This is a genomic window from Acidiluteibacter ferrifornacis (assembly GCF_009909615.1).
GTDB lineage: Bacteria > Bacteroidota > Bacteroidia > Flavobacteriales_E > Vicingaceae > Acidiluteibacter > Acidiluteibacter ferrifornacis.
In genome coordinates, this window is sequence record NZ_WWNE01000005.1 from 115,677 (window position 1) to 173,347 (window position 57,671).

53 protein-coding genes (2 of these 53 cut by a window edge) are annotated in these 57,671 nt (G+C 35.8%); 6 read left to right on the plus strand and 47 right to left on the minus strand.

All coding sequences use genetic code 11. The annotated features are described in order from the left end of the window. The 3 genes in view from GQN54_RS04820 to GQN54_RS04830 are tightly spaced (each overlapping or abutting the next) and all read right to left on the minus strand, a layout consistent with a single transcriptional unit that may run on beyond the window. Positions 1-317, minus strand: the 5' portion of a protein-coding gene (locus GQN54_RS04820; RefSeq protein WP_160632383.1) for a GNAT family N-acetyltransferase. It extends 175 nt beyond the left edge of the window; the window shows 317 of its 492 coding nt (coding positions 1-317); the start codon lies at positions 315-317; its stop codon lies off the left edge, out of view. Then, entirely contained in the window at positions 317-2,413 is a 2,097-nt protein-coding gene (locus GQN54_RS04825; protein ID WP_160632384.1) for a helix-hairpin-helix domain-containing protein, read from the minus strand. Before GQN54_RS04825 ends, GQN54_RS04820 begins: the two co-directional genes overlap by 1 nt. Further along, entirely contained in the window at positions 2,413-3,225 is an 813-nt protein-coding gene (locus GQN54_RS04830) for a PorV/PorQ family protein (protein ID WP_160632385.1), read from the minus strand. Before GQN54_RS04830 ends, GQN54_RS04825 begins: the two co-directional genes overlap by 1 nt. 126 nt (positions 3,226-3,351) lie before the next feature. Here GQN54_RS04830 and GQN54_RS04835 point away from each other — a divergent pair, with 126 nt between their 5' ends. After that, complete coding sequence (locus tag GQN54_RS04835; protein WP_160632386.1) at positions 3,352-3,897, plus strand: 1-acyl-sn-glycerol-3-phosphate acyltransferase; 546 nt, start codon at positions 3,352-3,354, stop codon at positions 3,895-3,897. Here the strand turns inward: GQN54_RS04835 and purE are convergent. From purE to katG, 19 genes are all read right to left on the minus strand, one after another. Continuing rightward, positions 3,894-4,382 (minus strand): 5-(carboxyamino)imidazole ribonucleotide mutase, encoded by a 489-nt coding sequence (gene purE, locus GQN54_RS04840; RefSeq protein ID WP_160632387.1) that lies wholly within the window; start codon positions 4,380-4,382, stop codon positions 3,894-3,896. The two genes, GQN54_RS04835 and purE, sit on opposite strands and share 4 nt — an antisense overlap. Further along, positions 4,382-5,524 (minus strand): 5-(carboxyamino)imidazole ribonucleotide synthase, encoded by a 1,143-nt coding sequence (locus GQN54_RS04845; RefSeq protein WP_160632388.1) that lies wholly within the window; start codon positions 5,522-5,524, stop codon positions 4,382-4,384. The genes purE and GQN54_RS04845 overlap by 1 nt, the downstream gene beginning before the upstream one ends. 95 nt (positions 5,525-5,619) lie before the next feature. Beyond that, complete coding sequence (locus tag GQN54_RS04850) at positions 5,620-6,366, minus strand: methyltransferase family protein (protein ID WP_160632389.1); 747 nt, start codon at positions 6,364-6,366, stop codon at positions 5,620-5,622. Between the two features lie 270 nt (positions 6,367-6,636). Further along, complete coding sequence (locus tag GQN54_RS04855; RefSeq protein ID WP_160632390.1) at positions 6,637-7,230, minus strand: hypothetical protein; 594 nt, start codon at positions 7,228-7,230, stop codon at positions 6,637-6,639. Positions 7,231-7,436: 206 nt separating this feature from the next. Then, positions 7,437-7,691 (minus strand): hypothetical protein, encoded by a 255-nt coding sequence (locus GQN54_RS04860; protein WP_160632391.1) that lies wholly within the window; start codon positions 7,689-7,691, stop codon positions 7,437-7,439. Beyond that, a complete protein-coding gene (locus tag GQN54_RS04865; protein WP_160632392.1) occupies positions 7,691-8,593 on the minus strand; it encodes a rhomboid family protein in 903 nt (300 codons plus the stop codon). Before GQN54_RS04865 ends, GQN54_RS04860 begins: the two co-directional genes overlap by 1 nt. A 4-nt stretch (positions 8,594-8,597) precedes the next feature. Further along, positions 8,598-9,410, minus strand: coding sequence for a rhomboid family intramembrane serine protease (locus tag GQN54_RS04870; RefSeq protein WP_160632393.1), 813 nt, complete (start codon positions 9,408-9,410; stop codon positions 8,598-8,600). Continuing rightward, positions 9,407-11,269, minus strand: a complete 1,863-nt coding sequence (gene mutL, locus GQN54_RS04875; RefSeq protein WP_160632394.1) for a DNA mismatch repair endonuclease MutL — start codon at positions 11,267-11,269, stop codon at positions 9,407-9,409. The genes GQN54_RS04870 and mutL overlap by 4 nt, the downstream gene beginning before the upstream one ends. Positions 11,270-11,371: 102 nt before the next feature. Then, the gene (locus GQN54_RS04880; RefSeq protein ID WP_160632395.1) at positions 11,372-11,668 is read right to left on the minus strand and encodes a hypothetical protein; all 297 of its coding nucleotides are present in this window, start codon (positions 11,666-11,668) and stop codon (positions 11,372-11,374) included. 125 nt (positions 11,669-11,793) lie between these two features. Further along, positions 11,794-12,792 carry an SAM-dependent methyltransferase gene (locus tag GQN54_RS04885; RefSeq protein WP_160632396.1) on the minus strand — a complete coding sequence of 333 codons (999 nt, stop codon included), beginning with the start codon at positions 12,790-12,792 and terminating at the stop codon, positions 11,794-11,796. A gap of 123 nt (positions 12,793-12,915) precedes the next feature. Continuing rightward, the gene (locus GQN54_RS04890; RefSeq protein ID WP_160632397.1) at positions 12,916-13,284 is read right to left on the minus strand and encodes a DUF3703 domain-containing protein; all 369 of its coding nucleotides are present in this window, start codon (positions 13,282-13,284) and stop codon (positions 12,916-12,918) included. Between the two features lie 134 nt (positions 13,285-13,418). Next, a complete protein-coding gene (locus tag GQN54_RS04895) occupies positions 13,419-16,589 on the minus strand; it encodes an efflux RND transporter permease subunit (protein WP_160632398.1) in 3,171 nt (1,056 codons plus the stop codon). A gap of 27 nt (positions 16,590-16,616) precedes the next feature. Continuing rightward, positions 16,617-17,684: an efflux RND transporter periplasmic adaptor subunit gene (locus tag GQN54_RS04900; RefSeq protein ID WP_160632399.1), complete on the minus strand. Its 1,068-nt coding sequence runs from the start codon at positions 17,682-17,684 to the stop codon at positions 16,617-16,619. A gap of 1 nt (position 17,685) precedes the next feature. Next, a complete protein-coding gene (locus GQN54_RS04905) occupies positions 17,686-19,023 on the minus strand; it encodes a TolC family protein (protein ID WP_160632400.1) in 1,338 nt (445 codons plus the stop codon). 7 nt (positions 19,024-19,030) lie between these two features. Beyond that, positions 19,031-19,630, minus strand: a complete 600-nt coding sequence (locus tag GQN54_RS04910) for a TetR/AcrR family transcriptional regulator (RefSeq protein ID WP_160632401.1) — start codon at positions 19,628-19,630, stop codon at positions 19,031-19,033. Positions 19,631-19,702: 72 nt separating this feature from the next. Then, positions 19,703-20,269, minus strand: a complete 567-nt coding sequence (locus GQN54_RS04915; protein WP_160632402.1) for a TetR/AcrR family transcriptional regulator — start codon at positions 20,267-20,269, stop codon at positions 19,703-19,705. A 108-nt stretch (positions 20,270-20,377) separates the two neighbouring features. Next, positions 20,378-20,818 (minus strand): GNAT family N-acetyltransferase, encoded by a 441-nt coding sequence (locus GQN54_RS04920; RefSeq protein WP_160632403.1) that lies wholly within the window; start codon positions 20,816-20,818, stop codon positions 20,378-20,380. A gap of 1 nt (position 20,819) precedes the next feature. Then, the gene (locus GQN54_RS04925; protein WP_207554825.1) at positions 20,820-21,329 is read right to left on the minus strand and encodes a MepB family protein; all 510 of its coding nucleotides are present in this window, start codon (positions 21,327-21,329) and stop codon (positions 20,820-20,822) included. Positions 21,330-21,597: 268 nt separating this feature from the next. After that, positions 21,598-23,871, minus strand: coding sequence for a catalase/peroxidase HPI (gene katG, locus GQN54_RS04930; protein ID WP_160632404.1), 2,274 nt, complete (start codon positions 23,869-23,871; stop codon positions 21,598-21,600). A gap of 110 nt (positions 23,872-23,981) precedes the next feature. On the opposite strand from katG, the gene GQN54_RS04935 reads away from it, so the two are divergent. Further along, the gene (locus GQN54_RS04935; RefSeq protein ID WP_160632405.1) at positions 23,982-24,920 is read left to right on the plus strand and encodes a hydrogen peroxide-inducible genes activator; all 939 of its coding nucleotides are present in this window, start codon (positions 23,982-23,984) and stop codon (positions 24,918-24,920) included. Between the two features lie 18 nt (positions 24,921-24,938). Here the strand turns inward: GQN54_RS04935 and GQN54_RS04940 are convergent, their stop codons facing one another. Genes GQN54_RS04940 through GQN54_RS04955 form a run of 4 tightly spaced genes read right to left on the minus strand, consistent with a single transcriptional unit; the run spans position 24,939 to position 27,674 of the window. Further along, positions 24,939-25,607, minus strand: a complete 669-nt coding sequence (locus GQN54_RS04940) for a response regulator transcription factor (RefSeq protein WP_160632406.1) — start codon at positions 25,605-25,607, stop codon at positions 24,939-24,941. Continuing rightward, positions 25,594-26,364 carry a sensor histidine kinase gene (locus tag GQN54_RS04945; RefSeq protein WP_160632407.1) on the minus strand — a complete coding sequence of 257 codons (771 nt, stop codon included), beginning with the start codon at positions 26,362-26,364 and terminating at the stop codon, positions 25,594-25,596. The genes GQN54_RS04940 and GQN54_RS04945 overlap by 14 nt, the downstream gene beginning before the upstream one ends. Beyond that, positions 26,334-26,978, minus strand: coding sequence for a hypothetical protein (locus tag GQN54_RS04950; RefSeq protein ID WP_160632408.1), 645 nt, complete (start codon positions 26,976-26,978; stop codon positions 26,334-26,336). Before GQN54_RS04950 ends, GQN54_RS04945 begins: the two co-directional genes overlap by 31 nt. 18 nt (positions 26,979-26,996) lie before the next feature. Beyond that, on the minus strand, positions 26,997-27,674 hold the full coding sequence (locus GQN54_RS04955; RefSeq protein ID WP_160632409.1) for a hypothetical protein: 678 nt from the start codon (positions 27,672-27,674) through the stop codon (positions 26,997-26,999). 308 nt (positions 27,675-27,982) lie between these two features. Here GQN54_RS04955 and GQN54_RS04960 point away from each other — a divergent pair, with 308 nt between their 5' ends. Both GQN54_RS04960 and GQN54_RS04965 read left to right on the plus strand, forming a co-directional pair. Then, on the plus strand, positions 27,983-28,351 hold the full coding sequence (locus GQN54_RS04960; protein WP_160632410.1) for a hypothetical protein: 369 nt from the start codon (positions 27,983-27,985) through the stop codon (positions 28,349-28,351). A 288-nt stretch (positions 28,352-28,639) separates the two neighbouring features. Further along, a complete protein-coding gene (locus GQN54_RS04965; protein ID WP_160632411.1) occupies positions 28,640-30,679 on the plus strand; it encodes a tetratricopeptide repeat-containing sensor histidine kinase in 2,040 nt (679 codons plus the stop codon). A 367-nt stretch (positions 30,680-31,046) separates the two neighbouring features. On the opposite strand, the gene GQN54_RS04970 is transcribed toward GQN54_RS04965, so the two are convergent. The 8 genes from GQN54_RS04970 to GQN54_RS05005 all read right to left on the minus strand — a co-directional run bounded on the left by GQN54_RS04970 (position 31,047) and on the right by GQN54_RS05005 (position 38,967). Next, on the minus strand, positions 31,047-32,009 hold the full coding sequence (locus GQN54_RS04970; RefSeq protein WP_160632412.1) for a restriction endonuclease: 963 nt from the start codon (positions 32,007-32,009) through the stop codon (positions 31,047-31,049). A gap of 243 nt (positions 32,010-32,252) precedes the next feature. Further along, positions 32,253-33,014 carry a hypothetical protein gene (locus GQN54_RS04975; protein ID WP_160632413.1) on the minus strand — a complete coding sequence of 254 codons (762 nt, stop codon included), beginning with the start codon at positions 33,012-33,014 and terminating at the stop codon, positions 32,253-32,255. A gap of 58 nt (positions 33,015-33,072) precedes the next feature. Continuing rightward, on the minus strand, positions 33,073-33,375 hold the full coding sequence (locus tag GQN54_RS04980) for a hypothetical protein (protein WP_160632414.1): 303 nt from the start codon (positions 33,373-33,375) through the stop codon (positions 33,073-33,075). 189 nt (positions 33,376-33,564) lie between these two features. Next, the gene (locus GQN54_RS04985) at positions 33,565-34,065 is read right to left on the minus strand and encodes a DUF4190 domain-containing protein (RefSeq protein WP_160632415.1); all 501 of its coding nucleotides are present in this window, start codon (positions 34,063-34,065) and stop codon (positions 33,565-33,567) included. 495 nt (positions 34,066-34,560) lie between these two features. Beyond that, the gene (locus tag GQN54_RS04990) at positions 34,561-35,106 is read right to left on the minus strand and encodes a hypothetical protein (protein WP_160632416.1); all 546 of its coding nucleotides are present in this window, start codon (positions 35,104-35,106) and stop codon (positions 34,561-34,563) included. Positions 35,107-35,232: 126 nt separating this feature from the next. Next, the gene (locus GQN54_RS04995) at positions 35,233-37,059 is read right to left on the minus strand and encodes a DUF262 domain-containing protein (protein WP_160632417.1); all 1,827 of its coding nucleotides are present in this window, start codon (positions 37,057-37,059) and stop codon (positions 35,233-35,235) included. A gap of 303 nt (positions 37,060-37,362) precedes the next feature. Then, a complete protein-coding gene (locus GQN54_RS05000) occupies positions 37,363-37,716 on the minus strand; it encodes a DUF2200 domain-containing protein (protein ID WP_160632418.1) in 354 nt (117 codons plus the stop codon). A 60-nt stretch (positions 37,717-37,776) separates the two neighbouring features. Next, a complete protein-coding gene (locus GQN54_RS05005; RefSeq protein WP_160632419.1) occupies positions 37,777-38,967 on the minus strand; it encodes a trypsin-like serine protease in 1,191 nt (396 codons plus the stop codon). A gap of 398 nt (positions 38,968-39,365) precedes the next feature. On the opposite strand from GQN54_RS05005, the gene GQN54_RS05010 reads away from it, so the two are divergent. Continuing rightward, the gene (locus GQN54_RS05010; RefSeq protein ID WP_160632420.1) at positions 39,366-40,379 is read left to right on the plus strand and encodes an LLM class flavin-dependent oxidoreductase; all 1,014 of its coding nucleotides are present in this window, start codon (positions 39,366-39,368) and stop codon (positions 40,377-40,379) included. 65 nt (positions 40,380-40,444) lie between these two features. Here GQN54_RS05010 and smpB read toward each other — a convergent pair whose 3' ends face one another. From smpB to GQN54_RS05050, 8 genes are all read right to left on the minus strand, one after another. Next, positions 40,445-40,909, minus strand: coding sequence for an SsrA-binding protein SmpB (smpB, locus tag GQN54_RS05015; protein WP_160632421.1), 465 nt, complete (start codon positions 40,907-40,909; stop codon positions 40,445-40,447). 21 nt (positions 40,910-40,930) lie between these two features. Next, positions 40,931-42,121, minus strand: coding sequence for an aspartate aminotransferase family protein (locus tag GQN54_RS05020; RefSeq protein WP_160632422.1), 1,191 nt, complete (start codon positions 42,119-42,121; stop codon positions 40,931-40,933). Positions 42,122-42,446: 325 nt separating this feature from the next. After that, on the minus strand, positions 42,447-42,953 hold the full coding sequence (locus GQN54_RS05025; RefSeq protein ID WP_160632423.1) for a hypothetical protein: 507 nt from the start codon (positions 42,951-42,953) through the stop codon (positions 42,447-42,449). Between the two features lie 19 nt (positions 42,954-42,972). Further along, positions 42,973-43,392 (minus strand): hypothetical protein, encoded by a 420-nt coding sequence (locus GQN54_RS05030; protein WP_160632424.1) that lies wholly within the window; start codon positions 43,390-43,392, stop codon positions 42,973-42,975. A 33-nt stretch (positions 43,393-43,425) separates the two neighbouring features. Continuing rightward, positions 43,426-43,977 carry an RNA polymerase sigma factor gene (locus GQN54_RS05035; protein WP_317163941.1) on the minus strand — a complete coding sequence of 184 codons (552 nt, stop codon included), beginning with the start codon at positions 43,975-43,977 and terminating at the stop codon, positions 43,426-43,428. Between the two features lie 89 nt (positions 43,978-44,066). Continuing rightward, positions 44,067-45,020 (minus strand): transketolase family protein, encoded by a 954-nt coding sequence (locus GQN54_RS05040; RefSeq protein WP_160632425.1) that lies wholly within the window; start codon positions 45,018-45,020, stop codon positions 44,067-44,069. A 7-nt stretch (positions 45,021-45,027) separates the two neighbouring features. Further along, positions 45,028-46,422 (minus strand): vWA domain-containing protein, encoded by a 1,395-nt coding sequence (locus tag GQN54_RS05045; protein WP_160632426.1) that lies wholly within the window; start codon positions 46,420-46,422, stop codon positions 45,028-45,030. Positions 46,423-46,467: 45 nt separating this feature from the next. After that, positions 46,468-47,310: a transketolase gene (locus GQN54_RS05050; protein WP_160632427.1), complete on the minus strand. Its 843-nt coding sequence runs from the start codon at positions 47,308-47,310 to the stop codon at positions 46,468-46,470. Positions 47,311-47,478: 168 nt separating this feature from the next. Between GQN54_RS05050 and ychF the strand changes: the two genes are divergently transcribed. Continuing rightward, the gene (ychF, locus tag GQN54_RS05055; RefSeq protein ID WP_207554838.1) at positions 47,479-48,570 is read left to right on the plus strand and encodes a redox-regulated ATPase YchF; all 1,092 of its coding nucleotides are present in this window, start codon (positions 47,479-47,481) and stop codon (positions 48,568-48,570) included. An 88-nt stretch (positions 48,571-48,658) separates the two neighbouring features. On the opposite strand, the gene GQN54_RS05060 is transcribed toward ychF, so the two are convergent. The 5 genes from GQN54_RS05060 to GQN54_RS05080 form a co-directional block, all read right to left on the minus strand. Further along, positions 48,659-49,915 (minus strand): glycosyltransferase 87 family protein, encoded by a 1,257-nt coding sequence (locus GQN54_RS05060; protein WP_160632429.1) that lies wholly within the window; start codon positions 49,913-49,915, stop codon positions 48,659-48,661. A gap of 45 nt (positions 49,916-49,960) precedes the next feature. Then, positions 49,961-50,329 carry a DUF1304 domain-containing protein gene (locus tag GQN54_RS05065; RefSeq protein ID WP_160632430.1) on the minus strand — a complete coding sequence of 123 codons (369 nt, stop codon included), beginning with the start codon at positions 50,327-50,329 and terminating at the stop codon, positions 49,961-49,963. 163 nt (positions 50,330-50,492) lie between these two features. Continuing rightward, complete coding sequence (locus GQN54_RS05070; RefSeq protein ID WP_160632431.1) at positions 50,493-51,980, minus strand: PorP/SprF family type IX secretion system membrane protein; 1,488 nt, start codon at positions 51,978-51,980, stop codon at positions 50,493-50,495. 18 nt (positions 51,981-51,998) lie between these two features. Further along, the gene (locus GQN54_RS05075; protein ID WP_160632432.1) at positions 51,999-56,819 is read right to left on the minus strand and encodes an HYR domain-containing protein; all 4,821 of its coding nucleotides are present in this window, start codon (positions 56,817-56,819) and stop codon (positions 51,999-52,001) included. 127 nt (positions 56,820-56,946) lie between these two features. Then, positions 56,947-57,671: the 3' end of a tetratricopeptide repeat protein gene (locus GQN54_RS05080; protein ID WP_160632433.1), read on the minus strand. 1,030 nt of this gene lie beyond the right edge of the window; only the last 725 of its 1,755 coding nucleotides appear in the window; its start codon lies beyond the right edge, outside the window — the gene reads right to left on this strand; it ends in the stop codon at positions 56,947-56,949.

Here is a 57,671-nt window from a genome sequence, read left to right on the forward strand (position 1 = left end):
AAACACAGTTTCATTAATTGTTTGCCAATTCCTTTGTTTCGAGCTGATGGGAGCAAAAACATACGCTGCAACTCACAAACATTATCTTCCGCTCCTGGCAGCACGTTGATTCCGGCTCCACCTAGTATTTTTTTATTCTCAATAGCCACAAAATAACAGCTTCTAGCTGACTGAAAAGTAGTGGAGAGGTGATTGGTGCTTTCGTCAGTAAAAACAGTGCCTGCGGTTGCTGAATTGTATTCAATTAGCGAATCTTTTATAATGCGACTCAATGCCTCATTATCTTTCGAAACAATGGTTCTATAAGAGATAGTCATTAGAATTTTAAACGCAATTGTACTTTTACTTCACTTTTTACTCGACCTTCAATTAAATCTTTACCTGAGGAGATTTCTTCTCTATCGTTATAATAGGTTTGGGCATATCTTACCCACAAATCTACTCCTCTGGAAATATGGTATTTAGTGGATAAATAAAATCGTGTTCCTCGTCCACTATAAGCAGGAATAGAAAAGGCATAGAGTACATCATTTTCGTACGCATAAATCCGACTATTGTATGAATCTGTATCAAACAATGCATACCTTAATGAAAAGGAAAATGGGTTACTCAAGCTGCTGTACGAAATATCTTGATAAATCACATAGCCATACTCAGCAGGTAGCTCACCTTGAAGGTATCTTACCATTTCTATTCGATTGTCAAGGTCAATTTTTTTGTTGATTTTATAGCTAATATTATACCTGTAGTTGGTTTGTTTTTCATTCACTACTTGATCAATGGGTTGACCTTCCACCCTTAGGTTGGCTCCTCTCTCTCTTTCACGAATTCTAGCATACATGCTTAATTGCTTGTTTGGAGAGTAGGTCACTTGAGCTAAGTAATTGTAGCCGTCGGTAGGTGCATCTGATTGAAAACGTAGCCATGGAAATACAAATCGATCAAAATAACCGGATAGGGTGATGGACTTGAAAGGTTTAGCGGTAACTCCTAGAAAAATTCCTTGTTCATTCACATTTGTGCCTCCATCTCCGATTGCATTGCTTTCAAAGGGTTTAAAATCTCTGTCATACTTGCGCTGTTGCACCGCCAATGAGAGTTTAGGATCTAAATAAACCAATAAGCCATTTGTAGTAGCTATTCCACCATCTATGGAATGGCTGATCTCTCCAAAAAAGTTAAAGTTTTTATAGATATAATTATAATCGAAACCTACATTTGTGTTTTCATTATCGATTTGACTAAATTGATTATAAATTTGAGTACGAGGTTGATATTCACCATCTAATTTATTAGTTACCGCCGTCAATCCAAAGTTGAAATTTCGTTTTTTGTAGGTTAGGTGTCCCCCTAAATAAGTTCTTCTAATCCGATTTTTATTTTCTAATTCACCAGGAGTTCTATGAAATCCTGATTCTCCCAAAGAACTAAAAACAAAAGTTTCTTGGTTTTCTAGTGTATCCGTTACATTGGCATCTACTTCATTAGATGAGTAAAATGCGGTCAACTCAAAGTTGGCTTTTTGCAGAGTAATTCCTCCTCCTCTCATGAATCGATCTTCTTGAACTGAGGTGTAAGGGCGGAGTCCTCTAGCGCTTCTTTTTATGGTTTGCAAATCGGCAGTTTTACCAAATGCTAATCCTGACCAAAATGTAAGGCCTTGCCCAAACTGCGCTTGAAAGTCTCCAAGTGCGAGCTCTTTCACTATTCCAAAATTTTGGAGGTATAAATGTGCTGAATAAAAATCGAATCCATTTTTCTGGGTTCCGGTAAAGAATTCTTCACCTGCATCTTTCTCAGCTGTAAATCCTGCACTTACATTGTTACTATAAGTAAACTTATACCTTGCATAATAACGGTCTTGATTTCCTAAATAGCGAGCATTTTCATTCTCTTCTAGCTCTTCTGGTGTGGCATCTGTAAAACCTTGTTGTTGCTCCAAGGTTCTGGTATAGCGCATAAAAAATTGATTGTCCCCATCTAAAATTATGTCTTTAATACTGGCATTGGGGGCGTCCGCGTTTCTATTCACACGGACAAAGGGAGCGATTAGTCGGATAGACTCTAAATCCATCCCATTGACTGTTTGTAATTCCTCTAAAGTAATGAGCTTTCCGTATTTTTCAATATGCTCTAGAAGGTTATTGATTTGTATATCGTTTATTAACCCCAAGGATTGTAGCTCTTCATAGGATGTTTTATTCAGGTTGATAGGTTTCCTGTAGTAAAATTCCAATTGCTCAAACAATGTAGTATAATCAGCATCGCCACTTTCATTGTTATCCAATAAAAACTCTATTCGAGATTCAATGATTCTATTTTTTTCCTTTTCAATGTCCAAGTTTTGAGAGAACGTATCTGACACATTAAAAAACAATAATAGGAAAGAAAGATAGAGTAGTAGTTTCTTCATTATTCAAACGTATAGGACAATGAAATTTTTGGGGAGAACCCTAAATTAGAATCAAAGCAAGAAGCGAAGTCCATTTGAAAGTCCTTGAAAAATATTCCAAACCCAAAAGTGCTCTCAGCAGGTTTATTCGCAATTCCGGCCCTTAAATAAAGAATTTCTATCACTTGATATTCTAATCCTAATTGAAGGCTAGGATCAAAATCTAGGTCCTTTGCAACCTGTATGCTGGTGTTTAGTTTTTTTGAAAATTCATAATTTAATCCAATCTGAATCTCCGTAGGAAGTCGTTCATCTTTATAGTCATTTAATTGCGCTCTTGTTGGATTGCTAATGGTCGCCGCCAAACTTAATTCATCGGTTATTTTGGTGTACACTCCAACTTTCGCCGTCAAAACACCAGTGCTCCCATAACCTTCTCCGATTTTTAGATTAAAATAATTCAATTGCACTCCCGCACCGAAATTGTCACTTAACTTTAATCCATAACTTAATCCCACTTTGTTTTCTTGATATAAGGAATATCCAAATTGAGAGAGACTTAATCCAAAGCCAGAATTTTTAAGAGCGTAGGTTGCAACAATTGACTTATGGGCTAATTCTTTTACCAAAAATGAATTGGAATAATAGGCTCCAACGGCTGTTTTATTGTAAAAGGCGAGTGCTCCCATATTGTTCTCTACCGACCATAAATCAGATTGATTGACAGAAGTGCCACCCATTGCTGCTGCTCTTCCACCAACCATTTCATTAAATTGAGCACTTATTTGGAGAAAGCATAGAGATAATAAACTAGCAAGTAGTGTTTTAACCATTCCTGAAAAGTTAATAAATTCTAAAATTCTAAAGTACAAATCTTTTTAGACAAGCTTGGTGACGCTGACATTAAAAAACAATTAATTATCCACGATAATTAATCTCTCTACTATTATATTTGCTCCATGCGATTACTCTCAAAGTTTATTTTTTGGATTACAGGTTGGAAAACTGCAGTGAAAGACTCACCTGAAGTGAAACGATGTGTGCTAATTGCTGCACCACATACTAGTAATTGGGATTTTTTATATGCGCGCTGTGCGCTTTATATTCTCAGAATAAAGGTTAAGTTCCTCATTAAGAATGATTATTTCTTTTTCCCTTTGGGTGGGATATTAAAAGCCATGGGAGCAATTCCTGTGGATCGATCTAAAGCAAAAGGGAATAAAGTACAAGCACTGATTGATTTGTTTGATCAGCATAAAGAACTTGTTACCATGATTCCAGCAGAAGGAACAAGGAGCTTGGTCAAAGAATTCCGCAAAGGATTTTACCACGTGGCCAATGGAGCTAAAGTACCGATTGCTCTCGGCTATTTAGATTACAAGAAAAAAATTGCAGGAATAGGTCCATTGTTTTATCCAACGGGTGATATTGAAAAAGACTTACAAAAAATATATGCATTCTACAGGACAATTAATGCCCGTTACCCTGAAAATGCAATGCCTTAGGCTTTGATGTCTTTATTCATTTGATCCACTTTTGACTTCAGACTTTCTTTGTAGCTCTGTAGGTTTCTTAGTATTTGCTCATCAGCAGTGGCAATAATTTGAGCGGCTAAAATTCCAGCATTTTTAGCACCGTCTAGGGCAACGGAGGCAACTGGAACACCTCCTGGCATTTGCAAAATGGACAAAACAGAATCCCATCCATCTATAGAATTACTGGATTTTACAGGAACGCCAATCACAGGAAGCGGAGTTAAAGACGCAACCATGCCTGGTAGATGAGCAGCACCGCCAGCACCTGCTATAATAACCTTAATTCCTTTACTTAAAGCATTTTTAGCATACTCAAACATTAGTTCTGGAGTCCTATGAGCAGAAACAATAGAAATTTCATAACTAACACCTAATTCTTTCAATACTTCCGCTGCTTGATTCATAACCTTTAAATCAGAGCTACTACCCATTATTATTCCTACTTCTGCTTTCATTATGCTTTAATTTTGATGGTTTCTTTTACTTTTTTAGCAATTGTCTTGGCTTCTTGCAATGATTCTGCGACGATAGTAACGTGTCCCATTTTTCGGAAACTTTTGGTGGTCGCTTTTCCATATAAATGGATGTTAACCCCTTTCATAGCCATTGCCTCATTTACTCCTTCGTAGATGGCCGGACCCTCAAATCCTTTTTCTCCTAATAAGTTAACCATAACCGAAGGCTTTGTCGCTGCAGTATCCCCTAATGGCAAATTGAGTATGGAACGAATATGTTGGTCAAATTGAGAAGTGTAATTTCCTTCGATACTTTGATGACCGCTATTATGAGGCCGGGGGGCAATTTCATTGACTAACAATTCACCTGATGTACTCAAGAAGAATTCAACAGCCAATAGCCCAACCATGTCTAACTCAATAATGATTTTTCTAGCTAACTCTTGCGCTTGTTTCTCAATTGATTCTGAAATATTGGCCGGAGAAAACAAGTATTCTACCATATTGGCCTCAGGGTTAAATTCCAATTCTACAACAGGGAAGTTTTTAACTTCTCCGCTTTCATTTCTAGCTACAATAACAGACAATTCTTTATCCATAGGAACCGCAAGCTCACACATGGAAGGGCCTTCCATGGCATCGCTAATGTCTGCTTTTGAATTAATTTTTTGGACTCCATATCCATCATAACCTGATGTTCTCAATTTTTGAAAAAATGGAAATTGAGTGGCCTTTTGCGCCATTTCTACCTTATCTTTTACAATAAAATAAGGAGAAGTAGGAACCCCAATTTTAGTAAAGAATTCTTTCTGAAGTCCTTTATCTTGGATAATTTTAAGTGCTTTAGGCTGTGGGAATACTTTTATTCCTTTAGCTTCTAGGTCAGCGAGAGCATCTGAATTAACGTCTTCAAATTCAATAGTTATTACATCTTTACTTAAACCGAAATTATAAACGGTATCGTAATCTTTAAAATTTCCAACTATAAATTCGTTGGCTAGTTGATGACAAGGGGCTTCCCTTGTAGGGTCTAATACGGCTATAAAAAGATTGTAGTCATAGGCCTTTTGCAACATCATTCTGCCCAATTGGCCACCGCCTAAAAGACCAATTTTAAAATCAGCACTGTGTATACTTTTCATGGCGCAAAGATAAACCGATTGATTGGAAGCCGCCAAATAAATAAAGTGAAATTATTGATGTTATATAATGTTTACTCATTGCAGTATTAGGTTTACTACTTTCGATCCACTTTGAGCAGTGTAGTCGTCTTTTGTATGGTTTTTATGACTACATACCATACGATACCCAAAATTAATCCCCAGAACCAATAACATTCAATAAAGCACAGTTGGTTCTCTACGAGATAATCAGAGATGGAATTAAAGACATAGAACATTAAGAATAAGTATAGAATGCCTGTTTTTTCTTGTCTAATAATTTTGATGGCGCTGAATGTATTTTGTGGTTTTTTCCATTTGGAAAAAGAAGGGACAAATGCAGGTACATTTTCAGCGAATTTAAGGTATTTGTCACCATACTTTTCAATCAAATACGCTTCTTCTGCAAATATAATACGTTCATAATATAACCAATAGAGTAGGGTAAAGGCTATTATAAACCAAAAGTTTAGGGTGAGCATTGCGATTCCTAACCACATAAAATAATTTCCAACATAAAGCGGGTGGCGGCATATAGAGTATAGACCAGTTGCATTGATATCATCTGCAATTTGACCTTGGGCAGTATTTCTACCAGAAGTATTGTCTGATGAATAACCAACCGCAATCATTCTAATAATTAAACCAAGAGCACTAACCGCAAAGCAACCAATATTGAAAAGGTGAATCCAACTAGGAGCCTCAGTGGTCATTTGAGTTTGCACGAATACAGCCAAACCCGCTACGATGATAATTACCGGAAGGTAACTACGGTATCTGAATAAAAAATTTCCTTGTGCTCTTAATTCGTCTTTTAATGCCATCGTGTACAATAAATTTGTGTTATGTAAATGAAGTATTTAACATTCCAATTGGAATATTAGTTTTCTTTTTTCTCTTGTTTTATGGTGAAGAGTAAATTTACTTTCACAAAAAGTCCGTAAATATATGTAAATAGGAATTGAAAACGCTTATGGTTTCCATAGTTTCCCTCAGCAAATGGAACATCTATTTGAAATAGATGGGATTGTATTTTATAAATTTTTAAGATATCTCTTTTGATGGAAGGTTTGAGATTTTTACTTTTTTCTAGTTCATGGGAGAATGTTTGGGCCAATGAATTTAAACCATGTAAAATAGCCACCTATACTACCAATTATTCCACTAATTATAAATGTTGACCTTATTGATTGTGGGATGACTTTGTAGAAAAGGTAATACAAAATACTTCCGCCAAGAATTGCAAAAGAAACGGATAAAGTTCCATCCCATAATCCAAATAATTGCGAAATCTTTAGTTCATCACCTCCAAAGGGATTTGGTGTACCGTGTATAAGGTAATTTGAAATGGAAGTAACAATATTGAATACGGGTCTCAGCCAAAAAAGTGATAGAAATACAGCTAGCCAATTTATAGATTTCCATTCATTTCTATTTTTGTACAATACAAATAGGCCTATACAACCAGTTATCGTAGTTTGAATTGGGCCACCTAGTAGAATGAACAACTCATTACTTTTTGAATAGGGAAAATCAGATTCATAATTCATCGATCCGAAATGTAAGGTGGTGCTATATCCTAGATACTTTGCGACTGCTATATGCCCTAGTTCATGGCTTAAAGTTCCGATAATAGTAAACACTACAAATGTTAATACCATTGAAACAAAATGATTATTTTTTGGCATATCCTTATTATTAGAGCAAGAAATATATAATAATCAATATAAGAATTGTATTAAATCAATAATAATAATAATAATAAGCTGAATACAAAAAATAATAATATTTAATTCAAAGTACCTTTAACCAACCTAAATTCATAAATTGGTTTTGAATTTTCTGATGGAATCAAAATAGCTTTAATTGCTTATAAAATTGTTTTTCTTAAGAGTTACCTATCTTCTCCAAAAAAGTGATTGATTTTCTTTTCTACTTTTCGCAGACGTCCTTTCTTATCTCGCTCTTTGAAATATTCAATGGCTTTATTAAAAATGGGCACCTTTTTCGCTAGAAGAAAGAATGAGGCAAATAGAAATATATAGCCTAATGGAATCATAGGTAAAAGTGCAAACGCACAACCTAAAATGAATAAAATTACCCCGTATACTATTCTGGAATATGGAAATCGAAAAAGATTGAATTTCATTATTTACTCTGGCTAAATAAGAAGTTTTTTTCTTCTTTGGTTAAACTATCATAACCTGACTTTGAAATTTTATCCAATATTGCATCCACTTTTTCTTGCTCTTGCTTTTTGTTCGCATTGTATTGGTAGTCAGATTTGGGAACACCAGAGCGATGAGTGACTTTTATCTTGGATTTTTTTTCAAAAGAAAAAATCTTCTTAAAAAAACGTTGAATCGGCCAAATCCATCCACTGATGTCTTTTCCCTTTTTCAATTGTAACGCAAAAAAGTAGCCATAAATAGCTCCACCAATGTGAGAAATATGTCCGCCACTGTTACTTTGACTGATACTCAGCACATCTACAACAAATAAGAATATGACAATCCATTTTAACTTAATGTTGCCTATGAAAAACATTCTAACCTCCATGTTAGGTACATAAGTCGCTACTGCTGCGAGAATTGCCATTATAGACGCTGAGGCGCCTATTGCTTTTGACACTGGAATTACATTGCCAAATACAGGAAATAAATTGTAGGCAAAAATGTACAATATTGCACCTGCTAATCCTCCATTGATGTATACACTCCACACTTTTTTCTGTCCAAGAAATTGACTGAACAGTTGTCCACCGAAATACAAAGCAAGCAAATTAAAAATGAGGTGTAAAAATCCCGTATGTGTAAACATATAGGTAAAAAGTGTCCAAGGACGTACTATTAGTTTTTCAATGTATGTGGGAACAGCCATAAAGTCCATAACCCATTCATTGGCAGCACCTCCTTGAATTGCAAATAACCACAACGCGACAAGAATAACTTTTATGAATATAAATACTGCACCGTTGATATAAATCAGTTTAGTTGCAGCATCTGCATCATTGTATCCTTTTAGGACTTGTTGAAATGAAAATTTATTCATGTGATTAATAGAATTGATTGGTGTTCTTTTTCCAATAACGAATCAAAAAATAACCAAATAACATACCGCCTAAATGAGCAAAGTGAGCTACATTGTCTCCAGGGTTATTTTGAATTCCTGAATACAATTCTATTGCTCCATATATGATTACAAAGTATTTAGCTTTGATAGGAATGGGTGGTATTAATAACATCAATTGAGTATTTGGAAATAGCATACCGAAGGCTAGTAGTATTCCAAATACGGATCCAGATGCCCCAACCGTTGGAACATCTCTAGACAGCACCAACATTTGTTTAGCTTTAGAAATGGTAGCTTCAATGTATTCTGGGTTCTGGGCATTTTGTGTAAACTCTGCGATAAATTGCATGTAGTTTCCACCACCATATTCATCTAAGAATAATTCAAAATTGGAGGGAGTGGGGTTTTGAATGTAATAGTTGACCGCTTCTTCCATTCCATATAACGAATAGGTTTGTACCAGCATGTTGATAAATGCTGCACCAATTCCTGTGACCATGTAATACAGTAAAAATCGTTTGGGTCCCCAAACGGTTTCTAATATTCGACCGAACATATACAAAGCGAACATATTAAAAAAGAGGTGCATAAAATCACCATGCATAAATATGTAAGTCACTAATTGATAGGGTCTAAAATCGGGACTTGAAAAATGATGAATACCTAAAATGCTTCTAAGATCAATTCCTTTGCCTTCCAATACCATTGTCGCTAAAAGCATAATGACATTAATTATCAGAAGGTTTTTAACGACCTCAGGTATGTTACTCAAAAATGACTGTCTACTAAAATTCATGTGCGTTGAAATCTTTTGTCTAATTCGTCAATACTATAGGTAATAACGATTGGCTTTCCATTGGGTAAATTGTTTGGCATCTCACAAGAGAATAACTCATCTATTAAATTTTGCATTTCATCCTCATGCAATAATTTACCTCTCTTGATAGCGGTGTTATGCGCCAATGATCTGGCTAGGCTTTCTCGCTTGTCCAGTCGCAAATCATCACTATTTAATTTGAATTGGTCCAGTAGTTTTTCCAATAACCCTTTTAGGTTGTTTTCAGTGAGTTCCACTGGTACTGCGTTGACTACAAACGTATTTTTGCCAAATTCGTTGATTTCGAATCCCAATTGATTGATTTCATCTACCAAACCTACCATCATGGCATAGTCATCAGGGCTAAACTCAATAGTTTCTGGAAATAATAATCGTTGACTTGCATGTTTTTTTTCATTCAAAGCCTTAATGAATCGCTCATACAGAATGCGCTCGTGAGCACGTTGTTGATCAATGATAACCGCTCCTGATTTAATTTGTGTGATGATATAACGCTGGTGCAATTGCACCATTTTGTGATTATGTTGAACAGGTGTTTCATCCCATTTGGCCAAGATTGTGGTATTTTCTTCTGGTTCAATTGTCGTATGAGTAGGAGAGTCCTTTTCGAAATCTTCTTGACTATATAATTGTTGCCAATTGGTATCTATTCTTTGTCGTTGGGCACTAAAACTATCACTACCTGTGGATGGCCGCGGTGGTTTTGAAGTGGTCTCAAACGGATTGAAATTAGGGTTCACCTCAATCGTTGGAACTTTAATTTGATCTGGGGCTCTTAATGAAGCATTAAAGCTTGATTCTTGTTCGAAATCTAAACTTGGAGCAATGTTATACTTTCCCAATGCCTGTTTTACAGAAGTTCTGATGATCGCATAAATAGAGCGTTCGTCTTCAAATTTAATTTCTGTTTTAGTGGGATGTATGTTGATGTCAATTCTTGCAGGATCAATTTCTAATTTTAAAAAGTAGGAGGGGTGTTGATCTTTAGTAATTAATTCATCAAAAGCGATTTGAATTGCATGATTTAAATACGGACTTTTAATGAATCGCTCATTTACAAAGAAATACTGCTCTCCTCTCGTTTTTTTCGCATATTCTGGTTTTCCTACGAAACCACTAATACTTACAATGTCTGTTTCTTCCTCTACAGGAACTAATCTCTGATTGTATTTGTCTCCGAAAATACTGACGATCCGCTGTCTAAAGCTTCCTTTGGGCAGATTAAATAATTCATTACCTTCAGAGTGAAACTGGAAAGAAATTTCGGGGTGCACCATGGCCACTCTATAAAATTCCTCAATTATATGTTTCGTTTCAACGGGGTTACTTTTTAAAAAGTTTCGTCGAGCTGGTACGTTAAAAAATAAGTTTTTAACGGAAAGGTTGGTCCCAGATTGAGTGGAGCAAGCTTCTTGTGAATCAACGACACTGCCTTCTATTACGATACAAGTTCCTAAATCCTGATCTGCTTGTTTGGTTTTCAATTCAACTTGACTAATGGCTGCTATAGAAGCAAGAGCCTCTCCTCTGAAACCCATGGTTCTCAGAGCAAATAAATCGGAAGCTGATTTGATCTTGGAGGTGGCATGACGCTCAAAAGCCATTCTTGCATCAGTTGGACTCATCCCTTTTCCATTGTCAATCACTTGAATTAAGGTTTTTCCTGCATTCTTAATGATCAAACATAAATCTGTTGCTCCTGCGTCAATGGCATTTTCTAATAACTCTTTTACCGCTGAGGCAGGACGTTGTACAACTTCACCTGCTGCTATTTGGTTGGCAACTGAGTCGGGAAGAAGCTGTATGATATCTGACATGGAAATTAATCGAATTGAAAGCGTGTATAATTGTAGCGCAAAAATACAAAATTCGATAGGGTTTATTTGGCAGAGGAAAGATAATTTCTTCGGCTTACTAACTTACTTTAACACCAGGTAAACCAGACCAATTAGTGCTGCTAAAATCACTAAAATACGCGTATTCGACTTTTGGGCGAAGTGGGTGGTATTTTTGTTGCTCTTCCACTGTTGTTTAAGACTTCCTCTTAAATGATCGGAACTATAGTTAGATGCGTTTCTTTCTTTGTACAATTCAGCCTTTATACGGGCTTTTCGCTCTTCCATTGCTTCTTTAGTCTCGTTGTAGTATCGAGGAGTAAACTCAAATTGTTTAATGCTTCGAGTTTTAAAAAATGAGGGTAATCGCATTCCAGACATATCCCAAAATTACTAATTGTTATAAAAATAAGTTACATTATTTAAAACGGGGGTGGGGCTTTACTTATTGTGGTCATTAATAGCGTAAACCGGATTTTTTTGGATTGAAAAGGTGCTGATTTGAGTTATTGATAACTACATCTCAATTCTACTTCTGGTTCTAAAAAGTAGGTAAAAACCATTGATTGATGAGGAAGTGAGTAGTCAAGATTAATTTTTAATGGTAGTGTTAGGGATGATTGGTTTCTTTTAAGCCAGATTGACTCATGGATATGAACTTTCGTGTCAATCAATAAAGTCTTTTGATGTTCTTTATCCAATGTTTTGAAGCTGATTTTAAACTCTTCAAGCTGCTTGATTCGTTCTTTGTTGTTCATATATTTAGTTGAAGCAGCTTTGACATTTACAATAGTGCCCAAATTTAACTCAAGAAGTGAACTCTCGTCTTTAGAATTGGATAAAGCAAACACGTCAATCAGGACATTTTCCGGGATTACAACAACATCTTTATTTAATTGTGGAAGAAGGTTAAACAAAATGGGGACATAACATTCTCTGTACAAAACAGCGTCTAGGGTTTCACTGATTAATACATGAAATTTTTCTGGTTGAGGGATTTTAAAAGTAACCGCATCAGCAAGATAAAAATCAGAGACATGATTTGTAAGCTCCATAGCAGTGATCAATTTCTTGGCAGCGTCTACTGAATTTTTATTAATCTCCAGCAATGTAAACTGAACTTCAGCAGATGTAAAAAGTGGCGCTACTAGAGTGAGTAAAGTAGCATAAGGACCACAGCCTGCATAAAATACCTGTATAGTTGTATTAGGAAACTGCTGTTGTTTTTTGCGGATTGCTTGTACAATTCCTTTCACAAATAAAACAGTTCTGTTATAATCTAACAAACATTGAGCAGCATGATTGAGACCCAATGCTTTGCCTTGTGCTGCTGGTATCGCCGCTAAGTAATCAATTTTATTTTCAAATCCCGTAATTTCTGTAATCTGTTGAAAGTAGGTATGTATATTCTTGATGTATTTTTCTGCTTTTGAAGGCTCTATGGATTCTTCAATAACGGAAAAACTGAACTCTTGAATAGTTTGAATTATTTCATTTTTATTCATGTAGTTGGGTAATAGTAGGTTTGTAATTTGCTAAACTATGAATAATCCTTGTAAAATGATAAGGTTGAGCTAAATAAATGTCATGAAATAAGAAAATAAAGGGATTCCCTACACCTCTTGTGCTTAGACATTTGCTTTCTTAAAAATATGTTGGATTTCTGGGTCTATAGGAAATGGTTTCATCGGAGGTACATTGGCGCCACCTGGGTTTCCTACAGGTATTTTTCCAACAAAAGATTTGACTCCTCCCACTAATAATCGTGGAATCTGTCCAATAATTTCTTTCCCATTTTTAATACGAATGCCAAATTGAAGCATTTTCCAATGCACCATTGTATGCGCAAAAGGATATTTCTGACCGATAATGTGTGCCCGCTCCAAATGATTCCATGCCTTGGAAAGGTTGCCACTATCGAACTCCGTCGTGTATTGCTTGATTTCTGCTTCAAAATAGGGTAGTAGCGTCTGTGGAATGGCAGTATATAATTTCATAGCTTTTATTTGAGCATACCAAAATAACTAATCTATCTCTATTTCTTTCATCTAATTATAACAAAATAGGAAAAGCGAACACCTCTCAGGGCATTCGCTTTTCCAAACAACTAATCCAAACAATTAAAGATTCATTAAATATGATCCGGATTAAATCCATCCTCACTGATGTGCTTAGGTTCATATTCAGCTACCATCTCAGTAGCATAATCCACTTTTTCTCCTTTGCTGAATTTTGCAATCAATTTTTCCATGATTTCATAAATTACAGGCACTACGATTAAAGTCAAGAATAAAGAACTGATCAAACCACCGATGATTACCCAAGCTAATCCATTTTTCCATTCAGCACCTGCTCCTGAAGCTAATGCAATCGGCAACATACCAAATACCATGGCAATGGTGGTCATTAAAATTGGACGTAAACGAGCATGGTTGGCTTGAATTAATGCACGTCTAATGGATTCTCCAGCAGCTCTACGTTGATTGGTGAAATCTACCAACATGATTGCATTTTTAGCCACTAATCCAATTAACATTATCATACCAAGGATGGTGAATATATTCAATGAATTGTTAGTTAAAGCCAAGGCTAACAACGCACCAATAAATGAAAGTGGAACAGAGAACAATACTACAAATGGGTGAGCAAAACTGTCGTACAATCCTACCATGACCAAATAAACCAAGATAATAGCGGCTAGCATTGCAATTCCCAAAGTTCCAAATCCTTCGCTTTGGTTTTCTTGATCACCACCCCATATGTAACCTACGCCTGCTGGCTTCTCCAATTGTTCTAGACGTTCTTTCCATTCCGCTACAATAGTTCCTGAAGGAACTCCTACATTTTGTCCTTGAACAGATACAGAGGCAGACTTGTCTCTTCTTTCCAATTGACTAGGACCAGAGCCTTCAGTGATAGTGGCAAATTGAGCCAATCTAATTTGTTCTCCAGCATTGTTAACAAAAATCAGATTACTCACATCAGTAATGCTTTTCCGATCAAAGGCATTGTACTTTATATTGATATCGTATTCGTATTCTCCGGCTCTAAATTTGCCATCAGTGTTTCCACTAAATGCCGTTTGCATGGTCATACCTACTGTTTGTAGATTCAGCCCCAATGCCGACATTTTATCACGGTCTACCTGTACATTCACTTCAGGGTTACCGTCTTCAACTGACAATTTAATTTCTGAGGTTCCAGGAATTTTTGCCAGTTCATTTTTGGCTTGTTTTGCAAACTCCATGGCACTTTCTACATTAGGTCCGGTGACAATTAATTCTAATGTGGCATTCTCCGCCGTTCCAATGATACCAATTGGAACTGTTTTTACTTTGGCACCAACTAACTCTTTCTGCAATTCTCTTTTTATTTTTGCCGCATAAACATAGGCTTCGTCAGTTCGTTCACTTTGATCCACCATTTTAACGTTGATCTCAGATTTGTAAGCGGTTGACTGAGAAGCTCCCATTCCTTCACTGGTTTGCCCTACCGTAGTAAACTGACTTTTAATGTCCTCTTGAGCGGCTAAAAATGCTTCCGCTTTTTGAGTCATAAAGTTGGTTTGCTCCAAAGAAGCATCTTTTGGCATTTCGATCTGTACTAAAAATTCGCCGCTGTCTGATCGAGCAAAGAATTCTCCTCCAATAAATCCGGCAGGTAACAATGCGATAGAACTGAAGAAAATGACCAAAACAACAGCCAATGAACTTTTATAGTGATCTAAACACCATGTCAACAATCCTGAAACCCAGTTAGTGAATTTGGTTAATTGACTTTCAAAGGCCAAAATAATTCGTCCAAAAAGGTTTTTTCCTGTGATATGTTCTAGTTTACCATATCGAGAAGACAACCATGGAATCAATGTAAATGAAGTCACTAAAGATAGGAGAGTAGCAATAATAACCGTGACACAGAATTGAGTAATAATGTTTGATACCAAACCTGAACTCATAGCAATAGGTAAGAACACCACCACAATTACTAAGGTAATAGAGGTTACGGTTGCGCCAATTTCTGCTGTTCCATCGTAAGAGGCACGTACCTTATTTTTGCCCATTTCCATGTGTCGGTATATGTTTTCGAGCACCACAATAGCATCATCCACTAATATACCTACTACTAAAGATAAAGCCAATAGACTCATTAAGTTTAAGGTATATCCGAATAGATAGATTCCAATAAATGTGGCGACCAATGAAGCAGGAATGGAAACCATTACAATCAATGAGTTTCGAATACTGTGTAAGAAAAACAACATAACAAAAGCCACCAAGATCACTGCAATTAATAAATCATGAATAACCGAATCGGCAGCTTCTAAAGTAAAGTTGGTGCTGTTTTTAGCAACTTCCAATTTCAATTCATTGGATTTGTAATCGTTTTCTAAAGTTGCAATTGTTTTCAAAACATCCTCACTTACTGCTACAGCATTCGCATCCGACTGCTTTACAATTTGCAAAATGATTGCACTTTTTTGATCTACTCTTGCTATTTTTTCGGCATCTTTCTGCGTGTCTTGAACATCTGCTAAGTTTTTCAATCTTACCTGAACATCGCCATTGTCTAACACTATTAAGTTTCTCAATTCGTCTACATCTTTGTATTTTCCGGCTAAACGAATCAATATTTTTTGCTCTCTCGTTTGAATATTTCCTGTTGGGAAGTCCAAGTTAGAAGCCAAAATCATTTGCTGCACTTGAGGAATTGATAAACCGTAGGCTTGCAATTTCGTTGCATCTAAATTCACTTGAATTTCACGCTCTTGTCCCCCGATGATGTTTACCTGAGCAACACCATTTACACGGGATAATACTGGAGATACTTTTTTGTCAATCAAGTCATAAAAAGCGGCTTCATCCATCTTTCCATAGGCTCCCAAAGTAATAATGGGCAAATCACTCAATGAGAATTTAGACAAGGAGGGAGGGTCAGCATCTTCAGGTAAATCTGCGAGGATGGCATTAATCTTCCGTTGTGCATCGTTCATAGAGATATCAACATCAGCTTCTGAAGTCAAGGTAATCGATACAATGGACAAACTTTCGTATGACTTAGAGTCAATTTTCTTAATGTTCTCTAATGATGCGATTGCATCTTCTATTTTTTTGGTTACCGTGTTTTCAATCTCACTCGGAGAGGCTCCAGGGTATATGGTTGCTACTGAGATCACGTTCGTCTCAAACTTGGGAATCAATTCGTACCCCAGCTGTTTGTAGCTAAAAACTCCCCCAAGAATTAGCATTGTAAAGAATACAATAATAATAGAGGGGCGTTTTATCGATATTTCTGCTATTTTCATCTTATTTAAGTTGTTTTAGTAACGTTCTTAATTGATAACTTCTACTGCGTTACCGTCTTCTAGATTGATATGACCGGTTGTCACTATGACTTCTCCGACAGACAATCCATTTAAAATTTCTACTTGATCACCGATTATTTTACCAGCAGTTACCGTTTTTAACTTTGCAATTCCATCTTCTACGACGAAAATCTGATTGCTGCTCACACTTCCTACAAATGCTGTTCTAGGTACAATGGTCATTTTCTGTTGTAACTCACTTGTTGAGAAGGTTGCAGTTCCGTACATTCCGGCTTTCAATTGTTTGTCCTCAGTGTTTTCGATTTCAATTTCAATGGGGAAATTCAATGTATTGTCAGCTTTTGCAGCAATGAATGTGATTTTACCTTTAAACTGTTGGTTAGGATAAACACTCGCCTTGATATTGACTTCGTCACCAACTTTTAGTGTTGTAACTTGACGTTCATCCACTGTAACGTTCAGTTTTAGTTTTGAGACATTTACGATTTCAAATAGGTTGGTAGTAGGAGTTGCTGTCAACATAGAACCTTTTTCAATAAACCTTTTATTGATGATTCCATTGATTGGCGCTTTAATTTTGGTATCGCCCAAATTGATTTTGGCTTGCTCGTAATTGGCTTCTGCATTTTTTAACGCTACTTTAGCTTGATCCAACTGCTGTTTAGTAACACCTCCAGTTTTGTATGCATTCTCAAAACGGCTGTAATCTGTTTTTGCATTTTGGTAAGCTACTTCTGCTGCTTCAGCACTCACGTTAATGGCATCGCCTCTCATTATTGCTAATGTTTGTCCGATGGTTACTTGGTCGCCTTCTTTGGCAAATAATTCAACAACCCTTCCTGTTTTTTCAGCAGAGAAAGTCAGTTCTTGAATGGGTTGAAAATTTCCATTAGCTACAAAATCCAACGAGATTACTTCAGATTTTACATTGGCTACTTTCACGGCTACGCTAGCATTACTTTCCGCTACAACAGCTATTTTTGCTTCATTCTCTTTTTTGTTTTTTGATAAAACATAACCGATTAGGGCAAGAGATGCGATGATGATTATTCCGACTTTTAGGTACTTATTCATTTTAGTTATTGATTAATGTTTTTAATTCTCCTTTAGATTTTAATAATTGTATCTCGGCTAGTTTATAATCTAAAACTGCTGATGTATAATTGTTTTGAGCCTCTATAGATGCATTCTCAGCATCCAAAAGATCCGTTAACGAGGCAAGACCTTGTAAATAATTATTGTTGATGTTTCTCTGAATTTCTTCCGCTAATTCCATGTTTTCTTTCTGGCTTTGTAGCGTAATGATGCTATTACTTATTTGAGTTCTGGCATTTTCATAATCCAAATCCAACGCCAATTGGGTGTCCTTTAAATCTTCTTGTAAAATTTGGAGTTGAACATTGGCTTGACCTACTTTTGATCGAGTACCGAACCCAGTGAATAGAGGGATTCTGAGGCTTAAACCGATGGATGAGAAATCCGACCAATAAACGCCCTCAGAAGGAGTTGCAAACCATGGCAATTGATCGCCTTGGCCCAAATAATTGTAATTAGCAGAAAGCGAAAGAGTAGGTGCGTAGCCTGCAATCATAGCTTTCTTTTGAAGGGTCAACAGCTCCTCTTGCTTCTTCAATAATTGGAATTCACTGCGGTTGTTGGGGTTCAATGAATCTTGGTTATTGAAGGGCGTTACTGCAAATTCTTCTTCGGGAATGGTAATGGAAGCAGAAATCGGCATACCCATGTAAAACTTCAATGCATTTTCCTGTAGTTGCACCGCATTCAGCAGTTGTTGCTTTTGGGTTTTAATGTTTGAAAGGTTTACATTCATACGGTCTAAATCTATTTGTTTGGCTAGGCCGTTTTCTAGTTGTCCTTTAACGATATCACGAACCTTAGTAGTAGTTTCTAAATTGGTTTCAACCAATGCAATTTGCTGACGCAATACATACACCTGATAGTAGTTATTCGAGACATTTTCTATCACTTGTTCTTCCGTTAACTGTTCGTTGATTTGATAGAATTCGCGAGTCGTCTTTGCCGCTTTCAGACCGGTAAAAACTGCTTGGTCAAACAAAGTTTGATTGAAACTTATTCCTGCAATTGAATTCCAATCTTGCCCTAAAGCTGCTTGAATAGTACCAGGAGCACCAAAAGTACTTCCATCAATTACTGTCGTTTGCAGAATTGGATTGTAAGTCACACCACCATTAATGGAGATTTGAGGTAATGCTCTAGAACGGGCTTCCTGAATTTGATATTCACTATTTGCAATTTCGTACTTCGCTCTTTTTGCATCCGATTTGTTTTGAAGTGCATAGGTGATGGCATCTTTCAACGTGAGCGATTTGTTCTCCTGTGCATTGGACTCAATTGCCAGAAGCAGCAGAACCGCTATGATTATTTTGTTCATGGTTGTTTTATTTGTTTTTAATTATTGATTCTAAAATTTGGATTCCTTTGGTGGTGCAAATTGCTCTTAAATGATATTCTAAATGAGCACTTTGTAAGTTAGTTTTGTTAGACTTTAATGTGTTAAAAAGTTGTAAATCATAGATGCCATTAATCCCGATTAGATAGAACCAACTCATTTCGTGAATATTGATTTCTTTGCGATAAAGTCCTTGGTCTATCCCCCTCTTTAAATTTTTGATTAAACATTCGTTGATCTGAGTTAGTTGGTTTGTAGTTAGAGCTTTATATATTTGGGGGTAAAACTTCTGTAATTGATAAAACGGAGAGGTATTTTCATTTTTTAGAACATCTCCTAAAAAGTCATTCATTTTAAAAAGCTTTTCGATAGGATTTAAATTGGAGTTGGCGATATCATTCATTTTATTGGATACTTGAGTAAATATCGAGTTGATGACTGCTTCAACTAGCTCACGTTTATTACTAAAATATTGGTAAATAGTCTTTTTTGAAATCCCCATTTCCGAAGCTACATCATCCATCGTCACACTCTTAAAGCCAAGCCTGAGGTACATTTCTGATGATCGATTTATAATATTTGTTTCCATATTCATTTTATTATCTTTTGCTAGGTAAACCGATTTAGTTTTATTGGTTTACTTTTGGGTAAAAAAAAGAGCCTATTTTAAAATACACGTAAAAAAGGTGCTCAATACTCTTCCCATTTCAGTTTTAAAATCAGTTTTATTATTGCAAGTAATCATCTGATATTCGATTAGCGATTTCACTATGATTACTAAAGCACCTACATCTAAATCTTCCCGTATGCAACCTTCATCTTTTCCTTTTTGAAAAAATAAAGTGATGAATTGTCCTTGATCGGCGATGAATTTTTCTTCTCGCTCTTTAATTTTTGGATATTCTATTCGAATGGCTTTAATATTCGATAAAATGAAGTCATCAAAGCCATCCGTTATCTGCTGACTCAAATTGTTCAACAATTCCGGAAAAGATTTATCGCTCTGAAGATACTTTTTTAGACGGGTAATTTCATTCTTCATGTTGTTCAAGAGGATCTTAAACAGTAAGTCTTCTTTGGAACCAATGATTTTATACAAAGTGCGTTTAGACATATTCGATTCACGAGCCAAGTCGTTCATGTTCCATCCTTTTACTCCATATTTAATGAGCATTTCTCTGGCTTTCTCAACGACTAATTCTTCTGTATGGATATCTCCTACTTTCATATAAATTTTAAAGTAAACTAAAAAAACTAAATTGGTTTACTTTTGCAATATTAGGAATAAAATAGTTGCTAGAACAAGATGCAATTGTTTTTTATGTTTTTTAACAGTCTAACTTTTCAACTCCATGTGTAAAATGGGGTAGGGCTTTCCTGTGGCGTCGAGTTCTGAGCGACTAACTACTTGAAAGCCGCAGTGCAGGTAGAAACCAACTGCTTGTTTATTCTGTTCATTCACATCCACTTTTTGAACCTTCAAATGATTAATGGAATATTGCAAAAGTTGCTTTCCAACTCCTTGGCCTATAAAATCCGGATGAATGAACAACATTTCAAGGTTGTGGTCTGCAACACCCATAAATCCTACGATGCGATTTTCAATTCGAATGCACCTCAATTTCACTGCTTCTAAGTAGGTGTTTAAGATGAGTGGTTTAAAGTAAAGAATGTCTTCTTCTTTAAGGAAATGATGAGTGGCTCTAACCGAAGCTTCCCAAACTGCTACGAGTTCTAAATAATCTGAAGGTTTGGGTGATTCTATGGAGTGGTTCATTTTAGATGCGATAACGTTCTTTTACTGTTTTTAAATCCAACTTCGGGTCAATAACTATAAAATAATTCAGTTGCCATTTTTGAGTTTTTATGGCTTGTTTACTGCTCACTTTGTCCCAAGAAGGGTAGACTCGAAATCCTCGTTTGCCTTCCTTTTCTGAAGTTGATATAATGCCTTTTTCAATCAGTAACGCCTTAGGAAATACAAATTGCCCCATTTCAATGGAGGCAATTACATTGATAACATAAAAATCAAAAGCATCATTTTCGTCAAATGGTGTGGTAATACCTTCAGCATCTCGTTTCCAAAAAGTCACAAACTGACCTGCCTTTTTAGGGGTTACTTTAGCAGTTCTGCAAATAATAGAATAGTCGTTAAGTTGAAAATTGCAAGCCTGATACTCTTGGCCTTCTTGCTTAATTTCTAAATTGGTAATCTTTAGAAAAGAGGGGGAGTAGACCTTTTCTTGAATCGTGGTAAGTAGTGTTGGAGTGGTGGGGTTAATTTTCAATTGTTGCCTGAGTTCTATTTTTGAAATGGATAATTAATTGCTTTGGAACGCTATTGAGCCATAATCTTAGAGTAATCTTTTTTAACAGTAACTTGTGCAAGTAATCTTTTTAGAAAGATCGTTAAACGAAGTTCAAATATATCCTTTTTATACAGCAATGACAATCGATAGACGACTGATGAGCAACCCTCAAATGTTGTTTTTTAATAAAAAGCGCAGTTCAGACCTATCGCTGAACTGCGCAAATGCAATTGATAATAAATCCACTTTATTTTATATCAAAACGATCAAGATTCATCACCTTGGTCCAAGTCCTAACAAAGTCTTTTACAAATTTTTCCTTAGCATCATTACTCGCATAGACTTCTGCAATAGCTCTTAATTCAGAATTGGATCCGAAAATTAAATCCGCTCGTGTTGCCATCCATTTAACTTGATTCGTATTTCTATCTCTTCCTTCAAATTCTAATTTCGAATCAGAAGTAGCTTTCCATGTGGTATTCATGTCCAATAAATTAATAAAGAAGTCATTGGTAAGCGCACCTTTATTAGTGGTGAAAATTCCTTTTTCTGAATGGTCATAGTTAGCATCTAAAACTCTCATTCCACCAAGAAGAACAGTCATTTCTGGAGCAGTTAAGTTTAGCAGTTGAGCTTTATCTACCAATAACTCTTCAGTAGTAAAGGTATATTCTTTCTTTTGGTAATTTCTAAATCCATCAGCCATAGGTTCAAGGAATGCCATGCCCTCAATATCTGTTTGGGCTTGTGTTGCATCCATTCTTCCTGGAGTAAATGGAACATCCATTGGGAAACCTGCTTTTTTGGCAGCTTCCTCTATTGCTGCCGATCCACCTAAAACAATCAAGTCAGCCATAGATACTTTTTTATTGCCTGACTTAGAGTTGAAGTTCGCTTGAATCTCTTCGTAAACTTTAAGTACTTTCTTCAGTTGTTCAGGGTTGTTGCACTCCCAATTTATTTGAGGCTCTAGTCTTATTCTTGCTCCATTTGCTCCACCTCTTCTATCTGACTGTCTATAGGTTGAAGCAGAAGCCCAAGCAGTGGTTATTAACTCACTATTGCTTAATCCTGAATTTAATATTTGAGATTTTAAAAGTTTAATATCTGCTTCTTTAATTAATTCATGGTCTAGTGCAGGAATAGGATCTTGCCAGATGAAATCTTCTTTTGGAATCTCAGGTCCTAGGTAAGTAGTTTTGGGACCCATATCACGATGCGTCAATTTAAACCACGCCTTAGCAAATGCTGCTTCAAACTCTTCAGGGTTATTATAAAAACGTCTGGAAATTTTTTCATAAATAGAATCTTCTCTCAAAGATAAATCAGTGGTGAGCATAGTGGGCTTGTGCTTTTTATCTTTGTCAAATGCATCTGGATACATTTTCTTCGGGTTTTTAGCTACCCATTGGTGAGCACCGGCAGGGCTTTTTGTCAATTCCCATTCATTTTCGAATAGACTTTCAAAAAATCCTTGACTCCATTGTGCAGGTGTTTCAGTCCAAATAACTTCTAGACCTGAGGTAATGGCGTCTTTACCTTTTCCACTAGCGTAATCACTTTTCCAACCTAATCCTTGTTCTTCGATTTCTGCACCTTCTGGTGACGCTCCTAGATGATCTCCACTTGCTGCACCATGTGTTTTTCCTAATGTGTGGCCACCTGCGATTAAGGCAACAGTTTCTTCATCATTCATCCCCATTCTACCGAAGGTTTCTCTAATATCAATTGCAGCTGCAACTGGGTCAGGGTTTCCATTGGGACCTTCTGGATTCACGTAAATGAGTCCCATTTGCACTGCTGCAAGAGGTTCTTCCAATTCTCGGTCTTTGGAGTAGCGATTATCATCTAGCCACTTACTTTCTGATCCCCAGTAAACATTATTGGCAGGTTCCCATACATCTTCACGTCCTCCTGCAAAACCAATGGTTTGAAAACCCATGGTCTCAAGTGCAACATTACCTGTTAGTATCATTAAATCTGCCCAAGATATTTTTCGACCATACTTTTGCTTAATTGGCCATAGTAACCTTCTGGCTTTATCTAGATTGGCATTGTCGGGCCAACTATTTAAAGGGGCAAATCGCTGTTGTCCTTCTCTTGAGCCTCCTCTTCCGTCTCCTGTTCGGTAAGTACCTGCACTGTGCCAAGCCATTCTAATGAAAAATGGCCCATAGTTTCCAAAATCAGCTGGCCACCATTCTTTGGAATCCGTCATAACCGCTGCAATGTCTTTTTTTAGAGCTTCGTAATCTAAGCTGTTAAATTCGTCTTCATAATGAAAGGCTTCACCCATAGGGTCGGATAATTCACTGTGTTGACGAAGAACCGTTAGGTCAAGTTGATTGGGCCACCAGTCTTTGTTGGTGGTACCTTCTCCTTTAATGACTTGTCCTGTGGACTTTTTCTTATCAAAGCCAAATGGACAGCCGCCTTCAGCTTCCATTCCTTCTTCATTTGTTGTGCTGCTGCAGGAAGCAAACAATAGTATGCTTATCCCAATTAGTAAATTTCTTTTCATCTTATTAATGGATTGTTAACGTTGCAAATATGCATCATTAATATTGTTTATAAAAACTATATTGTCAACTTAATTATTGATGTTGTCAATAATTACTACTTTCGCTGGCTATGAATATTCAGCAATTTCAGTATGTATTAGCAGTGGTTGATTTGAAGAATTTCGAAGCAGCAGCAGAGCGATGTTTTATTACTCAATCTACTTTGAGTACTATGATAGGTCGATTTGAGGCTGAAATAGGGGTGAAAATTTTTAATCGCAAAACAAAGCCAGTTTCTGTAACCTCAGAAGGAGAGGTAATTATAGAACGACTTAGAATTGTATTAAACGAAATAGATTCTTTAAAGAATGTTGTACAAGAATTGAAAGGGGAGATGATAGGAGAGTTAAAAATTGGAATTATTCCTACTATTGCTCCCTACTTACTGCCCTTATTTTTGACCCAATTTTCAAATCGATTTCCTAAAATTCAAATCGTGGTTAAAGAAATGACCACTTCACAAATTCAGCATGCATTAAAAATTAGAACATTAGATATTGGTATTTTGGCCATACCACTAGAAGATAATGATCTTGAAGAGCAAGAGTTATATACGGAGCCTTTTTTGGTTTATGACTGTACAACAGAAAAAAAAATTGCGAAAATAAGTATCGACAATCTCGATTATTCGAAACTATGGCTTTTGGAAGAAGGTCATTGCATGCGAGCGCAAGTTCATCAAATCTGTGAATTATCTAGTCAGAACCCAAAGAATGAAGTTAATTTTAAGTTTGAGTCTGGTTCTATGGGAAGTTTATTGCGTTTCACCAAAGCGAGCAGTGGAATAACCATCTTACCCTATCTGTCCACACTGGATTTTTCCGAAGAAGAGAAAATGAAATTAGTCGAATTTGAACGTCCTGTACCATTGCGATCTGTAGGGTTGTTAACCCATAAGTACTTTGTAAAAAAGCAATTGGCTAGAGGTTTGAAAGAGATTATTTGCGAAGCCGTATTGGACTTGATACCACCAAATGTAAATGGGAAAGTTGTAAAACCAATTGAATAAAGTTGCAATAAATGACGTCTACATGATTAAATCATTGGGGTCGTAAAGGTTGTTTTTAATGGCATAGATTACTAGTCCAGCACTATTTTTTGCTCCAGTTTTTTGCAATAAACTATTCCGATGTCCTTCTACTGTTCTTGTGGTAATGAACAACTTTTCGGCAGTCTCTTTCGAGGTTAACTGCTCGCAAATGGCAATTAAAATTTCTTTTTCTCTAGCTGAGAGAATTTCGTCGTCAAACTTAGGAGCAGGAACCTTATTCGAGATTTGAGTGCGCATTACTTCAATTTGTTCGTTGGTAAAGAAATGACCTCGTCTATCAACAATTCTGATGATTCGTGCGAGCTCATTCGGTTCAATTCCCTTAGGTAAAAAGGCATCAATATTATTTCGTAACATATAGCCAATCAGTGATTTTTTATAATAAGAACTGATTAATATTACGCGCACATCAGGATATTTAAGTTTTAATGCTTCTGTTAATTCGGTTCCGGTGAGGTCATTCATTTTAAAATCTACTAGAAAGACATCAGGAATTGTGTTAGATTGTTCCAATTCGTTAAGAAGTGCACTTCCTGAAGTACTGGTAACTAACACTTCAATGTCGTCTTGTCCATTAAAAAAATCTTCTAATAAGTTTAAGATAAGACTTTCATCGTCTATAATACCTAGTTTAATTTGTTTCATGCTGGTTAATTGTTGGGATCAAAATTGTGTATTGTACGCCTTTGCCAGGACTTGATTTTAGTTTAAAACGACCATTTAATAAATCGATGCGCATACCCATGTTTCGTTGACCTAGTCCTTCAGAAAGGTCTTCAGGAGCAAATCCCTTTCCGTCGTCTTTATATAACAACGCTATATAATTTTCGGAGGTCCTTATGGATAGATGAATGTGTTTAGCTTCAGCATGTTTGATCGTATTATTTAATATTTCTTGAACAATCCGTACTAAACTTAATTTAAAGGGTGTGTTAAAGTTAATTTCTGTTATCCCTGATTGGTAAAGAGTTGTTTGATGGGTTGAGATTTGATCGAGGTATCCGTGCAAGATTTCATTTAAATGACAGCTTTCAATAAGAGGGGGAGTAAGGTCATGTGAAATTTGTCTGGCCAATTTAGTACAACTGTCCAATAATTTCCTTGCTTCTTCCCCTTTATTAGGTTGGCTGAGGAGCATCGAAAGCAAACTAAGTTCAAATAGCAATCCATCATGGATGTCGGCTGCAACTCTTGAGCGTTCTTTTTCTTGAGTTTCTATACTGTTGATTAATAGTGTCTTTTGATGTTCTAATTTTGCATTAGCCAATGTGTTGGCATCTTTTATTTTTCGTTTGATGTATATTTGAGTAAAAAAAAGGAGTGCACCAATAATGAGGATTAGAAGAAAAAATCCCACCGCTAGCCATATTGCTATTGTACTACCTTCTTGCCAGTTTGCCATATAATTTGAGCTAGTTTTAGATAGAATATTGATAACGCAATCAAGCGAATTAGCCAAAAGAAAAAGACCAACTCCACATCCATATTGACCATAAAGTTGATGGTGAGTGCCATAAATAGTTGTATTCCTGAATACATAATAATGATGCTATTCAATAATCGTTGTTGCTTGTTAGACTCCATCCCATCGGCTAAAATTTTATAAATGAAGAACAGACCAAAAATTAAACTAAAAAGGTTGGCAATCAAACCATCGTAGAGTTGAAACATCAGCACATTTAGTGGAGCTAGTTTCGAAAAGAAGGTAATCAAAATAAGTATTCCTCCTGAAATAGCTATAAGCTGAAGTTTCCTCTCACCTTTAGTTGGAAAAAACTTGGTATATAGAATCGATAAAAATAGATATTCAATTACTGTATAAATTGAAAGTAATAATAAATTACTCTCTAGATTGAACCACTCCAAAATATATCGAGAACAGAAATCTATAATACAGAAAATCAATAGAAAAAATGAAATCGTCCATTCGAATAGTCCGAATGTTTTCCACCTAAAGAAAATGCCTAAAATTCCAATAAATAAAACAAAAGGAGAAATCCAAGAAAGTTTAATCATTAACTCCCGAAGCATATACTAAACACCCAAAGCTATTTTTAGAAGGTTATAATTATCTATATTTCCAAATGGAGGGATAGGTCGGGCAACATCTTCGACATCTTCTTGAACATTAAAATCTTCGCTCCAAACTAGTAGTTCAACGGTATTATCTTCTTTGAGGCCAAATACAACAACAGCTGTTTGAGCATCTCCTTCTCCGAAGATTGAATTTAAATCGGACATAGGGATGTGGATGGCTTGAAAGATTCCCGAGGTTTCACTAGCCCCTTCTGCAATTTTAGTTTCAATCCAGTTTTTACGGTTTAAATTCCATCTAAATGAACGTTCCAATCCAGCAAGAATACCAACATTCATATTGGGAACTCCATTTGCAGCAAATGTGGGAATGGTTTGCATAGAATCGAAACCATACCGATATGGAGCATAAAATATATTTTCTATAGTTACAGTATCTGGGTTACTATCATTGGTAGAATCGATTAAAATAAAACCAATTTTAGAATAAGGCACTGCATCCACTCCAACGTAGGCATGAATATACTCAGGGTTTATGTTGATCCAAAAGTCATACATATCTCTGGTGATATGAAAGTAATGACCATCAGCTATGAGTGCGGTAACCGTATCAGCTGAGGTCCGGCATTGATTCCAATAGTTAATGGAGAATTTGTATGCATCTAATGTGTGTTCCATAGTGGTAAGATTAGTTTAGTAAATTAAAAATGATGATAAGAGTTTTGAGGTTAAATATAGTAAAGATGTTGACTTGACCAAAATCACGTGTGATATTATTCAACGAAAGTTGCCTCTTACATGGTGGTAATACCTGTTTTAATAAATCACGTAAAAGTACCCTAGCTTTGGCCTTGTTTTTACACCAACTTTACACCGTAATTAAAATCAACCCTTTCGATTGAGTAGCTACAATTTGGTTTTGGTTAGTAAGGCGGATTCTGAAAAGCCTATTTTAAATAGAGTAAGAAAACATAAATTTTACTATCATGGGATACGGTGGATTTGTAAATATAACTAACAAGACAAACGATTTAATTAGAATTGAAACAACTGGTTCAAAATGTATGAATGCAAGTGGAACTTGGAATGAAGAATTACTTGCTCCAAACAATACTTACCCTCGACAGTATATTGAAGCAAGTGCTAGTTTTTTTGGTGGATGTTCCGATACTGAAAGTTATCTGGACTTTGTTTTAGCTAAATTGGATGTACAAACTGGTAAGTATATACCTTTAGGTACTTTTCAATTGTACGAAAGAATGAATAATTGGTCAGTTGAGAATGCTTCCACAGATATTCAATTCAACACTTCAAAGCCCGGGGACCAAGAGGTAATTAACATTACTTTGACCTAATTAATTTAAGTATTTCCTACTATTGTTCATCAAATTTATTGGAATTCTTAGGCTTTGAAACTTGACAAACATAGTTTAACCAATAGCAGGAGTGTGAACTCATTTCATCCTCCTGCTTTCTTTGTTTAATTTGTTATGAAAAGTAAGGCAGGGTAGAATTTTTACTGAAATCATGAGAATAAAAGTTATGGAAGTAAATTAGAAAGCTCATCAATTTATAGACAGTTATCAAATTTGAAGTGAAAATTTGAAAAGATTCACTATTTTCGTCGATATCAAGTTTTCCTAATGATTACAAACTACTCCCCCAAAGTTCTATTAATAGTGCTGTCTTTTTTTTGTGCCGATGTTTTTCCTAATGAGGTAAATAATAGACTCTCTGAATTTGAAAAGGCTCAAAATTTATTGGATTCAATCCATCATTATTTTGGTAAGAATCAAGAGAAGTATGAATATTATTCGACAGCCTTCGAAAAAATTCAATTGAAAAACCTGATAGGAGAAAACTTCAGGAAAATCATAACGAAAAGGACGGAGTTCTATCAAAGAAACTATGAATACAGAAGGGGGATTTCTGTATTATTAGATGCGATTTCAATTGCTGAAAATAATGGAGATACGCTTTCCATGGCTACTTTTCATAAAATGCTTTCTTCTCTGTATTACTATTTAGGAAATAGAGATTCTACCAATTATCAATTGGATCTAGCTTACAAGTATTTTGAACAACTCGATAATAAAGCAGAATTAGGAGTCATTTGCATTCGAAAAGCAAGAATAGAATACGATTTAGGTAATTATGAAGAATCCCTCATATCTTCCTTTAAAGCTTTAGAATTGAATAAAGCTGCTGGCGATCAGCAAAAAATGGCTATTTCTTACTTGCAGCTGGGCAATACTTTTTATTACCTAACCAATTACAGAGATGCCAAAAAATATTACGAACTAGCCAGTATGTTGTTTAAAAATGCAAAATACGATTACGGCTATTATGAGGCATTTTCAAATATTGGCTTAGTTGAAATAAAACAAAAGGAATTTCGAAAGGGGATGAATAAGCAATTTGAAGCCCTGGAGTTTTTGAAAAAGGAGAATTATGCAATTGATGCAGGTGCGACTTATAATTATTTAGTAACAGCCTATTTTGAACTTCAAAAGTATGATAGTTGTTTTTACTATAGTGAGTTAGCTAAAGAAGAGTTCCTAAAATCATCTTATGAAATAGGACTTTGCGAGTCTTATTTAAATGATGCAAAGGTGTTTTTGGTCAAAAGGCAATTGCAAGAAGCTTTAGAAAGTGCTCAAAAAGGGTATGATTTGGCAGTGAAGAATGGACTGATTGAATTGTTGGAAGAAGCAAATTTTTCATTGTATAAAATCCATAAAAAGTTAAACCATTCTATTTTAAGTTTCGACCATCTTGAGCAATATGTGCAGCTAAAAGATAGTCTTAATTTTAATCCGAATGCACTTCAAAGCGATGCCATAAAGTATCAACTTGAGGCAGAAGAAGCACAGTTGAAACAACAATTTGCTGAAGAACGTGCGAAAATTTATGCAGAAGAAGAGAAGAAGACTCGAAATCAGTTGAAGTTAACTTTGATTATCGCCGCTATTACACTTGTATTATTATTCTTTTCGATCTATTATCTAATAAAAAACAGAAAACTAAATAAAAACCTCTCTATTAAGCGAAAGCGAATTTCAGAAGAATTAAAAGTTAAAGAGTCGCTATTAAGCGAAATTCATCATCGAGTGAAAAACAATTTACAAGTGATTAGTAGTATGCTAGGCTTGCAGAGTCAATATATTGTAGATGAGTTGTTAAAGAAGATAATTTTAGATTGTAGAGGTAGAATTGCTTCCATGTCATTGATTCATGAGAGCCTTTATCGAAAAAAAGATTACAAGGAAGCCCTTTTTAGTAGCTATATCGAAGAATTGATGCCTATGCTGGTGCAAACTTATGGCACGGACGAAAGAAAGGTGAGGTTGGTAATGGATGTTGAACCCATTAAGTTGTCCTTAGACGACTCCTTACCCTGTGGATTGATTATTAATGAGATTACTTCCAATTCGCTTAAGCATGGATTTCCTGATGGAAGGGAAGGAACTATACGGATTGAATTTAAAAAAGTAGCCAATAAGATTGCACTCACCATTGCTGATGATGGAATAGGCCTAGCAGATGGCAAAAAATTTAACAGTGATGAATCTTTTGGATTCTTGTTGATTGAAACTTTAGCAAGTCAATTGGATGCAGAGATGAAAATCAATACAGAAAACGGTTTTTCTTATGAGTTGACCTGGGAAGGCAAAATGGAGTAAAGTAAATACTGTTGGCTTGGTGCTTGTGAATTTTCCAATTGCGATTTTGTCGGAGTATCAAAGAGTAAATTGCCTAATTTAAATTACTGGTTAACAATTGAATATATTGAGTGTGTTGCTTGCGATGTTCTAGGCTCAGTAACTTGCTCAAAATCTGCTTCAATTGAATATAATCTTCCTTTAAAACGTATTCAATAAGTTGGTTTTAATCCAATTTTCAGTTTGCAAAATCGGTAGCCAATTGCCAAGACGATTGGCTAATTTACTTTTTAAAAGGCAATTCGCCGCAGGTGAATTGGCGAGTAAATAGAGTTGAAGTATCGGTTTTCTCAAAAGTAGCATTTGCTATAGTTGGTGTTAGTTCTTGTTATTTTTTCGGGTGATATTTACCTGTTTTTGGATTGTACTCCCCTAAAACAACTAATTTCTCAGATAGACCACCCTTATTAGTGTGGAAGAAATCTATTCCATCTTTTGTTTGAATAATTTCTGCTTTCCCGTTTTTCCCGTTGTCTATCGATAGTGTTCTAGCTTTGATACCTTTAGAGTTATGATATTTCTTTGCTTCACTTATGGTTGGTGCTATAATGTCAAACCATGTAACTAATTTCACTTCAACTGCAATTAATTTGACTTTGCTACCATACTTATCATAAACAAATGCACCTGGGGTATTTAATTTACAGGGAATGATTGATGAAAGGTTTGAGTTATTTCTACATTTCCCTTTCATAAACTCTAGCCTCATAATGGCTTGTATTTCGTCTTGTTGGATAACAACTATATGGTTCCATAAGCATATTATTAATGAATTAGGTTTAGAACCATTTTCAAAATGAATTATTAAATTACCTTTCGAGTCAGTTGGGATCTCTGGTATTTCATCCTTATCAATTATAAGATTTAGCGGTAATTGAATCTTGATATTTGGCTTTAATTGCTTTACGGGAAGCCACTTTAAGATTTCATCAGTTGAAATGTCTTCTAAGTCAAATAATTCAATTTCAAAATCTTTGGCAGCTTCAATTGAGTCAGCTTGATAACCATTGGTACTAACGAAAACCTTTTTTGAAACTCCTTCAATTCTTGCACATTTCGAATTGAATGCTTCAATTTTTTCGACAGGTATCGAAGATTTGTAATCTTTACATTCAATAGCAATCTTAATTTCGAAGCCATTAATATCCGTTATTAACAATACATCAATTTCTCTTTTTCGTCCGCTCTTATTCTTGATCCTGTAATTGGGCAAAATCTGAACATCAGGAAAGCTTTTTAGGGACTCCTGAATTAATGCAACTATTTTTTCTGTTCTTTTTCCTCTTGTCATTTATATCAAATGAGGGCTAACGCTCAAATATGGTGCGTAGTGAGTTAAGTAAAGATACAATTTGCCCCCGAAAGCTTTCGGGGCTAATTAGTAAAAATCGCAGAGCGATTTTGTGCATTTTCATTTTCTACAAAATTCGTCCCGATAGCTATCGGGAGCGAATTTTACGGAGTATCAAACAGTAAATAAACTTTCTTAACCTGCTGACTCACTATGCAATATGTTTAATGTTATGGGCTTTATTTAGTAATGTGTTATGATTTTATTTGTTAATTTATTGAATGTAAAATATATCCTATTTCGAGGTGAATATGCTGTAAATTCTTTTATATCAATATCTTTACAGTATAATCTAAACTTTACTATGTCAGTTGAAAATAAAAAAGGAATATTTTTATTGTACACTAAAATTAATTTAAAAGTTTTTGAATCATAAGACTTTGGCTTAAAGTTATAAAAAATGGCTTTATCTTTAAGACGGCCTTTTATGTCAAACCTATATAAAAAATCGTTACCGAACGGAATGATATTTGGAAATTGAGTTGTCGTAATTTTATATAATCTAAATCCATTATCTTCAGGTATAATTATATTTTTAGAATTGTAACCAACTGGTAAACTGTCGTTTATAAGATTTGAGGTTAATATGTCCTTAATTTTGAATAAACTATCTTCATATAAATTTAAACTACGTTCTCTTGTGTCAAGAGAGATAGGTTTTGAAAAGTGTCCAACAAATACCACTTCATAAATGCATTTTATTTCTTTATTAATGTAAATTACTCTTAATGTATCTCCGCTTAGATAGGATAACCTGTTGACAGTTTGAATTTTTTCTTTATCAATTAGCGCGTCTGCCTCAATTTCTGAACTTAAATATTTATACAGTAGATTAGATTCAACTAGAATGGAATCTAATTTACTATCTATAAGTTTTTTGTTCATTGGTTTTTGGGCAATACAATCAATCTTAATTAAAAATAACAATAGAATTAAGGCTCTCATATTAATTGTTTTTATAAAATATACACTTGACAATCTAGATTGTCAAGTGTATATTAATTTAGCATTGAGTTGAAGCTACCCAAGTACCACTTGCGTCTGATATCTCTACTGGGCATCCCTCAATAGAAAATCTAACATAATTTTGTGCACAGTTTACAACTGTTCCTTGGTCACTACCACGACAAATAACTCTTTCAATAGTAAATGGGTCTATTGGTCCAACATCGTGGGTGGTTAAAGCATATTGTGCAGTATTTGATAAGTATTCAATTTCAATTAAGCCATTGGAGTAGATTGAAAAAAATGCTTCTGAAAAAGTTTCAAACTCTTCTTCAAACTTAGCTTCGGAGATATCGCCCATATATGGTGTCGTTGTGGTTTTGATAAAGATACAATTTCATTTTAGCACTTAGAAAAAACCGCTTGGCGGTTTTGTTTCTTTGTTCTTTTTCAAAACCGCTAGCGGATTTTGCGAGCTTAAAAACAGCTACTCAACTTGCCAAACTACCTTACCAACAATGTACTATACAGAGTGTTAGCAAATCGTTTTTTATTCAGGGTAGATATCATCTTCCGTTTCTATTATTTTATCTTTACCTGCACTTCTTAGGATAAAGGAGTCTTTTTTTAATCGGTAATCGAATTCGTTACCAAACCAATCAATTGTCAAGTTCGAATTTTGCAGTTGTAAGTCATTAAGACTAGTGGGGTAAAAACCATTTTCGTCTTTATAGTTACGAATATGATAAATTATTGTATGCATCTTTTCTCTTGAACCATTTTCAAGTTGTTTTTGATATTCAGGACTTTGAGTAATTCCATCCCAATTAATAAGATTTGGTAAGAACCACCATAATAAAACAAAAAAGCTTGCTAGAGATATTCCTATAATAGTTTTCTTTTTTCCTTTCTGCTTTTTTTGGTTTATAGTCCGAATGCTAACGATACCCATAATTATGGCGACTAGTCCGGTAAAGAATCCTACAACAGGAATAACTGAAATTATTCCTAAAACTAGTACCGCCGTCGATAATGAATTTTCTTTTTCCATTTAATTAATGTTTGCTAACGCCCCTGTAAGATTTGTTGGGAGCTAAGTAAAAATAATATTTTCAAGTTACTAAGTAGCAAAAACCGGCTGGGATTTGCAAGATTTTTTTGTCGTCCCGTAAATCCGAGACGGATTTTGTGGGACGTCAAACAGCACCAAATCTAACCTAACCGCCTAAACCCCAATGAATTTTACATTATGTTAGCAAAAGTTATAGTACTCATATTCAACTACTCACAAGAAAATACTCGAGTCAAATAAATAGTCCATTTACACAGAAACTAAGTGCCAAATTAGAAAGCTGAAATTGGCTGATTTTATTTGATTAAAATCAAAACTGATGAAGTTGGCGAAGTCAATTAGTCTTGTATTTGAGTTGAGTAGGTAGTCCGTTTACACAGAATGTAAGCGATAAATTGGAAAGCTAAAGCTTGTGATTTTATCTGCCTAAAATCTAAATTGATGAAGTCAGAAAAGCCAATAAATATGTCGGATTTATTTTGTTCTTTTTAGTTGCGCAGTTTTTTTATCATACTTTTTATTAGTTACTTCAAAAGCAGTTAAATAAAGATTAACTGAGTCAAAATAATTAACATAGTATTTCTGCATATACATTGTGTCTCCATGTTCGAATATGGTGTCATTCTTGTCGTTGAAGGCAATAAAAAGGAAATTACTATCATTTATAGTTTTAGTCCAATAAGCTCCGTCTCCAAATTTTTCTGATTTTGGAGTTTTTGTCTTAAGTATGCACCTTTTAGACTCCCTTAAGTCTAAGGATGTTGATTTATTATAATAATTAACAGAATAAATACAGTCGTTATCATGAAGCCAAGTTGCCGAATCTTTCCACGTACCAATTAATAATGAGTCCATTAATAAATCAGTGGTCGAAGGTATTTTGCAAGTCTGATTATCAATAATTACAACCGCATTTTCATCCTTGGGATCAAAATCCTTACTAACTGTCCAATTGGGTTTATTAAAATCGCAAGAGATAAAACTAATTAGGAAAAAGATGAATAAATATACTCTTTGCATTTATCAATTTTTGCTAACGGTCAAGTATAAGAGCAGTAGCGGATTTCAAGGCGATTACCTGTCCGCTACCACTAAAGTTTCTAAAATGCATAGACCTTAATTTTACCACTTCACCCGCTATTGCTCTTATACAATGTTGTAGGGCGTTTTTTCTTGTTCCGTATTCTCCCGTATTATTTTCTTCAACAACTTTTCTCTCTCCTGAATGTACTCTTTAAAGTTTTCAAATTTCAGGTCTATTGATTCAGGTATCAAAAGTGAGTTTCTTATTCCAAGGTTATGTTTCTCTTGTTTTTCTATCCAATTCTTTAATTCCGATTTGTTCTTAGATTTATTCTGTTCTTCTGAAAGTAAAGCCAAATTCAATACGGTATTCCAATGACTTTGATAGAACTCAACGTCTTCTTCTTTTTCTAGAAAGCTGAAATCTGAATTTTCAAATTGACTTCTTGGATGTAAATGGTCAATATTTGGATTTTTAAATTCAAAATTGAATTTTGGAAATAGAAGCGACAAAACATAAAACCCGTCCAAGCTGTCGTATGAGGTTCTTAGAATATTCTCTAGCTTTTCTTCGTCCATTAAAAAACTTCGGTTCGTTCCTTTGAACTTTTCCTTTAGCTGAACTAAAGGGAAGTCGCTTTCGTGGTTTTTCTCAATAACTTGCTTAATTGATTTTAAGAATCCGTCTGAACTGCCACCGAATAGCTTATTTAAAAGAGATAGATGAAGATAATTTTTAATTATTGATTTATTTCTAACGTGCTTATTATCCTTGTTAATCTCGTTTGAACAGTCTTTTAAGTAGATATAGTAGATTATTGGAATAACCGCATTTTTTGACCGTAAAGAATGATTGTTAAATGATAGTGATTTTACAAGTTCAAAACTGGATTTGATGCTTCTGGTTATTTTACCCCATTCAGATTTTATTTTTTGGATTGTTTCACCTTGAAAGTTTTTTAAAGCAAATCTGATGTCTGGTGAGAAAAGTACCAAGCAAGTTTTTAAAACAAAATCTTGATTAATTCCAAAACCAATGTCTTCTACTTGTCTGATTAATTCGTCAATTTCTTCACGTGCACCTTTTGTAGATTTCCCTGATTCCCAAGATGCTGTTATAATTGACATTAATAAGTCAGCGAAAGAAAGTGTAGTTCCGCCTGAATTCGTTCTTATGAATTCATAAAGCACTTTGTCAAAGTCTTGATTTTTTTCTAAGAAGAAGTTGATTATTGGTTTTTCATTGGTCAGCTTATAAAGCTTTAATAATGTCTCTCCTGGAAAACCACCAATATCAAGGTCGTTTTTTGAAAGATAAGTAATTACGCTATGTTCGTTCTGAAATTTCAGAATTTCTCCAACTTCAAACCAAAAGCAATCAACTTCAAATCTTTTACCTTCTTCATCTACGACTCCTTTAGTTTTTCTTTTGTTTTGTTGTTCGTGTTCATTGTGGATGAGAAAGCGAAAATCATAAACTTTCTTTTCTTCATCATCAACAATAGGATTTAGAATATCAAGATATAATTTTCTACTTGGATAGTCTCGCTCATCTTTTTGATACTTCTTTTTTCTGTAAACGTATCTTTTGTAAGCATATGTGCCTTTTAGACCTATATACAAACTATTCAGTCGCTGTTGTCCATCAATTACAGCTTTAAAGTCTTTATAGCCATTAGTGTTTCTCTCTTCGTTGTTTCCCCCTTTGTACTCAATGTACTTTCTCAAAAAATCGTAGAAACGAAACTGATTCTTAATATTCGCATCTGTTACAGACCAAAACATAAATGTGTTTATGGGATAATCCTGCATAATTGAGTCAAAGAGAAATTCGACTTGTTTTGTATTCCAAACGAACCGTCTTTGAATCGAGGGAAGAAGCAAGTCTCCTGAATCTATATTGTCTATTGCTTCCTTTATGGTTATAGCTTTCTCTAATTCGTTTGCCATTTTAGTTTAATATTTCTCTATTGGTTCAATGTTGTTTTAAATGCCCTACAACAAGTGGATATGACGCACAGAGTGCGTCATATCCATATTTTAAAATGTTAATTTTTTATTTCAATAAAACTACTAATTGATTTAAAATCAATCACAAAAACGTTTATTAGTCGTTTGTTGTCGTTTAAAAACGGATAAATGGTAGTTTTCAATTCGCAATAGTTTTTTATACAAACCCGAAGATAAGAGAAAAATACATTAATTTTTAATAAATAGATGGGTAGTAGCTTGATTTTTAAAATACAGTCGGTTTTATTGCCTCAATATTTTTTCCATCTTTTTGCCTTTAGCCAATTCATCGATCAACTTATCCAAATACCGAATTTTTTGCATCAAAGGATCCTCAATTTCTTCCACTCGATAACCACAAATAACTCCAGTTATTTTTGAAACATTCGGGTGGAGTTGTGGAGCTTCTTCGAAAAAAGTTCGAAAGTCGGTTTTGTTTTCTATCAGCTGTAGAAAGCTTTGTTCGTTATACCCAGTCAACCAATAAATTATTTCGTCTACCTCTGCTTTGGTGCGGCCTTTTTTCTCTGCCTTGGCAATATAGTGCGGATATACACTTGCAAACGACATTTTAAAAACACGTTCGTTATTTTTCATAATCTCGGACTTTAAGTTCAAATGTATTGAATGAATCGGGGCTTTAATAATAAATGACCTTTATTTTTTGATGATTTTAGCACTGCTAATTGCCGAAGCGCTGCTAATGGATATATAATAGACCCCTGGAGGGAAAGTCGATAGATCTATAACAGGGTCGTAAGAAGTTGGCGTTGCGCGCCAAATCATCCTTCCTAATTCATCATAGAGTAGTAATTCGTCTATGGTATAAGTAGAAGCACCTTTTATCCGGAAAGTATGAGAAACGGGGTTGGGATAAATAAAAAATTCTGTGGGTTGAATTGTAAGTGAAGATGCGGCAGTAAGGTCGTTAGTGATGATATCTTTAAGCGCATAATACTGCCAATTTCTAACTCTACAATGTCTTAATCCATTCGAAAGACTCAACGTTCCATAAGTGGTATATTCCTGACCATTTCTAATTTTAATCAACGAGCTGCCGCTTTCCCCTGGAATTCCGTTTGTGCCATTAATTCCTATAGTGGAACCATTGATTAAGTCTACCACGCCATAATTATAATAAAGCGTGTCACCATTATATTCGTTAGAATCCAGTGATAGTAGAGTAGTGGAAGGATATGAAAATTTATAGAAAATGCCATTTAGAAGGGAGCTATCCATGCTGTTAAAACCTAAACTTAGATAACCCGTAGTTTCTCCAATTGGGTCGTCTAATTCTAATAAGGCTATGTCAGAGTCACCTATTTTCCAATCTTTAAAAAAGTACACTTTGCGAACGTAAGACTCTCCAAAATTAACATTTGGCTGTCCATTGTTAAAAACAGGTGATACCAGAATAGAGTCGTGGCTAAGAAGGTTGGTGTTAAAGTTAGATATACAGTGTGCGGCAGTCAATACATGTCTTCGACTGATTAGACTTCCAGAGCATAAATCAGCAAGTGTATCCTGATTGATGGCAAACAGTTTTACACTCGTTCTTATTGGATAATGTAGTAAATTAAAATCATCAGCAGCAGGTTTTTTTAAGGTAAACTGACTATTAGGATAGGTATTGCTGCTAGGAGCGACTTGAGGAAGTACAGCCTGATTGGAGTCGAATTTACCTATAAAATAATTGGTCCGTTCTGTAAGTATGTTCTTGTCGAATGTCACTATCGGCAAGGAGTCTAATAAACCGCTGGGAAGAGAATACACATATATCGGTTGAGCTTGACCACAAGCAATTGTGATATTGAATAGAGAAATGGCAATGAGTAATAAGTATTTCATAGTTTCAATTTCAACCGATAACGGAAAAAATAGCTAGAGTAGTATACTTCTTTAGGTCTGATGGAAGGGTAGGTTTTAAAATAAAATTAAGTATATAAAATAGTAAAAAAAGCCGAATTAGAAATCAATCCAATTCGGCTTACCACAATCAAAACAAACTAATCTAACTTTTATGTTTTGAGCTATATGTCATTATTATAGGTTAAATAAAGCGCTATCTAACCCTTGCTAAGCTTTAACTTTAAGAATTTTTACAACTTCAACGTTATTTATATAAATACTTTTGCAACAATTAGAGCGGCCTAAAGACTTGGTGAATTATTTTCAATTTTTATATGTGATTCTCTTCCGTTTTAAACGTTTTTCTACTGATTTTTCAATTATTAAATGAATTAACCATGCTTACTAAACAAATTGCATACTCCATATTAGACCTTGCTATTGTGTCAAAGGGGACTACGTTAGCTCAAACCTTCAACCATTCGTTGGCATTGGCGCAAGCTGCAGATGAAGTAGGGTACACCAGATATTGGTTAGCAGAGCACCACAATTCTGAAGCAATTGGAAGTAGCGCCACTTCAATTCTAATTGGAAAAATAGCTGAAGGGACCAAACGAATTCGAGTTGGTTCTGGCGGGATTATGTTACCCAACCATTCCCCATTGATTATTGCGGAACAGTTCGGCACATTGGGAATATTATATCCGAATAGAATAGATCTAGGACTTGGACGAGCTCCAGGAACGGATCAAGCTACGGCGAATGCCATTCGATCTGATTTTTATCAAGCAGCCATGTCTTTTCCGACTGAAGTTCAAAAAATCCAAGATTACTTTTCAATAAAAAATGCTTCAGAAAAAGTTCGTGCAACAGTTGCAGAGGGAGTGGATGTGCCATTGTATATTTTAGGATCAAGCACTGATAGCGCACATTTAGCAGCTAGTAAGGGATTACCATATGCTTTTGCAAGTCATTTCGCTACCACGCATTTAATGAATGCACTCGATATTTATCGCCGAGAGTTTCAACCGTCTGAAGTGTTGGAAAAGCCGTATACTTTGGCAGGTGTCAATATTATTGTAGCAGATACCGATGAGGAAGCAGAACGTATTTCTACTTCTTTGTATCGGATGATTATTAGTTTATTGACTGGTAAGCGAGATCAAATGCAACCACCCATAGATATGACGGAAGAGCTGAGAGAGGTGAGTCAACATTCGACTGTTCAGCAAATGCTAAAGTATACGTTCATTGGTAGTAAAGATACCGTGAAGCGTCAAGTAAAGCACTTTATTGAGACCACAGAAGTGGACGAATTGATTGCGGTAACCAATATTTTTGACGGTAAGGATCGTATTAAATCGTATCAGCTATTTGCTGAAATTATGCAAGAATTGAACGGTAAAGGTTAGGTTTATAAGATTACTAGTTAGATTAGTAGGTTATTGACAGGTTTGTTGGAGATTAAATAAATCTTTTAGATTTTCATGGCGCGATCCATCGCTCGTTTGTCGTCCTTAGCTTTTAAACTTTCACGTTTATCATGCAGCTTTTTCCCTTTTGCTAACGCTATTTGAAGTTTGGCTAAACCCTTAGAGTTAATATACATTTTCACAGGAATAATGGTTAAACCCACATCCGTTTTCTTTTTAGAAAGTTTCTCGAGTTCACGTTTATGAAGCAGAAGTTTGCGGTCGCGCTTTGGCTCGTGATTATTATAGCTTCCTTCTTTGTATTCTGAAATATGTATGTTTTTAACGTAAAGTTCTCCTTTTTTAAATACACAATAGCCTTCTTTGATACTGGCTTTTGAGTCACGGATCGACTTTATCTCTGTACCCATTAATTGCATACCGGCCTCATAAGTATCAATAAATTCATACTCAAATGACGCTTTTTTATTCTTAATAGTTACGTTTGGTTGTTTTGTCTCCTTTGCCATACACTTGCGAAATTAACTATTCTAATTAGCAGTTTTCTCAATTGCTGCCAGAATTATGGCACATCCTTTTTCTAAATCTTCTTCCGATATATTCAATGGCGGCGCCAAACGGAAAGAATAGGCAGTAGATAAAAACCAGAAAGTCAATAATCCATTTTTTAAACAATCATCTACCACTTTCTGAACTCGCTCTTCTGAATCTAAATCTACAGCAATCATGAGTCCTTTGTAGCGGACTTCTTTAATGCATGGATGGACTAATAAGGAAGCAATTTTATCAGCTTTAGCTTGAACTCCTGCAATGAGGTTCTCTTCTCTCAATACTTTTAATCCGGCAGCTGCTGCGGCACAAACTACGGGATGTCCACCAAATGTAGTAATGTGACCTAACATTGGATGATCACTTAATTGCTCCATCAATTCTTTGCGAGAAGCAAAGCATCCAATCGGCATTCCTCCACCTAGAGCCTTACCCATCGTAATGATGTCGGGAACGATATCAAAATGCTCAAATGCCAAAAATTTCCCAGTTCGACCTATACCTGATTGAATTTCATCTAATATTAGCAAAGTTCCTACTTCGGAGCACCTCTTTCTCAGAGCCTGCATATAGTGGTAGTCAGGAATTCGGACTCCGGCATCCCCTTGAATGGTTTCCAAAATTACACAAGCTGTTTCAGTTGTAATTTTTTCTAAATCAGATAGGTTATTTAATTGAATTCGGTCAATATTGGGAAGTAAGGGTAGGAAAGGGGTTTGTTTGGCTTTATTGCCTCCTACACTCAAAGCGCCGTGTGTACTTCCATGATAGGCCCTTTCGAATGCAATGATTTGTTGTCGACCGGTTGCACGTTTCGCTAATTTTAATGCACCTTCGATGGCTTCGGTTCCTGAATTGACAAAATAATAGCTATCAATCTCTTGAGGTAGTACTCGACTTAATTCTTCACCTAATTTAGATTGGGACTCTTGGATAAATTCTCCATATACCATTACGTGCATGTGCTTTTCCACTTGGTCGATTACGGCTTTTTTGATGGCCGGATGACCATGTCCTAAACTGCTTACACCGATTCCTGAAATAAAATCTAAAATAGCTCTGCCATCAGTAGTGTAAATAGTGGAACCCTCGGCATGACTAATCTCATAACCCAATGCAAATGGTGTAGTTTGGGCTAAATTCTTGTAAAATATTTCCTTGCTGTTTGACATGCCCCAAAATTAATCAATTGTCGCAATCAATCGATTGAATATTTTGTCAATGTAATGTTGATTTATAGCTATAATTCTACTTTGTTAAGTTTAGTGCGGAGCATATTGGCTGTCGCATTGTTTCAATCTTTATTCTTCAGAAAACATTCAAAATACTTGGAGGAATAGGCTTAAAATCTTGGTGCTCCTTGTAGTTAATTTTAAGTATCGCACATGAATAATTACTCCTCATTTCAAACAAAAAAAACCTTCAAAGGGAAGTATCTATATACTAACCTCTGAAGGCATCAACTAATCTAAATCAATACTGCGAATTGGATCAAAATTAATCGGTAGAGCTAGGACTCATCGAACGCTCACCCTCGCGCTTTCCTTTTCCTTCGCTTTTTTTGTCTCTTAGCTTGTCCAATAACTCCTTTTTAAAAGCACGTTCTGCTTCGTATAATTGAGCGACTTTTTTGATGGGTAATACTTTTTTAAACTTGGCTAAGTATTCTTTGTCTACAGCTAGGCCTTTTTCTTTTCTAGCAATATGCGCATCTAATTCTTTTTCAATTTCAGCATCAGATTTCTCAGAAAGTAGCTGTTTTTCGCCTTTTGCGGCTCCCTTTTCTGATCTAAATTCCTTTTTGCATTCTTGCTCTTTTTGGAGGTATTCTTTGTATACAGGAATAAAGTCTGCTTTCTCCTTTTCTGTTAATGCTAGCTTTTCTTCAATAAACTTTATTTTATATTCTAGCATTTTTTCAGATCTATCTGCTTTTTTTTCTTGTGCTTGTGCGCCAAAAACTGAAGTCACAGCTATGAACGCGATTAAGATTTTCTTCTTCATCTTACTTAAATTTAATTGGTTAATACACTTCGTTTTCAATATATTCTTGATTCATCAAGTAATTCATTATATCTTCTTCTGTGGGCTCTTCTAAAACAACAGGGATTTCATCTAAGTAATCAAGCATCATTGTTTCGTCAAAGTCTTCTGTTTCTAGGTCTTCTAAATATGCATAAGCCTCGTCAGAGTTAATGCTTATGTTGGATGTCGAGGTCGTCACCTCTGAAAGCTGAAGTATGACAATCACTAACACTGCCAAAACACTTGTACTTATCGTAAAACGACCTCCCAGTATGGGTTTAATTCTATCCCATAGTGTCATTTTATTTTCTTCTTCCCGAATGACCTCTTGAATTTTTGTAGGCAATGCTTCAAAATATCCAGATGGGACCTCGAAAGGTTGCTTGTTTTTCTGATTAAATGGATCGTTCGTTTTCATCTCGATGGTTTGACTGTAAATTAATAGTAGGGTTTAATCTTGTTTTATAAATTCTTTAACTTTTTCTACTGCATGATGGTAGGAAGCTTTTAATCCTCCAATTGATGTACCTGTTATTTGAGATATTTCCTCATATTTTAACTCTTCAAAATATTTCAAGTTAAACACTAATCGTTGCTTGTCTGGTAAGGTTAAAAGTGCTTTTTGAAATTCTTTTTCCATATCGTCGCCAGTAAATAATGGATCTTCTTCCAGCGCATTTAAATAGCTTTCTGCTATTTGATCTATATCGGAATGATGGTGTTTCTTTTTGTTTTTTAAAAAGTCAATACATGCATTAGAGGCAATTCGATATAACCAAGTATAAAGCTTGCTGTCTCCGCGAAATAGAGTGATGTTTTTCCATGCTTTGATAAATGTCTGTTGTAGCACATCATCAGCATCCTCATGTACTAAAACCATTTTTCGAATATGAAAGTACAATTGTTTCTGGTATTTCCTGACTAATAAATTAAACCCATAGGATTGGCTTTTATTGTCTAAACAAAGTTCTAATATCTTATTGTCGCTCAGGTGTTCTTCCACTTTTAAAGTCGTTTAAATCACAATTTATTCAAAAAAAAGAGCCATTAATTCAAGTGAATTAACGGCTCCAAATGTACTCGTTGAAATTGTTATTTTCTTTTTATAACCTTTTCAGCCGCTTTTACAATATTAGCCGCATCTAGTCCGTATTTCGTCATTAATTCTTCTGGTGTTCCGCTTTCACCGAACGAATCGTTAACTGCTACATATTCCATTGGTGTTGGATTTTCCCTCGATAACAATTGAGCAATGGAATCACCTAAACCACCGTGGCGCATGTGTTCTTCAGCAGTTACCACACATTTTGTCTTTGCTACCGATGCTAAGACTGCTTTAGCGTCTAAAGGTTTAATGGTATGAATATTTATTACTTCTGCAGATATTCCTTTTGCTTCCAATTGCTCAGCTGCTTGCAAAGCTTCCCAAACTAGATGTCCAGTTGCAAAGATGCTAACATCTGTTCCTTCTGTTAAATGGATGGCTTCACCAATTACGAACTTTTCATTCTCAGGCATGAATACAGGTACTTTTGGACGACCAAAACGCAAGTATACTGGTCCGTGGTGCTCAGCAATAGCAATTGTAGCTGCTTTGGTTTGGTTATAATCACATGGATTGATAACCGTCATTCCAGGTAACATTTTCATCAAACCGATGTCTTCTAGAATTTGGTGAGTTGCCCCATCTTCTCCTAAAGTCAAACCAGCATGCGATGCACAAATTTTCACATTCTTATCGCTGTAAGCTACCGACTGACGAATCTGATCATACACACGACCAGTAGAGAAGTTGGCAAATGTTCCTGTAAAAGGAATTTTTCCTCCTATAGTCATCCCTGCAGCCATTCCAATCATGTTAGCTTCTGCAATTCCTGCTTGTATAAATCGATCAGGAAATTCATTTTTAAAGGCGTCCATCTTGAGTGAGCCGGTTAAATCGGCACACATTGCGATAACATTTTCGTTTTTCTTTCCTGCTTCGAGTAATCCGTCTCCAAATCCTGAGCGGGTGTCTTTATTTCCTGTAGAAGTATACTTTTTCATCGCTTGATTAAAATTTTACTTGAGTTGTTTGTCCTGAGGTTATGGTAAATGAAATTTCTTTGGTGTATATGGATAGTCTTGCGTTTAATGGTCGAAAGACTAATTTATAGCTTCCTGGTTGCAAAACAATTGATTCTCTTACTGAGTTGACATTTAGGTCGGTAACTTTTTCTAATAAATCGCCTTTTTCTACGAAAATAGTTCCGTAGCCTTTAACTCCCATGCCGATGGCAGCCACACCAGGCTGAGGGATCATAATTTTAGTAACATTACTTTGGGCAATATTAACTGAAGGTAATAATATACGTGGAAGAGTTAAGATTTCTAAATCATATTTACCAACCAAGTATTTCTTTTCTTCATCAAAGGCATGTGCATACAGCGTTTTCATTTCCCCTGATTTTCGCACTATGGCTTGCAATTTTTGGTATTCGTTGAAGCCATTCATCTGCAGCAGCAGACTACCTTGGGCTGCATCAACTGCAATGTAATTATGAGTACCTGCAGTTAGTTCTATGTCTTTCTTTTCTACTTCAGGAGTGGTATGAACCACCAAATTGTATTTTCCTAATGGATCAACAGGAATGGTATCTGGATTTCCTCTGCTGTCTAATGTATGCACAAAGTTATATCGAGGCATCCCAGTAAAAGCATCGTAGAAAGTCATCGCGACATTCGTTTCCGTTGGCTTGTTATAAATATCTAATAGGTTAACTTGAGCAGTGGTATTATTCAAAGCTTGTGAAATCACTATATCAAGTACTTGCTTGAAAGTAGATTCATTTCGCGCATCGTAGAAATTTCCAATACATTTAAAAGCATCCATGATACTAGGATCTAATCCTAATCCAATCACAAAAGGCTTAAGAATAACTCCTTTTCGTTGCAATGCCAATGAAACAGCACAAGGGTCACCATCGCATTCTTCAATACCATCAGTAATTAAAACAATGATGTTTCTACAATCAGTACATGTCGGGAAATCGTTTGCTGCTTGCTCCAAAGAGTAGGCAATCAAGGTTGTTCCCATTGGTCTGATTTCTCTTAATTTACTGATAATTTTATCATGATTGCTTTTACCGAAAGGCACTTCTAACTTTGTATCGGTGCAACTTCTATCGCCTTGAACTACTCGGTAAGTATGTCCAAATGCACGTAAAGCTACTTCAACGTTTTCAACACTCTTCAAACTATCAACCATTTCACCCAGTAGGCGAGTGGCCACCTGCATTTTCTGTCCATTCTCCCAACGAGCATACATGCTTTGAGAGCCATCTAACACAAATAAGATACGTGTCTTTTTAGGTGCTTGTGCAGCGACATCATGCGTCAGCAAGAAAGCCACTCCAATAAAGAGTGCCATTAATAACTGCCGAATGTTAGTTTTTAATCTATTTTTCATGAGTGTTGGATTCGATTCGCTGCGATAAATCAACAACTGTGCCTCTTAATAATCTCCTAATGTTTCAGGCAATTGGCTCAAGGCATTCGCCAATTGCTCGTCGTTTGGAGCTACTCCATGCCACTTGTGTGATCCCATCATAAAATCAACACCTGCACCCATTTCTGTTTTCATTATAATCATAACAGGCTTGCCTTTGCCAGTTAACGTTTTGGCGTGGGCTAAACCATCAATGATGGCTTGCATATTGTTTCCGTCCATTTCTGTAACGGTCCAACCAAAGCTTTCCCATTTTCCTCTCAAATTACCCAAATCCATTACATCGCTAACGTCTCCGTCGATTTGACGGCCATTGAAGTCGATAGCTGATATAATGTTATCCACTTTATTGTGAGCAGCAAACATGGCCGCTTCCCATATCTGACCTTCTTGTAATTCTCCGTCACCGTGAAGAGAATAAACAATCCGATCATCGTTATTGTGTTTTTTAGTTAAAGCAGCACCAACGGCTACAGACAATCCTTGACCCAAAGAGCCACTTGCTACACGAACCCCAGGAAGGCCTTCATGAGTAGTAGGATGACCTTGAAGACGAGTGTTTAACTTTCTAAAAGTAGCTAATTCTTTTACCTCGAAAAAACCTGCTCTAGCCAAGGTGCTGTACCATACAGGTGAAATATGACCATTAGAAAGGAAGAATAAATCTTCACCTTTTCCATCCATTTTGAAGTCTGTTGAATACTTCATCACGTCAAAGTATAACGCTGTAAAGTAATCTGCGCAGCCTAAAGAACCACCTGGGTGTCCTGAGTTTACTGCGTGTACCATTCTAACAATGTCTCTTCTAACTTGTGAGGCAACTTTTTCTAGTTTTGCTATATCAGCCATTTTGTTTCGATTTTGCGAGGTTGTTTGGGTCACAAAAGTAACTGAATTCGGCAAGAATGCTCGATTTCTGTTAATAACTTTCGAAATTCGTTGAAAACGAAATTTACCAGCAAATAATAAATATCTTTGTGCCCGTTTTTTAATCACCAAAACAATAGAAGAATGGCTTTGAAATGTGGAATTGTCGGTTTACCGAATGTAGGAAAATCAACTTTGTTTAACTGTTTGTCGAATGCGAAAGCACAATCGGCCAACTTTCCTTTTTGTACCATAGAACCAAATGTTGGGGTGATTACAGTGCCAGATGAGCGATTGAATGCATTGGCAGAATTGATTAACCCTGAACGCATTTTACCAACTACTATAGATATCGTGGATATTGCAGGATTGGTGAAAGGAGCAAGTAAGGGAGAGGGTTTAGGAAATAAATTCTTAGGAAACATTAGAGAAACGGATGCAATTATTCACGTTTTACGTTGTTTTGAAGACGGAAACATTGTTCACGTTGATGGAAGTGTAAATCCGGTAAGAGATAAGGAAACTATCGACTACGAATTGATTTTAAAAGATTTAGAAGCAGTTGAGAAAAAGTTAGAAAAAACAATAAGAGCTGCAAAAACAGGAGATAAAGAAGCAATTAAAGAGCGAGAAGTATTGAATGTTTACAAAGCGCATTTAGAGTCAGGAAAGGCAGCACGTTCAACTCCTGTGGAAGATGAAGATCGAAAGTATGTAGCAGATTTATTTTTACTGACAGCTAAACCTGTATTGTATGTTTGTAATGTGGATGAAGGTTCCATTGCCAACGGAAACAAATTTGTCGATCAAGTGAGAGAAGCTGTAAAAGACGAAAATGCTGAAATTATTATCGTAGCAGCTGGTTTAGAGGCCGACATTGCAGAATTGGAGAGCGCAGAAGAGCGTAAAGAGTTTTTGGAAGATGCAGGCTTAAAAGAACCAGGAGTGAATCAATTGATTAAAGCAGCATACCGTTTGTTGAACCTAGAAACGTATTTGACCGCAGGAGTAAAAGAAGTAAGAGCTTGGACTATTAGAAAGGGAATGACGGCACCACAAGCAGCTGGAGTAATCCACTCAGATTTTGAACGAGGCTTTATTAAAGCGGAGGTAATTAAGTATGATGACTACCTTAAATATAAATCTGAAGCAGCTGTAAAAGAAGCTGGAAAAATGAGCATGGAAGGAAAAGAATACATCGTGAAGGATGGTGACATCATGCACTTTAAGTTTAATGTATAAGCCATAGAATAGTTTAAAATTTAGAAATCCTCTTGGCCATGCCTAGAGGATTTTTTTGTCAATAATATTAACAAAATAAGGCCTTTAGTTAAGTTTTAATTGGTGTTATTGTTGCTCGAGAAGTGGGCCTCATCCACATTAGTAAAATTAATACAAATAGGGTGGCATAAGTCATGGTTTTATAATACCATAAATACAAACGTAATTGACCAAAAATCATTTCAAAATTGAATAAAAGAACACAAAAGACGAAAGCTACGAGCTTTAAATGATAGTTTTTAATTTGTTGTTTGTTAACAATCAGATGGTAGCATAAATATGCAATTGCCGGTAGAACGAATATGAAATTATAGATTCTCTGTTGTGGAAAAAATAGAGGAATAATTAACAATAAATAACTTAATTCCCAAAACTCATTCTGTTTAATCTTTTGCTTTACAAAAGGAAGACTTCTCAAAAAGTAGAAGGTGAGTCCAATTAAAATGATTCTGGCAACTGTGATAAGAACTTTAACTTGTTCTCTTCCTAGATCAATGAGGTATCTTCTATTGGTCAATTCAACAATATTATCTGTAATATCTTTTATAAATAGGGTAGACAATAAAGTGCTTATTCCATGATTTTTTCTATTATTCATGTCAAAAATAGAGTCCGGGTCTAAAGGGTTGATTAAATACCACCATTTTGACCATAGAAATAAACTTTTAGTCGGTTCTATAAAAATGAAAGTGCTTCCTACTAGCACACCTAGAAATAGAATCGTCCACATAAAAGCCTTGAAATGATTTCGATATATCAAATACGGCAACAAGACTATTGGACTAATCTTCGTTAGCACCGCAAATGCTATCAGAAAGGATCCAAGTGGTATATTCTTATTCTGACTAATTTGATAAATTCCTTCTAGACTACAATACAACATTATTATAGTAAACTGCACTAGGTGAAGGTTGTAATATATACTAATAAAGCAACTAGCGAAAGTAATGATCAAGAGTAGATTCTTTATTTTGCTAGTGTGCACATCAATACATAGATAGGATGAAATTATTATCCAAATTCGATAAAGGAGAACGAGGTCAACCAGCTTCACCAAGAGAGTTGCAAATGACAACGGTAAATAAGTGAACGGATAGATGAATAAGGTGATAACAGGGTTTCCTAAATAGAACAGTGTGGGTGGTTCGCTATAAAGTGGATGATATAAGTCTGGTAATCTGTATAGGTTGGAAGCTGCATGATAATAAATTGAAAAATCACCATATCGATTGTATTCAAAAATGATAAAAATGATGATTAAAAGTAATCCTATAAAACGAATAGGCTGTATTTTTTCAAAGTTCATCTGTAAGTGTATTCAATACTACAATATCGATTATCAGTATAACTGTTATCTGAAAAACAAAGTAACTATAAATGCAATAATTGCAGGCATAGCCTGAACCATAAAGATTTTTTTACTGGCAGTAATAGCCCCGTAACAGCCTGCAACAAGAACACATCCTAAAAAGAAAAGAGCCACATTGGTGCTCCATTGTGGATCAGTAATAAGAATTGACCAGATTAATCCTGCCGATAGAAAACCATTGTACAATCCTTGGTTACCTGCCATGCTTTTGGTGGGTTTAAACAGGTCGTCAGGTAATGCACCTTTAAACGTTTTCTTTCCCAACGTTTCCCATGCAAACATTTCCATGTAGAGAATGAAAAGGTGCTCAAAAGCGATGATTCCGATTAAGATCTTCGATAGTATTTGCATCACATTATTTTTTGAAAGTTAAAGATAGTATTTACTTTCTAGGAAGCAGGGTGAGAGCATATATTCTGTAACGGTTTAAATTGCTAACGAGAAAACCTTCAAGGTTTAATCATCTGTAAAGATGCGCCTTGAAGGTTTTCGTTTGAAGAAATCTGAATTCGTGTTACTTCACCAATTCAAATTCAACTCTTCTGTTTTTTTGCTTATTCGCAATCGTCGTGTTTGGGGCAATTGGTTCAGTATCCGCCATTGCTTTCGTACTTATTTGATTTGAATTAACTCCTTGAGCAATCAAATAGCTTTCAACTGATTTTGCTCTGAGCGCAGATACTTGTTGATTGATTGCATTACTGCCCATGTCACAAGTATGTCCATAAATGATGATTTTTTGTGTTGGGAACTTCTTTAGTTCAGCAGCTATCCTATCCAATGATGTTTTAGCGTCAGGATTAAATCTCGTTTGCTCAAATTCAAAGGGTATTTTCTGTTCAAAGACTTTAGAATCAATAGTTGTTACTTTTTCAACATCAGAAATAGCTACAGTTGTTGTTTCTAATTTTTCAGGAGTAGTTTCCTTTATTTCAGTTTTAACGGCTGTATTTTCTTCAGAAATAGGCGTCTCGATTTTTTCTACTTTAACTTCCGTTTTAATTACCTCTTCAGGCTGTTGAACTGGTTTTTTAGTGTTAACAAGCGCTATATATTCCTCCTCAATTGGAGACGAAGGAGTTTCATTCTTCACTTTACCCATTTTCAATCCAATCATAAACTCATGTGATCCATTGCTATTGGAAGCGATTCCAGTATTTGAAAACTCATAAGCATATGCAGCCATCAATTTATCTGTGATTTGAAACCCTAGTTTTCCGATGTACCCAGCTTCTTGTCGATAGCCGATTCCAAGGTATAAGGTTTCCTTCCACGAAGTCATGGCATTGACTTCAGCCTGAAAGCTTCCTACTCCTTGATTTCGAACCATAACATAAGGCTCTAAATTCCAGTTTTCTGATAATTTGAATTCATACGATCCATATGCTTTCAGGTATCTCACGCGTTCAAAAGTTCCGTCGCCTCTGTTTTCAGGTAGCTTATAATTGACATCTGATTCAAAAAGGTTAGAAGCAGCCAAACCAATAGATCCTTTTTTATAAGCCAACATCAAACCGGCTTCAGCATCGAAAGTAGTTCCATTTTGTGAACCGCCAGTAGCTACCTCATCTGCATAATCGCCTATGATGGCTTTATGATAATTGATGCTATTCTGGTTCATTATTCCAGACACTCCAAATCGAAGGCTCGTATTTTCATTGATTGAAATCCGATAAGAGTAGGAGAGGGCAGCATTGAATTGTTTTAAAATGTCGGTTTGGTCAACAGTTATTTTACCCCCGATTCCCATGTTATCATTCACCGCCCCATGAAGTCCCAAAAAAGTAGTTTTGGGTGCTCCATCAATTCCTTGCCATTGAATTCGATGACTAGCTGTACCTGCCAATCGATACTGATGGCCTGCTTCTGCAGGATTCAATAAGTAATTGTTGAAATTATAAAAGTTGCTAATTGGGCTTTGTTGCGCTTTTACATTACTAAAAACGATGAACCCCAAAATTGCAAGTGTAGCTGTGACTAGTTTGTTTTTGCTATTCGTCATGTCTATAGTTTTTTGGAGTTATCTTCTTTCTCTTAATAGGGTTATTGGTCCTTTGTATTGTCGGCTGTCCTCGCAACTAATAATGTAGTAATAGGTTCCTTCCGGAAGTTCTTGACCTTCAATTGTACCATCCCAATCATTGATGTAGTTGTTGGTTGAATAGACTTCGGTACCATTTCTATTAAAAATCACTAATTGACAACCAGAGATTAATTCAGGCTTATTCACTACCCAACGATCATTTCTACCATCGCCGTTGGGAGTGAATAAGGTGGTTGCATCAAGTTGAGTGACCAGCTCAACTCTAATTTCCACATCATCTGAAACTTCACAACCATCCGCACTAACCACACGAAGAGTATATGTAGTGTTTTGCCTAGGGTTAGCTAATGGCTGCGCTGTTGTAGGATCAGATAATCCTAAAATAGGGGTCCAGTAAATTTGATCTGCATTTGTTGTATTGGCCAATATTTGAACAGGTTCAATATCTCGAGTGGATAAATCAGGTCCTGCATTTGCGGTAGGCGGAGTATAAACTTCCACATCGAATGAGCAAGTTGATTGATTGTTGGAGGCATCCGTTACTTGGTAGGAGATGGTAGTTATACCTTTTGGGAATTGATCTCCTGAATATAGATTAACACCGTCGGATCTGTTGGTGATTGCTCCTACACAATTATCCATTCCTATCGGTGAGTTCCATGTTACAAAGGAGTCGCATTGACTGATATTTGAAGGACAAACAATTGTTGGTTGCTCAATATCAATTACTGTAACGGTAAAGCTAGTACTGAATGTATTGAGAGCATGGTCATAGGCAGTATAAGTAACAGTAGTTGTTCCGATAGGGAATGCATCTCCAGAAGTATGACTGCTAACCAATGAATCTAGCGTACAATTATCTGAAGCTGTTACAGCTGACCAATTAAAAACTGCGCTACAATTTCCTATATCGTTGTTAAGAACGGTGTCAGCAGGTAAATTGCCAATTACAGGCTTTTCATTGTCAGTGATGGTGATGGTAAATGTACAAGTATCTGTATTCAACGATTCATCATAAGCAATGTAGGTAATCGTTGTAGTTCCAATTGGAAAAGTAGAATTAGGGTTATGGCTCGCTATTAAAGAGTCAATTCCACAGTTGTCAGCAGCTGTAGGAGTTGCCCACGTTACAATGGCATAACAGCTTCCGGCATCTGCAGTTTGAATAATAGAAGTAGGGCAATTCATAATCATCGGATGAATCGTATCATAGACAGTTACTGTTGCCAGCTTAGTCGATTCATTGCCACTTGCATCAATTCCTTTAAGTACAACGGAATTGATTCCAATTTCAGAACAATCAAATGAAGTTGAATCGAGGCTTAAATTAACAGCTCCACAAATGTCAGAACTGCCATTATCTATATCTGTTGGAGTAAGTGCTGCTTGCCCTGAAGCATCCAAGTAAAGAGTTCTATTTTGTACAATTATTGTTGGTTTTATCGTGTCTAAAACAGTTACAATTGCAGAAGAGGAGTCTATGTTATTATTGATATCCATTGCAATGAGGTGTATAGTATTAGCTCCTACATCACTGCAAGAAAAGCTACTCTTACTTAAAGATAAAGTTGGACTTCCGCATCCATCTGAGCTTCCATTATCAATGTCAGTTGGAGCTAGAGAGGCAAAGCCAGAAGCATCTAGATAAATCGTTTGGTTTTTAGTCACTACATTGGGTGGAACGGAATCTATGACGGTAACTATAGCAGATGCAGAATCGATGTTTCCATTAACATCTGTTGCAATTAAATAGATGGTATTGTTTCCTACTTCAGTGCAATTGAAGGTACTTTTTCTAAGGCCTAATGTTGGAGCTCCACATGCATCATTACTTCCATTGTCGATATCAGAACTAGTAATAGTGGCCTGTCCTGATACATCTAAAAATACGGTGATATTTTGAGTTAATACTGTTGGTTTGATACTGTCTATAACTGTCACATTTGACATACTTGTGGCAGTATTGCCACTTGCATCAATTCCTTTAAGTACAACGGAATTGATTCCAATTTCAGAACAATCAAATGAAGTTGAATCGAGGCTTAAATTAACAGTTCCACAAATGTCAGAACTGCCATTGTCTATATCTGTTGGAGTAAGTATTGCTTGCCCTGAAGCATCCAAGTAAAGAGTTCTATTTTGTGCGATTATTGTTGGTTTTATCGTGTCTAAAACAGTTACAATTGCAGAAGAGGACTCTATGTTATTATTGATATCCATTGCAATGATTTGTACAGTATTAGCTCCTACATCACTGCAAGAAAAGCTACTCTTACTTAAAGATAAAGTTGGACTTCCACATCCATCTGAGCTTCCATTATCTATGTCAGTTGGAGCTAGAGAGGCAAAGCCAGAAGCATCTAGATAAATTGTTTGGTTTTGAGTTACTACATTGGGTGGAACGGAATCTATGACGGTAACTATAGCAGATGCAGAATCGATGTTTCCATTAACATCTGTTGCAATTAAATAGATGGTATTGTTTCCCACTTCAGTGCAATTGAAGGTACTTTTTCTCAGGTTTAATGTTGGAGCTCCACATGCATCATTACTTCCATTGTCGATATCAGAACTAGTAATATTGGCCTGTCCTGATACATCTAAAAATACGGTGATATTTTGAGTTAGCACTGTTGGTTTGATTGTATCGAGTACTACAATTGCAGCAGAGCTATTGCTTGTACATCCATTGGCATCAGTTATTCTAACGGTGTAGGTTGCAGAGGTAATTCCTAAAATGGTTGGAGTAGGTGCACTATTAGACCATGAGTAAGTATAGGGCGACGTACCTCCAATAGCCACTGCAGTTAGTTGACCATCATAGGCACCGATGCAAGACTCATTTGAATCTACCGAAATTGTACTATTTACTCTATTAATAGTCAAATCCAGTGTAACGATTGAGTCACAACCTAAATTGGTGGATGTGGTATCTAAAAATAAGCCGGAATTGTAATAAGTAATTCCATTTTGTGGCCAAGTGTAGCTATCGCATTTAGATACTTTAAGTGTAGAGTCTTTAGTGCTATTGATAGTGATGTTAACCGTTGAGCTATCAGGACAAGATCCACTTGTGACGTATTTTATTGGATAATTACCAGTCAGCGATGTGGGTAAATCCACCGTTCCTGTTGTGGGATTTAAGTTTAATCCTGAAGGACTATGGAAAGTACCTCCAGTAGTACCAGTAATAATTGGTGTAGGGTTAGATTCAGTGTTACAATAAGAAGCGGCATCAAAATTAAAACTAGCATCGTCCGAGTTAGCTACGTTGATAGAAATAGATTCGATGGTAAAACAATTAGTAGAGGGGTCAATTACTTTTACGCTATAAGTAAAATTCCCTTGGATTGTCGGTAAATTGACGTTGATTACAGAGTTGGTACCTGAAACGGTTCCGGATCCAATAGAGGCTGAGAATGAATCCATAAAGTCAAATAAATAGCCTGCTGCATTTGTGTTTGCGGTCAATGTGATAGTGCTGCCTAAGCAAGCTCCATTGGGTCCAATTAAGGTAACTTGAGGGGTTGGATTGATTTGGACTGAAACATTATAGGATTCAGGACATGAACTTTTAGTAGTGTAGTTCACTACGTAAATCCCTGGAGTAGAATTAGGTAAATCAATCGTTCCTGAAGTGGAATCTATAGATAAGCCTGCCGTACTTTTAAAAACCCCTCCTGTTGTACCAGTAATAATGGGTGTTGGATTAGTTTCATTAATACAATAAGTTGAAGCAGAATAGTGGAAGTTGGGATTATCGGGTGTAGGATTTATAAGGTTGAATGTTGAGGTTACTAAGTTTGTTGAAGCATCTGTAACAGTTACAGTATACGTTCCGGCAGAAAGCCCACTATTGACAGCTGTGACTGCCCCATTTGACCAACTATAAGAATATGGCGGGGTTCCTAAATTAGGAGTAACTGTTAATACCCCATTACTGTCTCCATTGCATGAAATGGCCGTAGTTTGGGTAATATTGGCCTGAAGGAATTTAGTAATGGCATAATTTGTTCTAGTTAGTGTTCTGTTACATCCGTCTAAATCAGTTACTTTTAAACTAACATCAAAGCTATCAATGAGGGTATAGGTATGGGTAGGGTTTTGAAGAGTTGAGGTATTTCCATCACCAAAGTTCCAGTTCCATGAAATGATTGGAGAACTAGTGGTGGATAAATCAGAAAAACTAAAAGTATAAGGAGGTTGAGCTGGCGCAGAACCTGACAAACCAAAACTTACGGTTGGTCCAAGAACAGTGACATAATTAGTCTTAGTTCTAGTGTTTGTGCACCCGTTAGCAGTAGTAATGGTTAGTGATACAGAATATGACCCTCTATTTTGGTAGGTATGCGTTGGGTTTTCTAGGGTTGAAGTATTTCCATCACCAAAATTCCAAAGATAACTGACAGCGGTAGTGGAGGAGTTGGTGAAATTAATGGTTAATGGACCACAACCAAACAATGAACTTCCATTGAAATCAGCAGTTGGAACTTCCACAACAACAGCCATTGGGATAGACTTTGTGCTAGAGCCTCCAACAACAGTATCCGTTATGGTTAAGCTGACTGTGTAAATCCCTGCTGAGATATATGTATGTATGGGGTTCTGAGCTCTACTAGTACTACCGTCACCGAAATTCCAAAGCCATGTGTCTGGACTAGTAGATTGATCTGTAAAAAAAACAGTATGTGGTGTAGAGCATCCTGCTGCAGGATTATAAGTATAGTTTGCGTTTAATTGTGCATTGGCAATAAATGCACTCAACACCAACAAAAAGGTCAAGGTTATTTTTCTCATAGAATTTTAAATTCAGTAACAGAATCAAAACTCTATATAAATTCTAAGGTATCTATTTTTACACTGTCTACAAATTGTCTACAGTTTGGTAATGCTTGTATTATTAGTGTTTTAAATTAAATTTGGATTATATATCTCGAATCAATTCTACCAAACTTTTCTCTGAATCTTGTGCAATTTTCTTTTTCAACCTATACTTAGTTTGATCTACTGATCGGACATTGACACCAGTAATACTTGCAATTTCCCGATTGGATAGGTTCATTTTAATCAAAGCAGCAGTGCGCATTTCATTTTGAGTGATATTTGCATTTTCATTCAAAAGGTGATTGTAAAACTCCGGATGAATTTTAGAAAAGTGAGCATTAAAATTATTCCAATCGATATCTGCTATCTCTTGATCTCTCATTTTTCTTTTTAACTCTATAGCTTTTGAATCGTTTTGATCGAGTTTAGAAATTTGATTCTTTAACCGTTCTATTTGTTCGTTTTTTCGAATCATTGAAAGAGTAATAGCAGTTATTTCTTGTTGATGGACATCTATGTCTTGTTGTAGTTGGATATTCTTAAGTTCGGATTGTTTAAGGTTTTGCTGCACGATTTGCTTTTTCATTTCTGCATTCGTTGCTTTTAATTTTTGTCGATTGTAAAGTAAAAAAAGAAGTCCAGAACCCAAGAATAAGAGCATGGAGAAACCAATATAATAAAGTCGCTGTACCTCTTTTTCTTTAGATAATAGCATTAACTCTTTTTCCTGGTTTTCTATTTTTAGTTCCTTTTTTTCTGTTTCGAATTCTACTTCTAAGGCCGCAATTTGTTTTATTTTTTCCTGGTTTAGAATACTGTCCTTAA

Excerpts from the sequence above, each read along its gene's own strand:
- GQN54_RS04825 (WP_160632384.1), bottom strand. The coding sequence starts at position 2,413 with ATGAAGAAACTACTACTCTATCTTTCTTTCCTATTATTGTTTTTTAAT.
- GQN54_RS04830 (WP_160632385.1), bottom strand. The coding sequence starts at position 3,225 with ATGGTTAAAACACTACTTGCTAGTTTATTATCTCTATGCTTTCTCCAA.
- GQN54_RS04835 (WP_160632386.1), top strand. The coding sequence starts at position 3,352 with ATGCGATTACTCTCAAAGTTTATTTTTTGGATTACAGGTTGGAAAACT.
- purE (WP_160632387.1), bottom strand. The coding sequence starts at position 4,382 with ATGAAAGCAGAAGTAGGAATAATAATGGGTAGTAGCTCTGATTTAAAG.
- GQN54_RS04845 (WP_160632388.1), bottom strand. The coding sequence starts at position 5,524 with ATGAAAAGTATACACAGTGCTGATTTTAAAATTGGTCTTTTAGGCGGT.
- GQN54_RS04850 (WP_160632389.1), bottom strand. The coding sequence starts at position 6,366 with ATGGCATTAAAAGACGAATTAAGAGCACAAGGAAATTTTTTATTCAGA.
- GQN54_RS04855 (WP_160632390.1), bottom strand. The coding sequence starts at position 7,230 with ATGCCAAAAAATAATCATTTTGTTTCAATGGTATTAACATTTGTAGTG.
- GQN54_RS04860 (WP_160632391.1), bottom strand. The coding sequence starts at position 7,691 with ATGAAATTCAATCTTTTTCGATTTCCATATTCCAGAATAGTATACGGG.
- GQN54_RS04865 (WP_160632392.1), bottom strand. The coding sequence starts at position 8,593 with ATGAATAAATTTTCATTTCAACAAGTCCTAAAAGGATACAATGATGCA.
- GQN54_RS04870 (WP_160632393.1), bottom strand. The coding sequence starts at position 9,410 with ATGAATTTTAGTAGACAGTCATTTTTGAGTAACATACCTGAGGTCGTT.
- mutL (WP_160632394.1), bottom strand. The coding sequence starts at position 11,269 with ATGTCAGATATCATACAGCTTCTTCCCGACTCAGTTGCCAACCAAATA.
- GQN54_RS04880 (WP_160632395.1), bottom strand. The coding sequence starts at position 11,668 with ATGTCTGGAATGCGATTACCCTCATTTTTTAAAACTCGAAGCATTAAA.
- GQN54_RS04885 (WP_160632396.1), bottom strand. The coding sequence starts at position 12,792 with ATGAATAAAAATGAAATAATTCAAACTATTCAAGAGTTCAGTTTTTCC.
- GQN54_RS04890 (WP_160632397.1), bottom strand. The coding sequence starts at position 13,284 with ATGAAATTATATACTGCCATTCCACAGACGCTACTACCCTATTTTGAA.
- GQN54_RS04895 (WP_160632398.1), bottom strand. The coding sequence starts at position 16,589 with ATGAAAATAGCAGAAATATCGATAAAACGCCCCTCTATTATTATTGTA.
- GQN54_RS04900 (WP_160632399.1), bottom strand. The coding sequence starts at position 17,684 with ATGAATAAGTACCTAAAAGTCGGAATAATCATCATCGCATCTCTTGCC.
- GQN54_RS04905 (WP_160632400.1), bottom strand. The coding sequence starts at position 19,023 with ATGAACAAAATAATCATAGCGGTTCTGCTGCTTCTGGCAATTGAGTCC.
- GQN54_RS04910 (WP_160632401.1), bottom strand. The coding sequence starts at position 19,630 with ATGGAAACAAATATTATAAATCGATCATCAGAAATGTACCTCAGGCTT.
- GQN54_RS04915 (WP_160632402.1), bottom strand. The coding sequence starts at position 20,269 with ATGAAAGTAGGAGATATCCATACAGAAGAATTAGTCGTTGAGAAAGCC.
- GQN54_RS04920 (WP_160632403.1), bottom strand. The coding sequence starts at position 20,818 with ATGAACCACTCCATAGAATCACCCAAACCTTCAGATTATTTAGAACTC.
- katG (WP_160632404.1), bottom strand. The coding sequence starts at position 23,871 with ATGAAAAGAAATTTACTAATTGGGATAAGCATACTATTGTTTGCTTCC.
- GQN54_RS04935 (WP_160632405.1), top strand. The coding sequence starts at position 23,982 with ATGAATATTCAGCAATTTCAGTATGTATTAGCAGTGGTTGATTTGAAG.
- GQN54_RS04940 (WP_160632406.1), bottom strand. The coding sequence starts at position 25,607 with ATGAAACAAATTAAACTAGGTATTATAGACGATGAAAGTCTTATCTTA.
- GQN54_RS04945 (WP_160632407.1), bottom strand. The coding sequence starts at position 26,364 with ATGGCAAACTGGCAAGAAGGTAGTACAATAGCAATATGGCTAGCGGTG.
- GQN54_RS04950 (WP_160632408.1), bottom strand. The coding sequence starts at position 26,978 with ATGATTAAACTTTCTTGGATTTCTCCTTTTGTTTTATTTATTGGAATT.
- GQN54_RS04955 (WP_160632409.1), bottom strand. The coding sequence starts at position 27,674 with ATGGAACACACATTAGATGCATACAAATTCTCCATTAACTATTGGAAT.
- GQN54_RS04960 (WP_160632410.1), top strand. The coding sequence starts at position 27,983 with ATGGGATACGGTGGATTTGTAAATATAACTAACAAGACAAACGATTTA.
- GQN54_RS04965 (WP_160632411.1), top strand. The coding sequence starts at position 28,640 with ATGATTACAAACTACTCCCCCAAAGTTCTATTAATAGTGCTGTCTTTT.
- GQN54_RS04970 (WP_160632412.1), bottom strand. The coding sequence starts at position 32,009 with ATGACAAGAGGAAAAAGAACAGAAAAAATAGTTGCATTAATTCAGGAG.
- GQN54_RS04975 (WP_160632413.1), bottom strand. The coding sequence starts at position 33,014 with ATGAGAGCCTTAATTCTATTGTTATTTTTAATTAAGATTGATTGTATT.
- GQN54_RS04980 (WP_160632414.1), bottom strand. The coding sequence starts at position 33,375 with ATGGGCGATATCTCCGAAGCTAAGTTTGAAGAAGAGTTTGAAACTTTT.
- GQN54_RS04985 (WP_160632415.1), bottom strand. The coding sequence starts at position 34,065 with ATGGAAAAAGAAAATTCATTATCGACGGCGGTACTAGTTTTAGGAATA.
- GQN54_RS04990 (WP_160632416.1), bottom strand. The coding sequence starts at position 35,106 with ATGCAAAGAGTATATTTATTCATCTTTTTCCTAATTAGTTTTATCTCT.
- GQN54_RS04995 (WP_160632417.1), bottom strand. The coding sequence starts at position 37,059 with ATGGCAAACGAATTAGAGAAAGCTATAACCATAAAGGAAGCAATAGAC.
- GQN54_RS05000 (WP_160632418.1), bottom strand. The coding sequence starts at position 37,716 with ATGAAAAATAACGAACGTGTTTTTAAAATGTCGTTTGCAAGTGTATAT.
- GQN54_RS05005 (WP_160632419.1), bottom strand. The coding sequence starts at position 38,967 with ATGAAATACTTATTACTCATTGCCATTTCTCTATTCAATATCACAATT.
- GQN54_RS05010 (WP_160632420.1), top strand. The coding sequence starts at position 39,366 with ATGCTTACTAAACAAATTGCATACTCCATATTAGACCTTGCTATTGTG.
- smpB (WP_160632421.1), bottom strand. The coding sequence starts at position 40,909 with ATGGCAAAGGAGACAAAACAACCAAACGTAACTATTAAGAATAAAAAA.
- GQN54_RS05020 (WP_160632422.1), bottom strand. The coding sequence starts at position 42,121 with ATGTCAAACAGCAAGGAAATATTTTACAAGAATTTAGCCCAAACTACA.
- GQN54_RS05025 (WP_160632423.1), bottom strand. The coding sequence starts at position 42,953 with ATGAAGAAGAAAATCTTAATCGCGTTCATAGCTGTGACTTCAGTTTTT.
- GQN54_RS05030 (WP_160632424.1), bottom strand. The coding sequence starts at position 43,392 with ATGAAAACGAACGATCCATTTAATCAGAAAAACAAGCAACCTTTCGAG.
- GQN54_RS05040 (WP_160632425.1), bottom strand. The coding sequence starts at position 45,020 with ATGAAAAAGTATACTTCTACAGGAAATAAAGACACCCGCTCAGGATTT.
- GQN54_RS05045 (WP_160632426.1), bottom strand. The coding sequence starts at position 46,422 with ATGAAAAATAGATTAAAAACTAACATTCGGCAGTTATTAATGGCACTC.
- GQN54_RS05050 (WP_160632427.1), bottom strand. The coding sequence starts at position 47,310 with ATGGCTGATATAGCAAAACTAGAAAAAGTTGCCTCACAAGTTAGAAGA.
- GQN54_RS05060 (WP_160632429.1), bottom strand. The coding sequence starts at position 49,915 with ATGAACTTTGAAAAAATACAGCCTATTCGTTTTATAGGATTACTTTTA.
- GQN54_RS05065 (WP_160632430.1), bottom strand. The coding sequence starts at position 50,329 with ATGCAAATACTATCGAAGATCTTAATCGGAATCATCGCTTTTGAGCAC.
- GQN54_RS05070 (WP_160632431.1), bottom strand. The coding sequence starts at position 51,980 with ATGACGAATAGCAAAAACAAACTAGTCACAGCTACACTTGCAATTTTG.
- GQN54_RS05075 (WP_160632432.1), bottom strand. The coding sequence starts at position 56,819 with ATGAGAAAAATAACCTTGACCTTTTTGTTGGTGTTGAGTGCATTTATT.